Source organism: Sphingobacterium wenxiniae (assembly GCF_900116225.1).
In the GTDB taxonomy this organism is placed as follows: domain Bacteria; phylum Bacteroidota; class Bacteroidia; order Sphingobacteriales; family Sphingobacteriaceae; genus Sphingobacterium; species Sphingobacterium wenxiniae.
The window spans coordinates 1-57,671 of the sequence record NZ_FOZZ01000004.1; the positions used below are offsets into that span (position 1 = coordinate 1).

48 protein-coding genes, 2 tRNA genes and 1 riboswitch are annotated in these 57,671 nt (G+C 41.7%); of the genes, 22 read left to right on the forward strand and 28 right to left on the reverse strand.

Annotation, left to right across the window (positions count from 1 at the left end):
- Positions 1 to 7: 7 nt before the first annotated feature.
- The 8 genes from BM375_RS06510 to mutY all read right to left on the reverse strand — a co-directional run bounded on the left by BM375_RS06510 (position 8) and on the right by mutY (position 4,434).
- The gene (locus BM375_RS06510) at positions 8 to 271 is read right to left on the reverse strand and encodes a GIY-YIG nuclease family protein (RefSeq protein WP_093364581.1); all 264 of its coding nucleotides are present in this window, start codon (positions 269 to 271) and stop codon (positions 8 to 10) included.
- A gap of 50 nt (positions 272 to 321) precedes the next feature.
- Positions 322 to 396: transfer RNA gene (locus BM375_RS06515), tRNA-Val, on the reverse strand.
- A gap of 19 nt (positions 397 to 415) precedes the next feature.
- Positions 416 to 490 (reverse strand) — tRNA-Val (locus BM375_RS06520).
- A 233-nt stretch (positions 491 to 723) separates the two neighbouring features.
- Complete coding sequence (locus BM375_RS06525; RefSeq protein WP_093364620.1) at positions 724 to 1,299, reverse strand: TetR/AcrR family transcriptional regulator; 576 nt, start codon at positions 1,297 to 1,299, stop codon at positions 724 to 726.
- 2 nt (positions 1,300 to 1,301) lie between these two features.
- Positions 1,302 to 1,775: a hypothetical protein gene (locus tag BM375_RS06530; protein ID WP_093364622.1), complete on the reverse strand. Its 474-nt coding sequence runs from the start codon at positions 1,773 to 1,775 to the stop codon at positions 1,302 to 1,304.
- 17 nt (positions 1,776 to 1,792) lie between these two features.
- Entirely contained in the window at positions 1,793 to 2,833 is a 1,041-nt protein-coding gene (gene pheS / locus BM375_RS06535) for a phenylalanine--tRNA ligase subunit alpha (protein ID WP_093364624.1), read from the reverse strand.
- 87 nt (positions 2,834 to 2,920) lie between these two features.
- Complete coding sequence (locus BM375_RS06540; RefSeq protein ID WP_093364625.1) at positions 2,921 to 3,364, reverse strand: single-stranded DNA-binding protein; 444 nt, start codon at positions 3,362 to 3,364, stop codon at positions 2,921 to 2,923.
- Between the two features lie 2 nt (positions 3,365 to 3,366).
- Complete coding sequence (gene mutY / locus BM375_RS06545) at positions 3,367 to 4,434, reverse strand: A/G-specific adenine glycosylase (protein ID WP_093364627.1); 1,068 nt, start codon at positions 4,432 to 4,434, stop codon at positions 3,367 to 3,369.
- A gap of 99 nt (positions 4,435 to 4,533) precedes the next feature.
- Here mutY and BM375_RS06550 point away from each other — a divergent pair, with 99 nt between their 5' ends.
- From BM375_RS06550 to BM375_RS06565, 4 genes are all read left to right on the forward strand, one after another.
- On the forward strand, positions 4,534 to 5,715 hold the full coding sequence (locus BM375_RS06550) for a DmpA family aminopeptidase (protein ID WP_093364629.1): 1,182 nt from the start codon (positions 4,534 to 4,536) through the stop codon (positions 5,713 to 5,715).
- A complete protein-coding gene (locus BM375_RS06555; protein ID WP_093364631.1) occupies positions 5,684 to 6,787 on the forward strand; it encodes a serine hydrolase domain-containing protein in 1,104 nt (367 codons plus the stop codon). The genes BM375_RS06550 and BM375_RS06555 overlap by 32 nt, the downstream gene beginning before the upstream one ends.
- Positions 6,788 to 6,798: 11 nt before the next feature.
- Positions 6,799 to 7,545: a cysteate racemase gene (locus BM375_RS06560; protein ID WP_093364633.1), complete on the forward strand. Its 747-nt coding sequence runs from the start codon at positions 6,799 to 6,801 to the stop codon at positions 7,543 to 7,545.
- Positions 7,546 to 7,632: 87 nt separating this feature from the next.
- Positions 7,633 to 8,133, forward strand: a complete 501-nt coding sequence (locus BM375_RS06565; RefSeq protein WP_093364634.1) for an ecotin — start codon at positions 7,633 to 7,635, stop codon at positions 8,131 to 8,133.
- Positions 8,134 to 8,175: 42 nt separating this feature from the next.
- On the opposite strand, the gene BM375_RS06570 is transcribed toward BM375_RS06565, so the two are convergent.
- The 4 genes from BM375_RS06570 to BM375_RS06585 all read right to left on the reverse strand — a co-directional run bounded on the left by BM375_RS06570 (position 8,176) and on the right by BM375_RS06585 (position 13,021).
- Positions 8,176 to 8,508 (reverse strand): Rieske (2Fe-2S) protein, encoded by a 333-nt coding sequence (locus BM375_RS06570; RefSeq protein WP_093364636.1) that lies wholly within the window; start codon positions 8,506 to 8,508, stop codon positions 8,176 to 8,178.
- Positions 8,509 to 8,588: 80 nt separating this feature from the next.
- Complete coding sequence (gene typA, locus BM375_RS06575; RefSeq protein ID WP_093364637.1) at positions 8,589 to 10,394, reverse strand: translational GTPase TypA; 1,806 nt, start codon at positions 10,392 to 10,394, stop codon at positions 8,589 to 8,591.
- Positions 10,395 to 10,471: 77 nt separating this feature from the next.
- Positions 10,472 to 11,662 carry a glycine C-acetyltransferase gene (gene kbl / locus BM375_RS06580; RefSeq protein WP_093364639.1) on the reverse strand — a complete coding sequence of 397 codons (1,191 nt, stop codon included), beginning with the start codon at positions 11,660 to 11,662 and terminating at the stop codon, positions 10,472 to 10,474.
- Positions 11,663 to 11,773: 111 nt separating this feature from the next.
- Positions 11,774 to 13,021, reverse strand: a complete 1,248-nt coding sequence (locus tag BM375_RS06585; protein WP_093364640.1) for an ABC transporter permease — start codon at positions 13,019 to 13,021, stop codon at positions 11,774 to 11,776.
- A gap of 192 nt (positions 13,022 to 13,213) precedes the next feature.
- On the opposite strand from BM375_RS06585, the gene BM375_RS06590 reads away from it, so the two are divergent.
- Both BM375_RS06590 and BM375_RS06595 read left to right on the forward strand, forming a co-directional pair.
- Complete coding sequence (locus BM375_RS06590) at positions 13,214 to 14,494, forward strand: replication-associated recombination protein A (RefSeq protein WP_093364642.1); 1,281 nt, start codon at positions 13,214 to 13,216, stop codon at positions 14,492 to 14,494.
- Positions 14,495 to 14,549: 55 nt separating this feature from the next.
- A complete protein-coding gene (locus BM375_RS06595) occupies positions 14,550 to 15,083 on the forward strand; it encodes a transposase (RefSeq protein WP_093364644.1) in 534 nt (177 codons plus the stop codon).
- Positions 15,084 to 15,164: 81 nt separating this feature from the next.
- Here the strand turns inward: BM375_RS06595 and metE are convergent, their stop codons facing one another.
- The 3 genes from metE to nagA all read right to left on the reverse strand — a co-directional run bounded on the left by metE (position 15,165) and on the right by nagA (position 20,575).
- Positions 15,165 to 17,480, reverse strand: coding sequence for a 5-methyltetrahydropteroyltriglutamate--homocysteine S-methyltransferase (metE, locus tag BM375_RS06600; protein ID WP_093364645.1), 2,316 nt, complete (start codon positions 17,478 to 17,480; stop codon positions 15,165 to 15,167).
- Between the two features lie 75 nt (positions 17,481 to 17,555).
- A riboswitch (SAM riboswitch) is annotated at positions 17,556 to 17,659 on the reverse strand.
- Positions 17,660 to 17,749: 90 nt separating this feature from the next.
- Complete coding sequence (locus tag BM375_RS06605) at positions 17,750 to 19,390, reverse strand: glycoside hydrolase family 10-like protein (protein WP_093364647.1); 1,641 nt, start codon at positions 19,388 to 19,390, stop codon at positions 17,750 to 17,752.
- 72 nt (positions 19,391 to 19,462) lie between these two features.
- Positions 19,463 to 20,575 (reverse strand): N-acetylglucosamine-6-phosphate deacetylase, encoded by a 1,113-nt coding sequence (gene nagA / locus BM375_RS06610; protein ID WP_093364648.1) that lies wholly within the window; start codon positions 20,573 to 20,575, stop codon positions 19,463 to 19,465.
- 253 nt (positions 20,576 to 20,828) lie between these two features.
- On the opposite strand from nagA, the gene BM375_RS06615 reads away from it, so the two are divergent.
- The 4 genes from BM375_RS06615 (at position 20,829) to BM375_RS06630 (ending at position 24,719) form a co-directional block, all read left to right on the forward strand.
- Positions 20,829 to 21,215 (forward strand): RidA family protein, encoded by a 387-nt coding sequence (locus BM375_RS06615; RefSeq protein WP_093364650.1) that lies wholly within the window; start codon positions 20,829 to 20,831, stop codon positions 21,213 to 21,215.
- A gap of 3 nt (positions 21,216 to 21,218) precedes the next feature.
- Complete coding sequence (locus BM375_RS06620; RefSeq protein ID WP_244525844.1) at positions 21,219 to 22,127, forward strand: EamA family transporter; 909 nt, start codon at positions 21,219 to 21,221, stop codon at positions 22,125 to 22,127.
- Between the two features lie 70 nt (positions 22,128 to 22,197).
- Positions 22,198 to 22,956: a tRNA pseudouridine(38-40) synthase TruA gene (truA, locus tag BM375_RS06625; protein ID WP_093364651.1), complete on the forward strand. Its 759-nt coding sequence runs from the start codon at positions 22,198 to 22,200 to the stop codon at positions 22,954 to 22,956.
- Positions 22,957 to 23,006: 50 nt separating this feature from the next.
- Entirely contained in the window at positions 23,007 to 24,719 is a 1,713-nt protein-coding gene (locus BM375_RS06630; RefSeq protein ID WP_170852618.1) for an ABC transporter ATP-binding protein, read from the forward strand.
- Positions 24,720 to 24,791: 72 nt separating this feature from the next.
- Here BM375_RS06630 and BM375_RS06635 read toward each other — a convergent pair whose 3' ends face one another.
- Positions 24,792 to 26,909 carry a M3 family metallopeptidase gene (locus tag BM375_RS06635; RefSeq protein WP_093364654.1) on the reverse strand — a complete coding sequence of 706 codons (2,118 nt, stop codon included), beginning with the start codon at positions 26,907 to 26,909 and terminating at the stop codon, positions 24,792 to 24,794.
- A gap of 268 nt (positions 26,910 to 27,177) precedes the next feature.
- Between BM375_RS06635 and BM375_RS06640 the strand changes: the two genes are divergently transcribed.
- Together BM375_RS06640 and recG are read left to right on the forward strand one after the other, a co-directional pair.
- Complete coding sequence (locus tag BM375_RS06640; RefSeq protein WP_093364655.1) at positions 27,178 to 27,894, forward strand: hypothetical protein; 717 nt, start codon at positions 27,178 to 27,180, stop codon at positions 27,892 to 27,894.
- Positions 27,895 to 27,951: 57 nt separating this feature from the next.
- Positions 27,952 to 30,057: an ATP-dependent DNA helicase RecG gene (recG, locus tag BM375_RS06645; RefSeq protein ID WP_093364656.1), complete on the forward strand. Its 2,106-nt coding sequence runs from the start codon at positions 27,952 to 27,954 to the stop codon at positions 30,055 to 30,057.
- A gap of 4 nt (positions 30,058 to 30,061) precedes the next feature.
- Here recG and BM375_RS06650 read toward each other — a convergent pair whose 3' ends face one another.
- On the reverse strand, positions 30,062 to 30,286 hold the full coding sequence (locus BM375_RS06650) for a helix-turn-helix domain-containing protein (protein ID WP_093364657.1): 225 nt from the start codon (positions 30,284 to 30,286) through the stop codon (positions 30,062 to 30,064).
- Positions 30,287 to 30,418: 132 nt separating this feature from the next.
- Here BM375_RS06650 and BM375_RS06655 point away from each other — a divergent pair, with 132 nt between their 5' ends.
- The 4 genes from BM375_RS06655 (at position 30,419) to lipB (ending at position 38,524) form a co-directional block, all read left to right on the forward strand.
- Positions 30,419 to 32,209: a hypothetical protein gene (locus BM375_RS06655; protein WP_093364658.1), complete on the forward strand. Its 1,791-nt coding sequence runs from the start codon at positions 30,419 to 30,421 to the stop codon at positions 32,207 to 32,209.
- A 166-nt stretch (positions 32,210 to 32,375) separates the two neighbouring features.
- Positions 32,376 to 35,873: a DEAD/DEAH box helicase gene (locus tag BM375_RS06660; RefSeq protein ID WP_093364659.1), complete on the forward strand. Its 3,498-nt coding sequence runs from the start codon at positions 32,376 to 32,378 to the stop codon at positions 35,871 to 35,873.
- A gap of 666 nt (positions 35,874 to 36,539) precedes the next feature.
- Positions 36,540 to 37,730: a GTPase HflX gene (hflX, locus tag BM375_RS06665; protein ID WP_093364660.1), complete on the forward strand. Its 1,191-nt coding sequence runs from the start codon at positions 36,540 to 36,542 to the stop codon at positions 37,728 to 37,730.
- Between the two features lie 98 nt (positions 37,731 to 37,828).
- Positions 37,829 to 38,524 carry a lipoyl(octanoyl) transferase LipB gene (gene lipB, locus BM375_RS06670; RefSeq protein ID WP_093364661.1) on the forward strand — a complete coding sequence of 232 codons (696 nt, stop codon included), beginning with the start codon at positions 37,829 to 37,831 and terminating at the stop codon, positions 38,522 to 38,524.
- On the opposite strand, the gene BM375_RS06675 is transcribed toward lipB, so the two are convergent.
- Both BM375_RS06675 and BM375_RS06680 read right to left on the reverse strand, forming a co-directional pair.
- Positions 38,521 to 39,747, reverse strand: coding sequence for an SH3 domain-containing protein (locus BM375_RS06675; RefSeq protein WP_139227514.1), 1,227 nt, complete (start codon positions 39,745 to 39,747; stop codon positions 38,521 to 38,523). The genes lipB and BM375_RS06675 overlap by 4 nt on opposite strands.
- A gap of 144 nt (positions 39,748 to 39,891) precedes the next feature.
- Complete coding sequence (locus tag BM375_RS06680) at positions 39,892 to 40,287, reverse strand: hypothetical protein (RefSeq protein ID WP_093364663.1); 396 nt, start codon at positions 40,285 to 40,287, stop codon at positions 39,892 to 39,894.
- Positions 40,288 to 40,938: 651 nt separating this feature from the next.
- On the opposite strand from BM375_RS06680, the gene BM375_RS06685 reads away from it, so the two are divergent.
- Together BM375_RS06685 and BM375_RS06690 are read left to right on the forward strand one after the other, a co-directional pair.
- Positions 40,939 to 42,264: a hypothetical protein gene (locus BM375_RS06685; protein ID WP_093364664.1), complete on the forward strand. Its 1,326-nt coding sequence runs from the start codon at positions 40,939 to 40,941 to the stop codon at positions 42,262 to 42,264.
- 54 nt (positions 42,265 to 42,318) lie between these two features.
- Positions 42,319 to 44,019, forward strand: a complete 1,701-nt coding sequence (locus BM375_RS06690) for a HEPN domain-containing protein (protein ID WP_093364665.1) — start codon at positions 42,319 to 42,321, stop codon at positions 44,017 to 44,019.
- Between the two features lie 27 nt (positions 44,020 to 44,046).
- Here the strand turns inward: BM375_RS06690 and BM375_RS06695 are convergent, their stop codons facing one another.
- The 3 genes from BM375_RS06695 to BM375_RS06705 all read right to left on the reverse strand — a co-directional run bounded on the left by BM375_RS06695 (position 44,047) and on the right by BM375_RS06705 (position 47,358).
- A complete protein-coding gene (locus tag BM375_RS06695; RefSeq protein ID WP_139227515.1) occupies positions 44,047 to 44,583 on the reverse strand; it encodes a fibronectin type III domain-containing protein in 537 nt (178 codons plus the stop codon).
- A 509-nt stretch (positions 44,584 to 45,092) separates the two neighbouring features.
- Positions 45,093 to 45,929 (reverse strand): MBL fold metallo-hydrolase, encoded by an 837-nt coding sequence (locus BM375_RS06700; RefSeq protein WP_093364668.1) that lies wholly within the window; start codon positions 45,927 to 45,929, stop codon positions 45,093 to 45,095.
- 1 nt (position 45,930) lies between these two features.
- Positions 45,931 to 47,358 (reverse strand): L-serine ammonia-lyase, encoded by a 1,428-nt coding sequence (locus tag BM375_RS06705; protein WP_093364669.1) that lies wholly within the window; start codon positions 47,356 to 47,358, stop codon positions 45,931 to 45,933.
- Between the two features lie 539 nt (positions 47,359 to 47,897).
- Here BM375_RS06705 and BM375_RS06710 point away from each other — a divergent pair.
- The 3 genes from BM375_RS06710 to BM375_RS06720 all read left to right on the forward strand — a co-directional run bounded on the left by BM375_RS06710 (position 47,898) and on the right by BM375_RS06720 (position 51,191).
- On the forward strand, positions 47,898 to 49,601 hold the full coding sequence (locus BM375_RS06710) for a glycoside hydrolase family 3 protein (protein ID WP_093364671.1): 1,704 nt from the start codon (positions 47,898 to 47,900) through the stop codon (positions 49,599 to 49,601).
- Positions 49,602 to 50,269: 668 nt separating this feature from the next.
- Positions 50,270 to 50,743 carry a DUF4293 domain-containing protein gene (locus tag BM375_RS06715; RefSeq protein ID WP_093364673.1) on the forward strand — a complete coding sequence of 158 codons (474 nt, stop codon included), beginning with the start codon at positions 50,270 to 50,272 and terminating at the stop codon, positions 50,741 to 50,743.
- 1 nt (position 50,744) lies between these two features.
- Positions 50,745 to 51,191 carry a hypothetical protein gene (locus tag BM375_RS06720; RefSeq protein ID WP_093364675.1) on the forward strand — a complete coding sequence of 149 codons (447 nt, stop codon included), beginning with the start codon at positions 50,745 to 50,747 and terminating at the stop codon, positions 51,189 to 51,191.
- 22 nt (positions 51,192 to 51,213) lie between these two features.
- On the opposite strand, the gene BM375_RS06725 is transcribed toward BM375_RS06720, so the two are convergent.
- Positions 51,214 to 51,753 (reverse strand): tetratricopeptide repeat protein, encoded by a 540-nt coding sequence (locus BM375_RS06725; RefSeq protein WP_093364676.1) that lies wholly within the window; start codon positions 51,751 to 51,753, stop codon positions 51,214 to 51,216.
- Positions 51,754 to 51,880: 127 nt separating this feature from the next.
- Between BM375_RS06725 and ung the strand changes: the two genes are divergently transcribed.
- Positions 51,881 to 52,579, forward strand: coding sequence for a uracil-DNA glycosylase (gene ung / locus BM375_RS06730; RefSeq protein WP_093364677.1), 699 nt, complete (start codon positions 51,881 to 51,883; stop codon positions 52,577 to 52,579).
- Between the two features lie 410 nt (positions 52,580 to 52,989).
- On the opposite strand, the gene BM375_RS06735 is transcribed toward ung, so the two are convergent.
- The 5 genes from BM375_RS06735 to BM375_RS06755 form a co-directional block, all read right to left on the reverse strand.
- The gene (locus BM375_RS06735; protein ID WP_093364678.1) at positions 52,990 to 54,069 is read right to left on the reverse strand and encodes a DUF6695 family protein; all 1,080 of its coding nucleotides are present in this window, start codon (positions 54,067 to 54,069) and stop codon (positions 52,990 to 52,992) included.
- Positions 54,070 to 54,091: 22 nt separating this feature from the next.
- Positions 54,092 to 54,562 (reverse strand): Lrp/AsnC family transcriptional regulator, encoded by a 471-nt coding sequence (locus BM375_RS06740; protein WP_093364679.1) that lies wholly within the window; start codon positions 54,560 to 54,562, stop codon positions 54,092 to 54,094.
- A 162-nt stretch (positions 54,563 to 54,724) separates the two neighbouring features.
- Complete coding sequence (locus tag BM375_RS06745; RefSeq protein WP_093364680.1) at positions 54,725 to 55,147, reverse strand: 6-pyruvoyl trahydropterin synthase family protein; 423 nt, start codon at positions 55,145 to 55,147, stop codon at positions 54,725 to 54,727.
- A 133-nt stretch (positions 55,148 to 55,280) separates the two neighbouring features.
- Entirely contained in the window at positions 55,281 to 56,456 is a 1,176-nt protein-coding gene (locus tag BM375_RS06750) for an alpha-hydroxy acid oxidase (protein WP_093364681.1), read from the reverse strand.
- A gap of 119 nt (positions 56,457 to 56,575) precedes the next feature.
- Entirely contained in the window at positions 56,576 to 57,115 is a 540-nt protein-coding gene (locus BM375_RS06755; RefSeq protein WP_093364682.1) for a TetR/AcrR family transcriptional regulator, read from the reverse strand.
- Between the last annotated feature and the right edge of the window lie 556 nt (positions 57,116 to 57,671).

Sequence of the window (57,671 nt, forward strand, 5' to 3'; positions counted from 1 at the left end):
CGACTGCTCAGTCGGAATGCCCTGAACCAGCTGAGCTAATCAAGTTGATCAAACGCTTGCGGCTCTTCCAAGATTTTATTTCTTGTTCACGATCCATGGCTTGTAATTTTTCCTCATATATTTCGGTGTAGACTATTCGCCAATCTGAGGTTCTGCCCGTAAACCCACGATGATGGTTATTATGTTTTTTGAGCCTATCGAATAAATCTGAAGTATAGCCAACGTAATATCTATCCAACGCTGAGGAATATAGCACATATACGAAATACATAATCAAAAGTCTATATACTAACAAAGCATCGATAAATCGATGCTTTGTTGTGGGAGATACTGGGTTCGAACCAGTGACCCCCTGCTTGTAAGGCAGGTGCTCTGAACCAGCTGAGCTAATCTCCCGAGGTTCTTTTATTTTGTGTGGAGAATACTGGATTCGAACCAGTGACCCTCTGCTTGTAAGGCAGATGCTCTGAACCAGCTGAGCTAATTCTCCAAAGCCTTGCGCTTATTGCGTGTGCAAATATAGGTGTAAAATCTGATTTGCAAAATTATTTCTTTGATTTTTTTATGTTTTTTAGACAAGATACTAAGACACAATGTTATAAAATTTAAGAGATATAGATAGTCAGATGGAGCAATTTATAAAGGGCATACAAAGCTTTTCCAATATTCGATTCTATCTCCGGTTTTAGTAAATCTTTTGGAAGTGAAAAAAAAAACAGATTTTTACAGCAATGTAGCTTCTACTAGGTAAGGTAACATTTCTTTTTGGAAAGAAATAAAATTCTTACGTACATCGGCATCGGTAACTGCCGTAAAAGCGAAAGAGAAAACAATGTTTTTGCTGCACTTGATAAGAAAGGTTAGTCGTTCTTCCGATACCGTCTGTGCGATGGTTTCATTTTGGATAAATGTGCTTAGCAACAAAAATTCTAAATCTTCAGAAAGCGTTTTAAGATATTCTTGAGCGTTGGCGGACTCCCGAATAAATTCCCACCCCACAAATTCATTACACACGGTATAAGTAACCCTACTGACCCGAAGAATTGTATTAGCCAAAAAGGTGGACAAATCTTTCTCTCTTACATTTTTATCGAGAATATCCTGCACATTTTCGCGGATGTAGTCCATCAGCACAGCATGCAGAATAAGCTCTTTACTCGCAAAATGTTTATAGAAAGTAGCCTTAGCTATGTTGGCATGCTTAGCTAATTGGTTAACACTGGTTTTATTATAACCGTAGTGTCTGAATAATTCCCGAGCTGATTTTTTTATCGTCTGTACAACCAAATCCGCTTCCATTGCTAATTCTGCACGTAAAAAATATTTCCACTTTGTCCAACACGATATGGCTTTAACGGGCACTCAGCCAACTCTGCCGGAGAACCATCCCTTAACAACCATTTTGCCCCAGACTCTCTGTCAACAATCAACATCCCCTCGACATACACCCGATTTCCTTTTTCTGGGTTCACGGTACTGCAACGGTCATAAGCAATCAACTGTGGGTTGCTTTGCGTCCCCATATTATAAACAATCAGTCCCGCATACCCACCATCGGCATATGCCCAGCCATTTGTCGCAAAAACACCGATATGCTCTGCCTGATTGATATTTGTATTAAATGAACGATCAGGAACGACATTACAAGAACCACCTGAACAACTCCACAACAACAAAAGAAAGACAGAAAGCAACAAAGGCAATTTTGCCTGTGTCTTGAAGACATAAACAAAATTGCCTTTATCCTGTATTTTTATTGTATTCTCTAGTAGCACTCCGTTTTCCTTAAGGATTAGATAATTTCAGTTTCAAACTGGGATAGGAAACGCACATCGTTCTCAGAGAATAGGCGCAGGTCACGAATTTCGTACTTTAAGTTGGTAATACGTTCGATCCCCATACCAAAAGCAAACCCTGAATATTTCTTGCTATCGATACCACAGTTTTCCAATACATTTGGATCAACCATACCGCAGCCCAAAATCTCTACCCAACCGGAATATTTACAAAGGTTACAGCCATCACCTTTACAGATGGTACAAGAAATATCCATCTCAGCAGATGGTTCCGTAAAAGGGAAATAGGATGGACGAAAACGTACTTTTGTACCTTCGCCGTAAAGTTCCTGCACAAAGTGAAACAACGTTTGTTTAAGATCGGCAAAAGAAACATTTTCATCTACGTACAAGCCTTCAACCTGATGAAAAAAACAGTGTGCACGTGCGGAGATAGCTTCATTACGATAAACACGTCCCGGCATAATCGCACGGAATGGTGGTTTGCCCATTTCCATCAATCGCACCTGTACAGAAGAAGTATGTGTCCGTAGGGCAATATCATTACCATCTCGTTTTTCTACGAAGAAAGTATCCTGCATGTCTCTTGCTGGATGTTCAGGGGGAAAGTTTAATGCAGAGAAGTTATGCCAATCGTCTTCAATTTCCGGACCTTCCGCTACAATAAACCCAAGTTTCTTGAAAATCTCTACGATTTCCTTCCGCACCAACGAAAGCGGATGCCTTGATCCCAGTTGGAATCCTTCACCCGGGAGCGTCAAATCGCCTTCTTCGCGTTTATTCTGTGTAGACGGCGCTCCTGCAAACTGACTTTGCGCCTCATTGAATTTATTTTCAGCAAGTTGCTTAAACTCATTCAGGACCTTTCCCAGCACTCTTTTTTCTTCTGGGGAAACCGTCTTAAACTCTTCAAACAACGCTTTAACAATACCTTTGGAAACCAAGAATTTCAACCGAAAATTCTCCACATCCGTTGCGTTGGACGGATTAAACTGGTTGATCTCTTCGGTGTACTGTTTGATTTTATCTTGCAACATAATGCCAAAGATACGGCAAAATATTAGAACATTGCAAAAGGCGATAACACAAATTGGAGACACTACACATAGCGTCTCCAATCCAGATTAAAACGGCAAACCGTCCGAATCGTTATCATTTTCTGTGAAATCGACTTCCTGCTCTTTTTCTTCCTCCTGCGTTTCTTCGGCCACGGCAGGTTTCTGAACTTGTCCAAAATCGGAAGGGCGTCCCAATACCTTAAAACTCTCGCCTACAACTTCGGTCACAAAACGACGGGTTCCTTCTTTGTCTTCATAATTACGGGTGCGTAACTTGCCTTCGATATAGACCAACCTTCCTTTTTGCAAATACTTAGCTGCCATTTCCCCCAGATTCCGCCACATCACAATATTATGCCATTCCGTGTGCTGCATGCGCGCACCATCCTTAGAATAATGCTCTGATGTTGCCAAAGGAAAACTGGCTACGGTGATATTACCTTCCAAATAACGAACCTCCGGGTCTTTGCCCAAATGCCCTACTAAGATTACTTTGTTTACGCTTGCCATAATTAGAAGTCTGGGTTAGTTAGATACTCGTTTCTCTCTAAAAAAGAAAATATAAGTTTATGTTTGGCTAATTTATCTATTTTTTCCAACAAAAAATAATCCCAGTTATTTTTTGTTGTTTTTATATCCGCAGCACTTTCAACCACGTAAAACCGGGCATGGATATTCTGGTGGCTCAGCACATGCTTCACCACAGACCCCACCGGTGTCAGCATCAGTCCGTTTTCAAAATAATGTTGAAATTCCGGCTGATCCTGCAATTGGTCAACCGCAACTTCTTGGGCTGTCTCTATACTCGGAAATTCATAAAGATTCGCCCAGACATCCCCTTCTTCCCTTTTCGCCATCAGCATTTTCCCTTGCTCACGAACGATAAAATAATGAAAATAACGGTTTTTGCTTTTCTTTCCTTTCAGCTTAATTGGAAGTTCTGCTACACGATCCAGTGCATAAGCAACACAGTCTAATCGAAAAATGCAGGTTTCACAATATGGATTTTTCGGCTTGCACTGTATTGCTCCAAAATCCATAATCGCCTGATTGTATATTCCCGGGCGGTCTTTATCCAATAACTCTTGCGCTAAAGCCGCAAATTGCTTCTTTCCATTCGTCGAGTTAATCGCCTCAGCAATGCCAAAATATCGTGATAGAACACGATATACATTGCCGTCCACAACAGCTTTGGGTTCATTGACAGAAAAAGAAGCTATCGCCGCAGCGGTATACTCCCCCACTCCCGGGAGTGTAATCACATCAGCATAGCTCGTAGGAAAATATCCTGCAAAATCATCCTGCACGCGCTTAGCCGCCTTGTGCATATTTCTTGCTCGGGAATAATAGCCCAACCCTTGCCACAACCGAAGAATATCTTCCTCTGGTGCTTCTGCAAATTTCGTTACAGTTGGATAATGTTCCAAGAAACGATAAAAATAGGGCATACCTTGCTCCACTCGAGTCTGCTGCAAGATAATCTCAGAAAGCCATATAATATAAGGATTATGCGTATTCCGCCATGGTAAATCTCGTCCATACTCGCTATACCAATCAATCAACTTTGAGGCAAATGACATGCACAAAGGTGTGTATTTTTTTCATTAAGTCAACGCTATTTTTTTTAACACAACATGCCTAAAATTTCTTATAATTGCATTATCACTTAAATTTATGACATGAAAATTTACGTTATCTCTTTGGTAATTTTTTCCCTATCCACAAGTATCTTACCAAATGTTTTCGCACAGGAGCAACGTGGTCGTATTCGGGACTTTGGCATCAGTATCGGCATTTTACCAACTGGGCAACATAATGCTATCACAGATGTCAGTGGTGTAAAAGTCGGCCACACGACTTTGATTCAGGGTGCAGATATCCGCACCGGAGTAACCGCGATTCTACCTTATACAGGTAATATTTTCCAAGAAAAAGTTCCTGCTGCGGTATATGTGGGAAATGGTTTTGGCAAAATGCTTGGTATTTCGCAGATTGAAGAGCTTGGCAATATAGAAACACCTATTTTACTGACCAATACCTTGAACGCTCCTATTGTTGCCAACGCCCTTATTGACTACATGTTGTCATTACCTGGAAATGAAGACGTCCGCTCGGTGAACAGTGTTGTGGGAGAGACCAACGATGGCGGACTAAATGACATCCGTGGTCGGCATATACAAGCATCTCACGTCATAGAAGCCATACATACTGCTGCCGCGGGTCCTATAGCGGAAGGAAACGTTGGCGCCGGCACGGGCACGGAATGTTTGGGATTCAAAGGCGGAATAGGCACCGCTTCTCGCAAACTCCCTTCTTCCAAAGGCGGATATACAGTAGGCGTATTGGTTCAATCAAACTTTGGTGGTGTATTAGCCGTTAACGGAGCTCCAATAGGACGTGAATTGCGGAATTTTTACATGAAAGACCCCAAAGACACTTATAAGGCTGATGGCTCCTGCATGATTGTCATTGCTACAGATGCGCCACTTTCTTCCAGAAATCTAAAAAGACTGGCAAAACGATCATATATTGCTTTCGGAAATGTTGGAGCATTCTCTTCAAATGGAAGTGGAGACTATTCTATAGCCTTCTCTACACATCCCGATGTTCGAATTCCGCACAACAGCAAAGACATGGAACTGACAACAATAGATATAAACAATAATGATATGTCGGCTCTGTTCATGGCTGTATGGGAAGCCACCGAAGAAGCTATTCTAAACTCCATGTTCATGGCCGAAGACATGAAGGGCCGTGATGGACGGGAATTAAAAGCTATTCCTATCCAACAAACTTTAAAGATTATGAAAAAATATAACAGCCTGCAACATGATAAGCTTCCAAGGGCCATTGAAAAATAGTGTACTGATCTTGTTTATTTTCTTATTTGGGCTACACCATAGCTTTGCCCAACAGGAACAGGAAGCTATTCAGGTTATTGCTGAAAAAGCGGGAATACCAGGATTGCAAATCCTCCACCAAAAAGATGGTGAACGTCGGTCATTCGTATATGGTGTCAAACATAGCAAAACCCAGAACCTTATTAACGAGAAGACCATATTCCAGGCAGCATCGTTAACGAAGGTTGTCACCACCTACCTTTTTCTCCGTTTAATGGATCGTGGCTTGATTGCATTAGACCGACCGCTTTGGGACTATTATTCTTATGACCGTTTACAAAATACGCCAAACAAAGAACTTATCACGGCGCGTATGGTGCTGACACATCGTACAGGGCTTCTGAACTGGCAAGGAGATGTTCCAACAGATGCTTGGCGAGCCACTCCCCTAACGTTACAGTTCCTCCCTGGTAGCAATTACATGTATTCGGGAGAAGGGTTTTACTTTCTGCAAGAGACCTTGGAGCATATCTCGGGAAAAAGCTTCCAGCAACTTGTAGAAGAAGAAGTACTACTGCCTCTTACCATGGACAATTCTGCAATCCTCTGGAAAGATACCCTTGAAGAAAATATTGCTTATGGACACTCTGATATAGCGCACCCACGGAACTTGGGTAAATATCTGAAAGCCAATGCGGCCTACACGTTATATACCACCGCTGAAGATTATACCAAATTTATACTGAGGGCACTACTAAATGGTGAAGGCATTTCTCCAACAGCTCACCAGTTTTTATTGAGCAAACAGTCTGATGTCAGTAAAGGCAGTACCGCCTCAATAGATGATATATTTGTGCCCTGCTCTTTGGGGTTACGTCTACAAGTCAACGAAGTAGGAACTGCGCTTTGGCACACGGGTTCTAACCCAGGTTTCCGTTGTTTCTTTATAGCCTATCCTCAAACCAAAGAAAGTCTGGTGGTGTTCATGAATACGGACACTGGTTTTGTCGCCATGCGCGAACTATTGGCTCTATTTTTGAATAAGTATCAAACATTCTGGGCGTATGAGTGGCGCCAAGGTGAATTGGATTAACAAAAAAAAGTATGATTGGAATTGTAGGGGGAGTCGGCCCCTTAGCCGGCGTAGATATTGTAACTAAAATCATCGAAGAAACGAAAGCAAGTACGGATCAAGAACACCTACCGGTTATTCTTTCTTCCCAACCGCATCGCATTGCGGATAGAACAGCTTATTTATTAGGGAAAACGAATGAAAATCCAGCTTTTGCCCTAGCACAGATTATACAGGAACTTGAAAAAGCAGGTGCATCTGTAGTAGCCGTACCTTGCAATACAGCGCATTCTCCTCGTATCTTCGATGTCGTTCGTGAAGAATTGGATAAGGTCTCCTGCGGTGTCAAGCTATTACATTTGGTTGAAGAAACTGCGCGCTATATCGTGGAGCAGCACGGCAATATTGCTGTCGGCATCTTAAGCACAACGGGAACAAGAAACACAGGGCTATACCGCAATGTATTAGATCAAAATGGGCTAACACCCATCGAGCCGGACGACAACTGGCAAGAGAAAATACATACAGCCATTTACGATACAACATACGGTATTAAGGCTATCTCTTCTCCGGTAAGCAACCGTGCTCGCCAAGAAATTCTTGAAGCGATTGCCGAACTAAAAAAAGCTGGGGCACAGGCTGTAATATTAGGTTGCACAGAACTCCCTTTGGCCATCCACGAGAAAGAAAGTGCGGGGTTACCCATCATTGACCCCAACCGTATTTTGGCAAGGGCTTTGATACAACAGCTTAATTCAGAAAAATTAAAAGGTGATTAAACCTTTTATTAAAATTATATTCTTTTATAACAAAATGTAGCGTTACAATATTTCGATACGTTTACATTGAGTAAAATAAAAAAGAATATGAAAAATAACATTTTAAAAACAGTAGGTTTAATCGTAGCCTTATTCACAGTAAGTCATTTTACTATGGCACAAACCGTTAACAAACAAGACTTATCCATCTTTCCTAAAGCGGAGGCGGGTTATAAGCAAATGGTTATTGAAGTCCCTCATTCCAATAAGGACAATCAAAAGAGAATTGAATTTATGGTTGGAAAGATGATGGAGGTCGATGGCTGTAATCAATTCGGTTTGACCGGCACTTTAGAGAAAAAGGATCTAGAAGGATGGGGATATTCCTATTATATTTTTAAAACAGAAGGCCATGTAATCAGCACACAAATGGCCTGCCCTGGACAACCGAATAGAAACCTGTTCGTATCGGCACAACCCGAAATGACAGATTACAACGGGAAGCTACCGATCGTGATATATGTTCCCGAAGAGTATGAAGTCCGCTTCAAAATCTATAAAGCTGAGGAAGAGATATACCATGCTGGTGAAATCACTTCTAACAAATAAATATTAAGTAATAAACGAGGTCTAAAGACCTCGTTTATTACTTTAAAATATTTTCTTCCACCAAGGCTTTCTAAACCCTACATACCATTTCCCGTTTTCTTCCCTTACTGGAAAAACATCGATATAATTTCCCTGACCAACATCTCCTTTTCCCGTCTGCAAATCAAATCGGTGCCGATGGTAAGGACAAACTAATTTACCTTCTTCACACCAACCTTGGCTTAAGTCTGCTCCTGCATGTGGGCAACGGCTACCCGTAGCATAAAGTTTCCCTCTCAACAGCAGTAAGCACAATCGCTTGCCCCCGACAACCACTTTCTGTATCTTGCCCTCTTGTTGAGGCAGCTGAATGACATACCAAGTTAACTTCTCCATGATTAAAAATAACCATAAAAAACAAAGGAGCAAAGACATTGCTATCTTTGCTCCTTGTTCTTGTATGTTATTACTAACGCTTATTGAAATTTCTTAGCGTTAATTTTTCTTTCGTTTTCAGTCAAGTAAATCTTGCGCAGACGCATAGACTGTGGCGTTACCTCGATGTACTCATCCGCTTGGATATATTCCATACATTCTTCCAAAGAGAATTTGATTGCCGGAGCGATACGTGTATTGTCATCAGAACCAGAAGCACGCATATTTGTCAATTGCTTACCTTTGGTAACATTAATCGTCAAATCGTTATCACGGATGTGTTCACCTAAGATCTGTCCTTCGTAAATCTCAACACCTGGATCAACGAAGAAGCGACCACGGTCTTGCAACTTGTCTATAGAGTATGCAGTTGTCGAACCTGTATCCAAAGAAATCAATACACCTGCCATACGCTTAGGAATAGTTCCTTTCCAAGGCTCATATCCTTTCAGACGGTGTGCCATCACAGCCTCACCAGCTGTCGCCGTCAATACGTTATTACGCAAGCCAATGATACCACGTGAAGGAATAGAGAACTCTAAATGTTGCATATCGCCCTTAGCTTCCATAATCAATAACTCACCTTTACGCTGTGTTACCAATTCGATTACCTTACCGGATACCTCCGCTGGAACGTCTACAACAAGTTCTTCGATAGGCTCACATTTCACACCATCAATTTCTTTAACGATAACCTGTGGCTGACCAACTTGCAATTCATAGCCTTCGCGACGCATAGTCTCGATCAAAACCGATAAGTGAAGGATACCACGACCATATACCAACCAAGCATCTGGAGATTCTGTAGGAACTACACGCAATGCTAGGTTTTTCTCCAATTCTTTTTGCAAGCGGTCGTATATATTACGCGAAGTCACCAATTTACCTTCTCTACCAAAGAAAGGAGAGTTGTTAATTGTGAACAACATGTTCATCGTTGGCTCATCAATGCTGATAACTTCTAATTGTTCTGGGTTTTCAAAATCAGCAATAGTATCACCAATATCAAAACCTTCGATCCCAACTACTGCACAGATATCACCAGCATGTACTTCAGGCACCTTAATACGGCCCAAGCCCTCAAATACCTGTAATTCTTTTACGCGGGATTTTACGATTTTACCATCACGTTTTACCAACGATACTGGTTGGTTTTCTTTAATCGTTCCACGAGCTACACGACCGATAGCGATACGACCTACGAAAGTCGAGTAATCCAGGGAAGTAACTTGCATTTGCAATGTACCTTCGGAAACCTTAGGTGCAGGAATATGTTCAACAATCGCGTCCAATAAATCGGTGAAGTCGGTTGTCGGTTTTTTCCAATCGGTAGACATCCACCCTTGCTTAGATGACCCGTATAATACAGGGAAGTCCAACTGGTCTTCCGTTGCGCCCAAATTGAAGAACAAGTCGAATACATTCTCATAAACTTCGTCAGGGCGACAGTTCTCTTTATCCACTTTGTTGACAACAACAATCGGCTTGATACCCAAACCTAAAGCTTTTCCTGTTACGAAACGTGTCTGTGGCATTGGTCCTTCGAAGGCATCCACCAATAACACAACACCATCCGCCATTTTCAATACACGCTCTACTTCTCCACCAAAATCGGCGTGACCAGGGGTATCAATGATGTTGATCTTGAAATCTTTGTATTTTACAGAAACGTTCTTTGATACGATGGTAATACCACGCTCACGTTCCAAGTCATTATTATCCAGGATCAATTCTCCTGCATTTTCATTTTCTCTAAATTGATTGGTAAAATAAAGAATCTTATCAACCAAAGTAGTTTTACCGTGGTCAACGTGTGCGATAATCGCGATATTTCTAATGTTCTGCATTGAGCAATAATGTATTATAAAAAAATTGAGGTGCAAAGATAATTATTTTGCACCTCAATTTTTGCTTTTTTATGTTATTATTTTATTACGTCTAACTCTTTACCGACTTTAGTAAAGGCAGCGATAGCTTTATCAAGGTGTTGAATATCGTGGCCTGCGGATATTTGCACGCGTATTCTTGCTTTCCCCTGAGGTACAACCGGATAGTAAAAGCCAATCACGTAAATGCCCTCTTCCAACATTCGCGCAGCAAACTCTTGTGCCAATTTCGCATCGTATAGCATCACTGGAACAATCGGATGGAAACCCGGTTTGATATCAAAACCAGCCTCGGTCATCTTCTCACGGAAGTATTTCGTATTAGCCTCCAATTTATCACGCAACTCTGTGGTCTCACTCAGCATATCCAGAACAGCAACAGAAGCCCCTGCAATCGCTGGAGCTAAGGTGTTCGAGAATAAGTATGGTCGTGAGCGCTGACGCAACATATCAATGATTTCTTTCTTGCCCGATGTAAAACCGCCAGAAGCACCACCTAAAGCTTTACCAAGTGTTCCTGTAATAATGTCCACACGGTCAATCACATCGAACAATTCATGTGTACCACGGCCTGTCCTACCGATAAAACCCGAACAGTGGGATTCATCAATCATCACCAACGCCTCATACTTGTCCGCTAAATCACAGATTTTGTCCAAAGGAGCTACCGAACCATCCATTGAAAAAGCTCCATCTGTAACGATAATACGATGACGAGCTCCGGAAGCCGCTTGAAGTTGTGCCTCTAAGTCGGCCATATCGCAGTTTTTATAACGGAAACGTTGCGCTTTACACAAACGCACACCATCAATAATAGATGCGTGATTCAATTCATCGGAAATAATCGCATCTTCTGCTCCCAATAATGGTTCGAAAACACCACCATTCGCATCAAATGCTGCCGCATACAAAATTGTATCTTCCGTACCCAAAAACTTGGATATTTTCGCTTCCAATTCCTTATGTACATCCTGCGTACCACATATAAAACGGACGGAGGACATGCCATAGCCATGAGTGTCGATAGCCTTTTTCGCGGCTTCAATTACTTTCGGATGAGATGACAGCCCCAAATAGTTATTGGCACAGAAGTTAATTACTTCCTGCCCAGTGCTGACTTTAATATCTGCACCTTGCGGTGTCACAATAATGCGTTCTTCTTTATATAAACCAGCCTCTTTAATTGCGACAAGTTCTTTTTCCAATACTGGTTTTAATGTTTTGTACATAATCTTAAGTAAAAAGTCAAAATTAAAAAACCCCAAAAGCACCAGCTTCCAGATATTTATGCTAAGATAAAGGTATATTTTTAAATAAACCGATGAAATCGATTGCTTAATTTACTCATATCGCAAAGCTTCCACAGGATCCAGTCTGGATGCTTTTTTCGCCGGATAGAAGCCCGAGGCTGCTCCAACACCGATACACACGGACAGGCCTAGCAGCATCCAACGCCAAGGAATAATGAAATCTGCCCCCAACGCTATGGCCAACAGATTGCCTATAGCAATCCCCAGGACAATACCTGCCAACCCACCAATAACACAGATTACGATAGCTTCCATTAAAAACTGCTTACGGATAACACTTGGAGTTGCTCCGATAGCCTTCCGAACGCCAATTTCACGTGTACGTTCCGTAACCGACACCAACATGATATTCATCAGCCCTATAGATGCTCCAAGTAAAGTGATGAACGCGATAACAATAGCCCCTAATGTAACGTAAGTGAGGTTCTGCATCAAAATCTGTGCAACAGCATCGGACTTTACAATTTCGAAATCATTAGTTTGCTTGGCATTCAGCGCCCGAACCTTGCGAAAGGTCGCGATCGCTTCTCCTTCGGCACCATCCATTTTGAATGGATCCGTTGTCATGACCGTAATAACAAAAGAGGGATTGGAGGAACTCATCATCGCCCGACCTCGAGAAATCGGAACAAAACAGGCTTTATCTGCACCAAAACCCGCACTAGAACCTTTGCTTTCTAACACGCCAACCACCGTAAACCGATCACCTCCAACAGTAATATACTCACCAATAGGGCTTTTATTATTCTTGAATAGCTTGCTCTTCACTTCCTGACCGATGATAACTACACTGTTGCTGTTTTCAACATCTTGCGCAATAAAATTCCGTCCTTCAGCCAGTTTATAACCTGAGGTCTGGAGATAGTTTTCATCGGTTCCAAGAACGCCAATATTGGGATTTGTCTTTTCAGTAAGGTATTTCACAGTAGCCCCCCAAGTTACGTTCACGTTGAGTGAAACCAGGGCATCAAAATCAAAATTCTCCTTAAATGCCAATGCCTGTCGATAGGTGATCGATGGAAACACTTTTGCTCGACTGCCCCCAGAGCCGATCTGCACATTTACACCTCGGTTTCGGATGTTGAAGGAGTTGGATCCCATCGAAGAAAACGAATTGGTCAACGAACTCTGTATAGCATCGATAGAGGTCAATACACCTATCAGTGCCATAATACCGATAGCTATAATTAAAGCGGTCAAGAATGTGCGCAGCTTATTGCTTACAATAGATTGTAAGGCCAGCTTCACATTCTCACGATAGGACATATTGACGGACATGGAAAAATCTTTGCCCCAAATTACTTGAAATAATGCACAAAAACAAAAGAGCCTATAAAATTCACGGGACAAGTGCACGAAAAAATTGATTAAACAAATCATCCATTTTGCTTAGATGTTCTATCATTCATTATAATGTGATACATTTTTCTACTATATAAAATAGATTATTTTGCTAAATTTGTTATCATTATGGCAACATCAATCCCTTTAGCGGAACGTATGCGTCCGAAGACTATTGCTGATTATATAGGTCAATCCCACATTATTGGTGAAGGCGCGGTCTTGCGCAATGCTATACAACAGGGCAGTATTCCCTCTATGATTTTTTGGGGACCTCCAGGGGTCGGGAAAACGAGTTTGGCTTTGTTGATTGCCAACGAGCTAAATCGTCCTTTCTTTTCGCTCAGCGCGATACAAGCTGGCGTAAAGGATATCCGTGAAGTCATCGATAAAGCGGAAAAGCTTCGGAACTTCAATCAGGAGCAACCCATTTTATTTATCGATGAGATTCACCGCTTCTCGAAATCCCAACAGGATTCTTTATTGGGCGCAGTGGAACGTGGATTGGTGACTTTAATCGGTGCCACAACAGAAAATCCATCTTTTGAGGTTATATCTGCTTTATTATCCCGTTGCCAAGTGTATGTCTTGGAGCATCTTTCCGAAGAAGATTTACGAGCCATTCTTACACAGTCGATTGAAAAGGATGCTTATTTACGCGAACATCCAGTAAAATTGAAAGAATACGAAGCGTTGTTTCGCTTATCTGGTGGTGATGCCCGAAAACTGCTGAATGTATTTGAACTTGTCGTACAGGCCGCTTATACGCAACAACAAGAAGTCACCAACGATTTTGTACTGAAGCAGGTACAGCAAAATATGGCGCGCTATGACAAAACCGGAGAACAGCATTATGACATCATCTCTGCATTTATCAAATCTATTCGTGGAAGCGACCCAAACGGCGCGATATATTGGTTGGCACGCATGCTTGATGGTGGAGAGGATCCAGTTTTTATTGCAAGAAGATTGGTTATATCTGCCTCTGAAGATATAGGCAATGCCAATCCCAATGCGCTATTGTTGGCAAACAACTGCTTCCAAGCCGTGAAAGTATTGGGAATGCCAGAGGCACGGATACCTTTAGCACAAGCCACAACATACCTAGCATCCTCAGCTAAAAGCGATTCCGCTTATGATGCTTTACAGAAAGCCATGACTCTGGTAAAGAAGACAGGCGATCTTTCCGTACCTCTTCATCTTCGAAATGCTCCGACCAAGTTGATGAAAGATTTAGATTATGGAGCCGAGTATAAATATGCACACGCCTATCCAGGACATTTCGTAGAACAGGAATTCCTACCAGAACCTGTTTCGGGAACACAACTTTATGAACCGAAAAACAATGCAGCCGAGAATAAAATTCGAGAAAGTCTAAAAAGCAAATGGAAAGATAAGTATGGGTATTAGAAGTCTCTTAGAACGGCAAGAAGTCACATAAACTAAAAATGAGCCGAAACAACCAATGTATAACAAATTAGACAGACGTTCCATTCGATTATACGGGTATGACTATTCACAGGAAGGGCTTTACTTCTTAACAATCTGTTGCCAAGATCGAATTTGTTTTCTTGGTGAAATTATCGCTAGCGAGATGATATTAAACGAAATTGGAAAACAAGCCAAAAATTGTTGGTTAGAGATACCCAATCATTTCAACAATGTTAAATTACATGAATATGTTATCATGCCGAATCATATACATGGAATTATTCAAATCTTAGGGGCAAAAAATTTTTTGCCCAATGAAAAAAATATTTTATATAATGGGACGAAAGATATTTCGCCCCTACGCGGGACGTCAAAAACAATAGGATCAATAGTTCGCGGATTCAAAATCGGCGTTACCAAATGGGTACGTCAAAACACGGACATATACAATTTATGGCAACGCAATTATTATGAACATATTATTCGTAGCAATGAATCTTATCAAAGGATTACTGATTATATACAAAACAACCCTCAAAATTGGATGAAAGATAAATTTCACCAATAACCCACATAGGAAAGACATAAACAAAAAAGCCCGCAACAAAATGTGCTGCGGGCTGTTCTATTTTATAATACTAACTTATTCTTAGCTTTCTGCGCGTAAGATTTTTGCAGCTTCAACCATAGCTTCCAAAGCAGCTTTAGTTTCAGGCCATGCACGTGTTTTCAGACCACAGTCAGGATTAACCCACAACTGCTCTGCTGGAACCACATTTTTAGCTTTACGCAACAATTCCACCATCTCTTCAGTGCTTGGTACACGTGGGGAGTGAATATCGTATACACCAGGTCCAATATCATTTGGATATTTGAAATCACCAGCAAAAGCATCCAACAACTCCATTTGTGAACGAGAAGTCTCGATAGTAATTACGTCAGCATCCATTGCAGCGATGTCTTCGATAATATCGTTGAACTCCGAGTAACACATGTGTGTATGGATTTGTGTATCATCGTCTACATTGGAAGAAGAAACACGGAACGCACGTACCGCCCAGTTTAGGTAATCTTTCTGGTCAGCTTTACGCAATGGAAGACCTTCGCGAATAGCCGGTTCATCGATTTGGATGATTTTAATACCTTCTTTTTCCAATGCTTGCACTTCGTCTAAGATAGCTAATGCAATTTGGTAAGTTGTAGTCGAGCGAGGTTGATCGTTACGTACAAAAGACCATTGCAAGATCGTTACCGGACCTGTCAACATTCCTTTTACAGGACGGTTAGTCAATGACTGTGCATAGGCAGACCAACGCACTGTCATATCAGCTGGACGATAAACATCACCATAAATAACCGGAGGTTTCACACAACGAGAACCGTAAGATTGTACCCAACCGTTTTTGGTAAAGGCATAACCCGCCAATTGCTCACCGAAGTACTCTACCATGTCATTACGCTCGAATTCACCGTGCACCAATACATCGATGTCCAGCTCTTCTTGCAAACGGATTGTTCTTTCGGTTTCTTCTGCGATTTCTTTATCGTATTGTTCTTGTGTAATAGCACCTTTTTTCAAATCAGCTCTCCACTTACGTACATCTTTTGTTTGCGGGAAAGATCCGATAGTTGTCGTAGCGAAAGCCGGCAAGTTGAATTTTTCTTGTTGTGCAGCTTTACGAACTGGGAAAGGAGAAGTACGTGTAGCATCATCATCTGTGATGTTTGCTGTACGCTCTTTTACCTCCGGCTTGTGGATCAAAGGTGAGGTACGACGGCTTTCTGCTGCAGCTTTGTTTGCTTCAAAACGCTCAGCTGTTTTTGCATCAACTTCGCTATCAGCCAAGATTGCTAAATCTTTCACCTCAGCCAATTTCTGCTTAGCAAAAGCCAACCAGTTTTTAACTTCAGCAGGTAAAGATTCTTCGTTATCTTCATTATCCAAATCAAAAGGCACGTGCAATAATGATGATGAAGGTGCTATCCATACGCGGTCTGTCCCTAAAGCATCTACTGCTTGTTTGATTTTAGCCAAAGATTTTTCGTAATCGTTTTTCCAAATGTTACGTCCTTCTACCACACCCAATGACAAAGTCAATGAGGCAGGAACTTTAGCCAGAACGGTATCCAATTGGTTTTCGCCACGCACTAAATCTAAGTGCAAAGCGTGAACAGGTAGATTAACAGCAACTTCTTCGTTATCGCGAAGCGCTTCGAAATAAGTAGCTACTACCAATTTGATGTCTTGAGCCGCAGCAGCAAGTTTTTCAAATACTTTGCTGTACAATGCTTTTACGTCCGCATCTATATCTAATGCCAAATAAGGCTCATCAATCTGCACATATTGTGCACCTGCAGCAGCCAATTTGGCCAAAATTTCTTCGTAAACAGGAAGCAATCTATCGATCAAATCGATACGGTTGAAACCGGCTTCTTTTTCTTTACCTACTAAAAGGTAAGTGATTGGGCCAATCAATACAGGTTTTGTTTCGACACCCAATGATTTAGCCTCGTTGTATTCGTTCAGGAATTTCTCCGAAGTCAATTTGAATTGTTGGTCTTTGGTAAATTCAGGAACGATATAATGGTAGTTCGTGTCGAACCACTTGGTCATTTCCATTGCCGTAACGTCAACACCTTCCTCCTGGAAGCCGCGCGCCATAGCAAAATATAAATCCAGGTTGTACTGGCGGTCAATCTTGTTCAACAAAGAGTTGTAGCGAGCCGGGATAGCTCCCACAGTCAATGACAAGTCTAATACTTGGTCATAGAAAGAGAAGTCGTTGGAAGGAATAAGGTCGATTCCTGCATCCTTTTGAGTCTTCCAATTGCCTTCACGGATTTTCAGTCCAGCTTGCAATAATTCTTCCGCTGAAATTTTCTTAGCCCAATATGCTTCATTGGCCTTTTTCAATTCGCGGAAAGCTCCCACACGTGGGTAACCTAAATTGTTTGTTAATAACATAAATTTCTACTTGTTTTTTCTTATCCTAAAACTATTCATGCTTTGCAGAGAAGGACACTCGGACTTGGTGACTTCAGCTTATCTTTCCCCTTAACCTTGGAGTAGAATGTAGCACCTTGTCAAGAGACAGGTTGCTAAGGCTTCATCGGGTCTAATCCCTCTACCTTTCTCTATAAGCGGTGCTAATATACGGCTTAAATTTGAAAATCACAAAATAATGTGAAAATCAGTTAAGTCTGTGCCACTTAAAAAACAAGAAGGGACTATCCTCAATGAATACGTTTAGCTTCGTAATCACTTTCGTTGCTCAACCGATCTACCGCCCTCACAGCTACTGCTTTTAATGCTTTGCCGCCCTTTGATAGCGATAGGCTTTTCTCAGTCTGCGGTCTCTCTAATATCTCATACGACCACTCATCTCCATATTGTGTATACAATATCCATTGAAATACCTCCTCCGGCTGTTGGTGCAACCATTTTGCAAATACGCTACTGGACTGCTTAGTCAACAACAGTGTCGGTGTCAGCAAAGGATTCGCTTTCAACCATGGAGAGCGCGGTATCAAGGACTGCTGCTGATAAACTTCTTTTACAGCAGAAACCATTGCCGAACTCTTGGTTAATCCAGCTATGCTCCAATGCACCGCACCTACGCTATTTGGAATAATCTGGCGGGTAGCAGTAATTTGGTTAGCGATTTCCTGCGGTCTGTTAGGAGACCGGACCTCTACTGTATTCAGTCCCGGCCAAAGGTGGCGTTTTTGAGTGTTTTCACTCTCCCACCATCTTAAAAGCGCTGTAAAACTTTGTTTTTGAGGCTCAATTGGCCAATACAATTGAGGTGTAAAATAGTCAATCCAACCTTTATTTAACCATAATTTGGCATCGGCATATAGTTCATCATATTGTGAAGAGCCTGTAACACCTGCAGGATAACCGGGCTTCCAAATACCAAATGGACTAATCCCGAACTTGACAAAATTTTTCTCTGCCTTGATCTCTTTGTATATTCTTTCGATGAAACGGTTGACATGGTCTCTCCGCCAATCAGCACGTGACAAAGTCCCACCACTATTACGGTAGGCATTCCATGTTGCATTATCTGGAAAATCAGCTCCACCATTATAGCTGGCATAAGGATAAAAATAGTCGTCAATATGCACGCCATCAATATCATAGCGTTTTACAATGTCCATCACCACCTTAGCCGCATGATCTTGTGTTTTAGGATTTGCCGGGTCAAACCAATACATGCCATTTTTCAATCGCACGACCAATTCAGGCATTTTCTTCACGAGAGATTCATTCGTTACCGCACCTCCTGCAGAGTGGTGCGCACGATAAGGATTTAACCACACATGCAACTCTAAACCTCTTTTATGCGCCTCCTCAACCCAGAATGTCAATGGATCATAATACGGAGATGGCTTCTTTCCGATCTCGCCTGTTAAGAAATAAGACCAAGGTTCATAAGGGCTATCGTATAGTGCATCGGCAGATGGTCTTACCTGAAAAACAACAGCATTAAAGTTATTTTCTTTTAAAAAATCTAAAAGCTCTATGGCTTCCCGTTTTTGGGATTCTGTAGAAAAATTATTTTTCGTAGGCCAGTTAATATTTGCTACAGTAGCTATCCAAGCTCCACGAAACTCCCGTGAAACCTCTGGCAGGTTGACTCGAAATGGTGCTTCTATTACCGCTTCCGTCACTGCCAATGGCTTGGTATCAATAGAAGGCACAACAGCTGCCGGTTGCTCCGTCACTTTCAAACCTTCGCTTTTCACGATTTCAACTTCCGGAGATTTCAATTCCTTAGCATTTCGTTTCTGCTTACGTGAAGCACAGGAAAACAAAGCTGTACTGACAATCAGCACACAAGCTATCGTACTCTTTAGGACTCTTAAATTCATAGAATGCAAAACTACACTTTTCCTTATCATCAACGAAGAAGTTTTGACTTTGCTTATCCAACCACTTAAATGTTACACAATCCGATTCCCTTCAAAATAGACAGACTCTACTTCAAAATCAGCATTGAAAACGAGAATATTCGCTTTTGCCCCTATCCGAAAACTACCGATATCATCTCTCCCAATCAATCTTGACGGATAAAGAGTTGCCATACGAATTGCTTCATCTAATGAAACATCCACTTTTTCTATACAATTCTTCACAGCTTTCAGCAACGACAAAGCAGATCCACTTAACGTCCCATCCTCCAGAACATAATGATCCCCTTCCAGTCTATGTCGGTAAATTCCTTTGTTGCATGTTGCAACCGCATCGGTAATCAGAAACAACCGCTCACCCATTAATTGTTTGCTGAGTTTCACAGCCTCAAAGTCTACATGTACACCATCGACAATAATAGAAGCAACGGCTTTCGGGTGTGTAAAAACAGCTCCCGGAAGCCCTACATCACGATGATGAAAAGGAGACATAGCATTCCAAAGATGTGTCGCCGCTTTGATACCGGCTTCAAATCCATCCACTCCTTCTTGACAAGTAGCCATACTATGCCCCGCACTTAATAAGATATTGTTGTCAAGCAATGCTTCTATGCATTCTTTGTCTACGCATTCAGGAGCTATAGTCATCATTTTAACAACGCCATCTGCATCCTGCAATACATCCTGAATGCAGGAATGGGTTGCAGGGATAATCAGCTCTTTAGGATGAGCACCTCGTTTCAACGGGTTTAAAAAAGGACCCTCCAGATGCAATCCCAAAGCTACTTTCGGTCTGCTTTCCTTAAAAACCGCTATTGCATCTTTGAATACAGCCACCGTATTTGTAGCCAGTGTTAGCATGAATGATGTACACCCCTGCTGTAACAACCTCTTCTCTATCCTATCCAACGATACTGGCGTTAACTCTGCCGAGAAAAGATCATCTCCTGCACCATAAATCTGTAAATCAATAAGCCCAGGACAGATATTTGCCTGATTTACATCAACCTGCCGATAACCTTCGGGAACGGTTTCTTTCGGAACGACTCCCTGTATCCGGTCACCCTCCATTAACAATGCATGCTTTAAATAAACTTCTTCTCTGTCGAAAATCCGTCCGTTAATCAGTGCTATTTTCTCCTCCATTGTGCAATTTATTAAAAATTTTGCCCCATTCTATACCCCTTCTGTCAATGCTGTGATAAATTATTCCTGTGAATGGATATTGCTATTCCCGAATTTGCATTGTAACTTCGCTCTATGAAGCCAGAAAATACAAAACCCGACCTGTCAAAATCATCCCGTTTTAATAGAAAAGCGATGAAAATCATGAACATCACGGCTATCACTGTATTCGTTTTGGCAATCTTATATAAGTTATTTCTATCCAAATAATATCATGTCAAAAAAAGAGATTTTAAATACAAATCAAGCACCAGCAGCTATCGGACCCTACAACCAAGCTATCAAAGCAGGTAATACTTTGTACGTATCGGGACAGATCCCGCTTATTCCTGAAACCATGGAATTAGTACAAACAGGGGTTGCAGACGAGACCCACCAAGTACTTAAAAATGTACAGGCCATATTATCAAATGCCGGATATTCGTTTAACGATGTTGTTAAGGCGAGTATTTTTATTAGTGACATGAACGATTTTGCTACTATCAACGAAGTATATGCCCAATATTTTGTGGAGAAGCAACCAGCCCGCGAATGCGTCGCGGTGAAGACCCTTCCCAAAAATGTGAATGTAGAAATTTCAGTGATTGCTTGGAAAGCATAGACAGTGGAACAACAGACAACTGAGAGCCGCAAAAATTATTTCTTAGCGGCCTTTCTCGCACCCCTGATCTGGGGCTTTATGGCTATCCCGGTACGATGGATCAAGCAATACCCTGCTGAGGACATTTTGTACTACCGCATCCTCACAGCATTACTCGTATTGGGTCTGTTTATCCTATTATTTCGAAAGCAGGCCCTCAGGCAGGATGTTTCGATCTTTAAACTGCTGGGAAAACGCGAGCAGAAACGTATTATCGGTTTAACACTGTTGGCTTCCTTTTTTATTTTCGGAAATTGGTTCACTTATATTTATGCCGTGAACCATATCAGCGTGCAGTCCGCTGCCTTTGCCTATCTCATTTGCCCATTGATTACCGCAGTAGCAGCCTATTTCCTCCTGAAAGAGCGGCTTTCCTTGCTCAAGAAAACGGCTTTGCTTATTGCCTTGCTGAGCGCAATTACCTTGGCTTCGGGGTCATTGGTCGATGCCTTATGGTCCATCAGTATAGCTACACTCTATGCGCTATATTTAATTATCCAACGGGTCGTGCAAGGCTTTGACAAATTGAACACCTTAGCTTTGCAGCTGCTCATCTGCTCTTTTTTTGTGATACCCCGACTCATTTTCAATCAGCATGCTGTACCGCAGGAGCAGATGTTCTGGGTCAGCATCCTGACCATTGCCGTGGTTTTCACCATTATTCCTCTATTCTTAAGCATGTATGCCCTGACCAGAATATCATCCACGACAACCGGGGTACTGCTCTATATCAATCCACTCATCGCATTTACCTTAGCGGTCACTTATTTTCAAGAATCAGTGGATATACATAAATATATTGCTTACGGTTTTATTCTGTTTGCAATTATCCTCTTCAATGCGGAAACGCTAAGAAGATTGGTCAAGAGATAAAGGAGTAACAAAAAATTTTGCTTTTCATTCCCATGACATGACAGGTTAATAAATTCCTTACCTTTGCAAAGTGGAAGAAAAAAAGCAACGGTATTTTCTGGAAATATCCTATGACGGAACGGCATATCATGGCTGGCAAATACAGCATAATGCTATTTCCGTACAGCAAAAGCTCCATGAAGCACTAAGCAAGATATTGCGACAAAACATTGAAACAACAGGAGCAGGAAGAACAGATACAGGAGTTCATGCCCGGCAGCTGTTCGTTCATTTTGACGTAGACATCATTCAGGACGAGAAGAGGTTTTTGCATTCACTCAACGCACTGCTTCCCTCAGACATCAGCGCCAATAGGTTATTGGCTGTTTCCGCTGATGCACACGCCCGCTTTGATGCAACAGCTCGTTCTTACGAATACCACATCCACTTTGGAAAGAACCCTTTTTTTGCCAACCGTTCCTGGCAACTGCGGGACATTCCTGATGTAGACAAAATGAACCAGGCAGCACATTACCTTTTGGGAACACAGGATTTTGGCTGCTTTTCCAAAGCACATACACAGGTCTTTACCAATATTTGCACCATCAGACATGCTGAGTGGGTTTGGGAAGATGGAAGACTGGTCTTTCATATTACTGCCGATAGGTTTCTCCGCAATATGGTACGCGCCATCGTTGGCACCTTATTGGAGATCGGCATGAGAGACTCTGCTCCCGAAAGTATCCTGAACATCATCCAAAGCAAAGACAGAGCCCAAGCCGGCACATCGGTCCCGGCACATGGCTTATATTTAACAAAAGTTGTATATCCTTACATTGAATCGAATTGAGCGCACAAAACATCACCGGTAAAACATACGACAGCAGGCTGCTAAGCCGAATGTCACGCTATATGCGCCCATACAAAGGCATATTTTGGGCTTCCGTAATTCTGACTATTCTACTGGCTGCTGTAGCACCGGCACTTCCGATGCTGATTGAATATACCTTGGATAAATATATTCTGCATGCAGATGCTTCGGGCCTGAACTGGATGCTACTCGCTATGATAGGGCTTCTTATCCTGCAAACCATAATTCGTTACTACCATACTTTAACGACCAATATCCTCGGTCAAGACGTCATCCGCGATATTCGTATAGAGGTATTCAACCATATCAGCAACCTGCGGTTAAAATATTTTGATAACACCCCTATAGGTAAACTTATCACACGAACCATTTCCGACTTGGAAACCATCGCCAATATCTTTTCGCAAGGACTTATTCAGATTATCGGCGACTTATTACAGCTTCTTGTCATCTTTGGCGTGATGCTTTATACCGACTGGAAATTGACATTGATTGTACTGGTTCCAATGCCAATTATGATCTGGGCAACCTATATTTTCAAAGAGGCCATGAAGTCTGCCTTTATCGATGTACGAACGGCGGTGTCCAACCTGAATACTTTCCTGCAGGAGCATATCAGTGGAATGGCGATTATCCAGTATTTCTCACGAGAGAAACAGGAGATGCGAAAGTTTGACGAAATCAACGCCAAGCACCGCGATGCCCATATCCGTGCAAATTGGTACTTCTCTATATTCTTCCCAGTTCTGGAGATTATCTTAGCCATATCTACTGGCTTATTGGTGTGGTATGGTTCAAAACAGATTCTAGACAACACCATCTCTCCCGGGGTTGTCGTAGCCTTCTTGATGTATATCAATATGATATTCCGCCCTATCCGTGAGCTTATTGACCGGTTCAATACTTTGCAAATGGGCATGGTATCCGCAGAACGTATCTTTGAAGTATTGGATACAGATGAATTTACGCCCAATAACGGCACAAAACAACCAGCGAATATCCAGGGCGAAATTGAATTTCAGCACGTATGGTTTGCTTACAATGATGAGAAGTGGGTATTAAAAGATGTGAGTTTTCATGTGAACCCTGGAGAAACCTTAGCTCTAGTCGGCGCCACAGGTGCCGGAAAATCATCGACCATCAATATCCTTAACCGGTTCTATGAAATCCAACAAGGAAGTATAAAATTAGATGGAACAGATATACGCGATTACGACCTCAATTATTTAAGACGTCATATTTCCACTGTTCTACAGGATGTATTCCTATTCTCAGATAGCATTTTGAATAATATTACGTTGAATAACCCAAACATCAAGTTCGATGATGTCGTAGAGGCTGCAAAAAAAGTCGGTGCATACGATTTTATCATGCGTCTGCCCGGAGGCTTTAATTATCAAGTCCAGGAACGCGGAGCCACCCTGTCATCGGGGCAAGCACAATTGATTTCCTTTATTCGCGCATTAGTCCATAATCCGACTATCCTTATTTTAGATGAGGCAACGTCTTCCGTGGATACCGAAACAGAAATCATGATACAGCAGGCCATAGACAATATTATGTCGGGCAGAACTGCCATCGTCATTGCACACCGTTTGTCAACAATTCAAAAAGCCGATAAAATCATCGTCTTCGATAAAGGAGAGATTAAAGAAATCGGCACACATACCGAACTCCTCAACATTGAGGAAGGTTATTATAAGAAATTATATGACCTACAGTTTAATTCTTTAGGTATCTAAAAAACGAAAGACTTCCGAAGTTTCATAAACTTCGGAAGTCTTGCTTTAAAAACGCGTCATTGCGATTTCTAATTAGTTCAATCCTCTCTTCTTCATCAAGTGAACAGGGTTTGGATCAGCTCCGCGGAACTGTCTGTACATTTCCGCCGGATTACCTGTACCGCCTCTTTCCAAGATATTCTTACGGAATGAGGTTGCTGTACCTTGGTCATATAGGGATTTTTCCTTGAATGCTGCAAACGCATCAGAATCCAACACCTCAGCCCAGATATAGCTGTAATATCCTGCAGAATAACCTCCAGAGAAGATGTGCTGGAAGTATGTACTTCTATAGCGTGGGATAATCGCATCGATTAAACCGATTTTCTTCATACCCGCTGCTTCAAAAGCATTTACATCGCCCGCAATCGGCGTGGTCGTCGCATGATAATCCAAATCCAACAAAGACGCCGCCACATACTCCACTGTAATAAAGCCTTGGTCAAAAGTACCTGCCTTTTCCATCTTCTCGATTAAAGCATCTGGAATAGCTTCACCAGTTTGGTAATGCTTCGCGTATGTTTTCAATACCTCAGGATCAGCAGCCCAGTTTTCCATGATTTGCGAAGGTAATTCCACAAAGTCACGGGAAACAGCTGTCCCTGCCAAACTTCTGTATTTTACATTGGACAACAAACCATGCAAGGCATGTCCAAACTCGTGGAATAAGGTAGTCGCTTCATCAAAAGTCAATAAAGCTGGCTGATCGCCCACTGGTTTGGTGAAGTTACAAACAATGGAGATCACCGGCGCTACACGCTGTCCATCTTTTCTGCTTTGCGAGCGGTATGAAGTCATCCAAGCACCACCTCTTTTTGATTCTCTCGGAAAGAAATCTGCATATAACAAGCCAAGATGCGATCCATCTTTATCTTTCACTTCATAAACCTCAACTTCTTCATGATACGTAGGAACATTGTTCAAGGCGATAAAGTTCAAACCAAAAAGCTTTTTAGCCGTCTCGAATGCGCCTTCACGCACTGCAGCTAGGCTGAAATATGGTTTGATTTCTTCCTCGTTCAAGGCGTATTTTTCTTTACGGATTTTCTCTTGATAATAACGCCAATCATAAGGTGCTACTTGAAAATCACCACCTTCTTTTTCAATCTCTTTCTGAATATCTGCAGCCTCAGTTTTTGCCTTTGCTAAAGCAGGTGTCCAAATTTTGTTCAGCAGGGCATAAGCATTTGTCGGGTTTTCAGCCATGGCTTCTTCCAACACATAAGCAGCATGCGATGGATAACCTAGCAATTTTGCCTTCTCTAACCGAAGATTGGCAATCTTTAGCAATGTTTCTTTGTTATCGTTGTCATTGCCATTATTACCACGCAATTGATAGGCGTCCCATATTTGTTTACGCAATTCGCGGTTGTCAGCATATTGCAAGAAAGGCATAACAGAAGGATTCTTAAGCGTGAATACCCATTTTCCATCTTTACCTTTAGCCTTGGCATCATCAGCGGCCGCAGCTTTCAATCCTTCAGGCAAACCTGCAAGGTCTTCTTCTTTTTCAACAACCAGCTCATAAGCATTAGTTTCCGCCAACAGATTCTGCCCGAAGGCTGTTGTTAGAACAGAAAGTTCAGAATTTATTTTTTTAAGCTTCTCTTTGTCTTCAGCAGAAAGGTTTGCTCCAGAACGTACAAAGCCTTTATAAGTCTCCTCCAACAATTTGGCATCCTCCGCATCCAAGGTTAAAGAAGCACGGTTATCATATACGGATTTTACACGTGCAAATAGCTTTTCGTTTAGAGAAATCTCATCACGGTGCGCAGAGAACACAGGAGCCAAGTCCTTATCAATAGCTTGGATAGAATCGTTCGTGTTGGCCGAATTTAAGTTTCCGAAGACACGTGAAACATTGCCCAAGAGGCTCCCTGCATTTTCCAATGCAACGATCGTATTGTCAAATGTAGGTTCTGCACTGTTATTGACAATAGAATCAATCTCTTGATTGTGCTGTTTTAAAGCTTCCTCGAATGCTGGTCTGAAATGCTCGTTTTTAATTTTATCAAACGGTGGCACTTCAAAAGGGGTATCATAAGCTGCGAGCAACGGATTGTCTGAAGTTTGGGTCTTATTCTGTCCGTCACAGCCAACCACAACAGCCGCCACAACTAAGCATAGGGGTAAGAATTTTGTTTTATTCATTACTGTCTATAATTTTTTTAAAGGAACAAACCTACATAAAATGCTCCGCATTAACGAAATGAATTGCAATGAATTCATGTACTCCATTGCGAAAACCAGGAGAAATACATACAACCAGTGTAGCACATTCCCCTTTCTCTTCGTTTAAAGGAACAGCTGATAACAGATAAAAAGTGATGGTGGTTATGGTCGTGAAGATAGTGATGGATGATATTGCTTCTCACACCTCCAGAACTTCGTTCACTTTATAACTTTAAAATTATAAACCATGACACACAAAGCATTCTTTGTCGCTTGTTTTTTCGCCCTATTTTTGGGTAGTCTGATTTTTACGTCTTGCGACAAATCGGATTCCTACGCTGTTCTGTCCGAGCGGGCACATCAGAAATTCCTGGAAATAAAAGCTTTGTCTGAACAAAATTCCTGTGCAGACATGGATAAGCTTTCCATCAAAAAAGTTCCTTATAGTTGCGGGCATTATTTTGCTATCCACGAAAACCAGATTAGCACTTTTGAGAAACTTACAAAAGAATATCTGGCACTACAAGCAGAAGCAGACAATGCAAAGGACAGACCTATAATCTACTATTATTCACCTTGCGTACCTTATCCTCCTCTGGAAATCATCTGCGAAAACGGAAAAGCCAAGCTTCTTTATCCTTACGAAATACAAGATATTGAAAAGTTAAGTACGGCTATTGAGAAAAGCTGGGAGAGTTTAAAACATTTTTACGATGCTGTTCCCTGTACGAATGCCTCAGATTGGCGTACACAGGCCATTCTCACTGGCTGTTGCTATGAAGCCTTGGCTGTACACAAAACAATCCGTACGGATGAATTTATCGAGAAAACATATCTTCACACCAATTTAGTAGGGATGAAAAGAATGCTTGAAAAGACGGAGTGTTCGACCGTATATTGCAACAACTCCTTCAAAGAAGTAAAATGTGTAGACGGCAGACCTACTGTAGAACGCCAGGAATAAAATCAGTTTTAGACGAAGGGCTAATTTATATTTTGTAAATTAGCCCTTCGTTGTAACATGGCTGAATTATCTGTAATAACTCCCATAGAATACCTAAAAGGTGTAGGCCCACAGAAAGCGGATGTGCTCAAAAAGGAGTTACAGCTGTTTACTATTGGGGATCTGTTGCAATACTACCCTTTCCGATATATTGATCGAACACAATTTCATAAAATACGGCAGCTACATCCCGAGATGATGGGCGCCCAAGTATTGGGTAGGTTGATTTCGTTACAGGAAGTCGGTGAAAAACGTTCGCGCAGGCTAGTTGGTCAATTCCGAGACGACACGGGAAGCATAGAGCTGGTGTGGTTTCAAAGTATTACGTGGCTCAAAAAAAGTCTGAACGTGGGTGCTGCGTATATCATATATGGGAAGCCAACGGAGTTTAATGGACAGATTTCCCTTACACATCCTGAGATGGAATTGTACAATACACAGGAAAAGAAAATCGGCAACATGACTATGCAGCCTGTTTATTCTTCGACTGAAAAACTAAAGAAGTTCAATCTGGACACCAAAGGCATTCAACGGTTACAACAGACTGCTCTGGAAACGGTATACCGCAGTCTACATGAATCCTTACCGGACTATATCATACATGAACATCAATTGATGCCCTATGCGCAGGCGATGCTTGCAATCCACTTTCCACAGAACACACAGGATCTCAATGCAGCTATCCGAAGATTAAAATTTGAGGAGCTATTTTTTATACAACTTCGCTTGTTACGGAACAAACAGTTGAATATCCAAAAATATAGGGGACATCGCTTCGATAAAGTCGGTGATAAATTCAACACCTTTTTTAACGAACGGCTGCCTTTTCCATTGACCAACGCACAAAAGCGCGTTGTCAAGGAAATACGTATTGACACCAATACCGGAGCCCAAATGAACAGATTGGTGCAAGGAGATGTCGGCTCTGGTAAAACAGTTGTTGCATTGATGTCGATGCTCCTCGCTATCGACAATGGCTATCAAGCCTGTATGATGGCACCCACAGAAATTCTCGCCCAACAACATTATGCAGGCATCACAGCATTACTGGGCGAAGAGATATGCACGGTAAAACTCCTTACAGGATCTACTCCTGCCAAGGAACGCCGTATCATCCACCAACAATTGGAAGAAGGCACACTCGATATCCTTATCGGCACCCATGCGCTGATTGAAGACAAAGTCAAATTCAAGAATATCGGTTTTGTCGTTATCGACGAACAGCATCGATTCGGCGTGGAACAGCGTGCGAAACTATGGCGTAAGAATATTATACCTCCACATATGCTGGTCATGACCGCAACGCCAATCCCACGGACATTGGCGATGACCATGTATGGCGATTTGGACATTTCTGTTATCGATGAGCTTCCTGCCGGACGTAAACCTATTAAAACCGTCCATTTCTTCGAAAATCAACGTCTACGTGTCTTTGGTTTTATGCGGGAGGAAATCTCTAAGGGTCGACAGATCTATGTGGTCTACCCGCTCATCAAGGAAAGCGAGAAGATGGATCTGCTGTATCTCGAGGCTGGATTGGAGAATCTACAACGGGAGTTTCCTTTACCACACTATAAAATCAGTATCGTCCATGGCAAGATGCCGGTGAAGGATAAAGATTTTGAGATGCAACGTTTCGTAAAGGGAGAAACACAGATTATGGTCGCCACGACAGTGATCGAAGTCGGCGTGAACGTGCCAAATGCATCGGTTATGATTATCGAGAACTCCGAGCGTTTCGGTCTTTCCCAACTGCACCAACTACGCGGCCGTGTAGGCCGAGGAGCAGAGCAGTCTTTCTGTATCTTGATGTCAGGCAATAAACTAAGCAAAGAAGGCAAGACACGTTTGGAAACCATGGTTCGAACATCCGACGGATTTGAAATTGCCGAAGTTGACCTTCAACTTCGTGGCCCTGGAGACATTTCCGGCACGCAGCAATCGGGCGTATTGGAAATGAAAATCGCCAATCTTGCTGCCGACCAAGCTATATTGACCGAAGCGCGAAACCGCGTTATAGACATATTCAAGACAGACCCGCAGCTTCTTCTGGAGAAAAATAAAATGCTGGGACAATACCTGTCACAAAGAAGCCCAGGAATCTCCTGGGATAAGATTTCTTGATATATTATTCTTCCTCGCTTATCAACTGTAGGTGACCATATAGTTTATTAAGCAGCTCACATGGGTTCGCATCAATCGCTTTTGCAATAAGATATAATTCTTCTGCCCTCAAATGCGATGACGCATTCAATGTGAGTTCGTTTATACGGGCTTTACTGAGCCCTGTTCGCCTAGCTACCATAGACTTATTTACCGATCGCTTTGCTAAAAATTCACCTAACGCTGTCATATTTTCTATCCAATAGTTTGCTTAAAACTACTGAACGTATAGAAAAAATGTACAAATAATTTTTTTATTGAAAGTTAATCAATACATTTGTATAGAAAAACCATACAATTAATAATTTTTATAAATCGAATTATGGTAATAGATAAACAACTTTTAGTAGCACGGCTGGTTCAACGAATGGACTTGGATCGCATTTTTCTCTTTTCGTACTCTTTTTTAGGAAACTATCATCAGCACTTGATTTTGGTAATGAAACCAGAAGATGGTATTTCCCCGAAGGTGATGAAACCTGTTATCGAGCTTTGCCTCATTGATATGGATAATTTATCTTTTGAACTGATCCCGTTTGGGGAATGGCGTAACAAAGTTCGCCATGGGGGATTGTATTATGCATACGCTTCAATACCTAAACATGAAATATATCGATCGCCCCGAAAGATGACAAAATCGCTTACCGCTAATGAGATTGGTGGTGTTATCGAATTGGCCAATCAATGGCAAATGAAGATCAAAAAAGAAGGGGAGGAATTTCGAGAGGGGGCATTGAAGTTTGCTGAACATGGTAATTATCTGAAAGCCGCCTTTATGGTGCACCAGAGTCTAGAGTCTTTTTTGCGTTTGCCTCAGGCTATGATACAGGGAAACACGAATAATCAGCACAACTTGGAGAACAGAATGCGGACGCTAAGCACCCATATACCTGCTTTCAAAACGGTTTTGTTGGGCGAAGCTTTTATGGATATAGAAACATTTCGACTGCTTGACAAGGGCTATCACGCCGTGAAGCAGCATAGGGATTTGGAGATAACCGCTTTCGATGCTTCTTATCTGTACGATAAGTGCTGTGAGATATCCAAAGCCATCGAAATACTGTATCAGTTTTTTCTAGACGCGTTGAAGACAGAACAGCAGATCCGCTTGGAACAGGCCGCACAACAGGCGCAGATAGCAGAAGAAAAGAAGAAGGTAAAATCCATCAATACAGATGGAGGTGGCACCACACATATAAGGAGCGAAGATTTTTCCGGTTTTCCTTGGCCGCAACAATACAAGGATGACGTCCATGCATTGTTAGATAAGATTAAAGGGAATCATAATCCGGAACAGATTACGATGCTGAATTACCATACCGGTGGTTTTTCGGGAAGCAGTCTTTTCCAATCAGAAACAAGTGAAGAATCGGGTGTGAAGGTAGAGCTTTATCTCGTGGTTCTGATGAAGAACACGGGGCCTTTTACCTTTAAGACCATGCAGGTCGGCATGGCCCGTGCGATGGTGGTTTTCCTAGACCTCCCGTATGTAGAAAAAGGCTTGGCTGAAGGGAACAGATTTGTGCATACTATGTGGACAAAAGGACATGTGCTACGTCGGAAATCCACTTTTAAACCTTCTTTTGATTTAGGGGATATCGACTGGAAACAGGAATGGGAACGTGCGGATAAGCTATGGAAAAGCGGTAAAGCTGTCATGGATAATTTAATCAGCACGGTTAGAGGTGCACAACCTCTTTTTGCTGATACAGGAATTTTATTGCTACGTAATATTATAGAGATTGGCATTCACAGCTTTTTACGGGTGGCATCAGGGTACTTGCCGAAAGCCAAGAATCTGGATGAACTGATGGATTGGACACGGGTGGTCGGCGGACAGGTAGTGGACTACTTGTTAGATGAAAGCGGGCTTCGAGGTCAAATGCTGCACCTCATGCTTCATCCCAAAACACTGTGGTGGAATCCAGATTTACTGGATTCTTTGGAAGAAATAACACCCGATTTTTATCGCCTACAGGCAGAGAAATTGGCTGATCGGTTTGATCGGCTCTGCTTTGATGCTATTGAAAAAATTAAAAAGCAGGCAATCAGCGCAACCGAGCTTGATTCCCTGTTACCTTCGGCAATGGAGGCTGCGCAAGATAATGGTTAAAAAGCTATCCAAATAAAAGTCCGCAGGAGGCCCGTATTCTCACGGTATCTGGCGCGGTGCTCCTGTCGGACTTACATATGGAACTAAACAAACAGAAAGCTACCAGCTGGGCAGGTCCTTCGGAGCCCAAGGTGCCCACGCGGGTACGCTTTTAAAAACCGAAAAAATGGAAAACAAAGAATTGATAACCTCCGAAACGGAGGCAAAAGCTACGGCTTTGCCTAAACGCAAAGCTGACGAACCCTATTTGATCCCATGGGAGGGTGGAGAACCTTTTAAATGTTCCAAGGAGTACGTGCTTCAATTTTATAAAGGACGGAAAAAGGTGAAGAACTCGGTATTCTCCGGAAAATTCAATGATTTTTACTCCTTTGATGAGTACAGTATTTCCGTTAGAGAAAAAGGCGAGGGAAAATACACGCTGTTTCTTTCGTTGACCAAAACACATCTATCGATTCGATGTAGTTGTGCAAAGCAAGCGGAAGCTTTGTGTGAACATGCTGCTGCAGTGCTTTACGACAAGATACCGTCTCACAAATCTTTCTATTTTAAAGGCTTATATAATGAAGATCTGTTAGCACTATCACAAAAGTTTCGTTCGATGCTGAGCATTCATCTGGAAGCAAGTTGGAATACACTGGAATTACAGTTGCAGAATAATTCAACTTTTGGACGTCTCTACAACTTTAGTATAACCGATGGATATGATGAGGACGTATGGTCATATTGCCCCTTGCCTTATCGCAACATGCATTTTCCCGCTTCAAAATTCGAAGACGTAGAATTCTTGGTTATCACAGATGGCTTATACTGTGGTCTTCCTTATGTTTTGCCCTACATGGAAAAAAACAAACAAGGTCGTAATCTGTCAAAAAGTTATCTGTTTTATGAAGGAGAAGAACCGGAGTTATTGTCTCCGCATGACCTATTTAAAGAGCGTATCTGCAAAAACATATTGGAGATCGCCAATAATGACGAGTATCAAATAGACGGCATACCTCTAGACGGGGATTCCAATCGTCATGACCATAGCAAGGCATTAGGGATATTACGAGAATGGCGTACGCTTATCTCGTCACTAAAAGACAATGAAACATTGTGCTTTACCGAACTTTGGGGATATACCTACACCCCCTACCGGGCAAAACTAAAAAATGTATATCGCAAAAAGGATACACCTGTGTCCTTAGGCAATGGAGATGTAAAATTGCAAATCGACGTGGAAGACCATCCTTCTTATCTCCGTCTAACATTCACCCTTTTCTATCAAGAGGAACGTATAGAAACCCCTCAGTTTTTATCTGACAACCATTGTTTCTTCTTATTAGTCGAAGAGAATCACGTCGTTTTTGTGGACGATCTTGATCTGGAGAAAATCATTCGGGAAGCACGGAAGTCGGATTTCATCTTAACCGTCATCGAGCATGATCGAGGGAAGTTCTTGGAAGAAAGTCTTATTCCGCTTTCCCAACGGTATACGATACAAGTCGTGCTTAAAGGGAAAAGAGCAAATACCATCGTACAGGCTAAAAAGCCGAAGCGGATCGTTGACATTGCTATCAAGGACGAGACGCTTACGGTTCGAGCAAGTGTTTTTTATGATCGGTTTGGCGAACACCCTTTGGCTCCACATACCAATATGTTGGTAAGGACGAACGAGGATGGGCAGTATGTGTATGCACAACGCCATACCGGGGTCGAACAGGAATTTTATGATTTCCTACAGCAACAGCACAAAACTTGGCCAGAACAACAGCACGAAAGTATGTTCTCGTTACCCCTGGATAAGATTGACCATACACAATGGCTGTCCCTTTTTTGTGAACGGTGCAAGCAGGAAGGTATCGAATTGCAAATGGATACGATCCAACGGGGATCCTCCTATTATCCGCATCCCCTGCATTGGGAAGTGAGAAACGTGCAATTTCAGGATAATAAATGTAAGATTTTATTTGCACCCAAATTTCGTAATAAAGTCATTCCACTACCCGAGTTCGAAAACATGATTACGAAAACGACTGCGGTATATGACTTAGGAAAAAATCAGTATGGTGTTATCCGTTCTATTGATATTGGTCTATTTCGGCCTATCTTTCTAAGCGCGAAAATTGACGGCGATTATATAATCCTTAATTCGTTGCAAATGCTCTCTTTCCAGAGCATCCTGGAGCAGATTGACAGCAAGATTGTTGACGATAGTATACGCGAGCGCCGGGAGCGACTGACTAGACTGGAAGAGATTCCGCAGTTAGCGGTACCTTCATCTGTTCAGGCAACGCTGCGTCCATATCAGCAGGCGGGGTTCAGTTGGATGGCTTTTCTCAACGAATTCCAATGGGGCGGTTTGTTGGCTGATGATATGGGCTTAGGTAAGACATTACAAGTGATCACCCTGCTGGAACATTTTTATCAAGCTCACCCCAGTGCTCCTGCATCGCTGGTGGTTGTACCCAACTCCCTCCTCTTCAATTGGCAGAATGAATACCACAAGTTCACACCCAACCGAGAGATCATTGTTTACTACGGCATTACCCGTCAAAATAGAACCGATTTTGACAAGGGAGTTATTGTTTTGACGACATACGGCACGCTTTTATCCGACAGTGATTTCTTCGCCGAAAAATCCTTTTCTTATTTAATTATGGATGAATCCCAGAATGTAAAAAACCGTAATTCTAAACGTTTCGAGAGTTTAACCCGGATCCAAGCGAAATACAGGATTGCCATGACGGGCACACCAATAGAAAACGGCATCCAGGACATTTTCTCGCAAATGAGTTTGGTTAATCCCGGTTTTTTCGGAAACTATAGGGCTTTTAATAAGCTGTACAAAGGTGCTACGGATGCAGACACTATGCAAGAAACGCTGAGTAATCTCCAAAAGGTCATACAACCGTTTATCTTACGACGTACAAAAAAGCAGGTAGCTTTGGATTTACCCAACAAAACGGAAACAGTTCTACATATAGAAATGATTCCTGCACAACGTAAGGTATATGAAAAATACCGCAAGTTCTTTCGGAATGAAGTACAGCGTAGTCTAGAAAGTGAAGAACCTGCAAAATCCAAGTTTATAGCTATCGAAGCATTGATCAAACTGAGACAGATCTGTAATTCTCCAAGTTTGCTAAAAGGAGAGACATTCGATAAGAATGCTGTCAAGTTGGATTATATCGATGAGATTCTGGAGGATGTAACGCCGGATCATAAGGTATTGTTATTTTCATCATTTACGGGAATGTTGCAGTTAGTGGCTGAACGTATCGAAGAGCGAGGAATAGAATTCGCTTATCTTGACGGCAAAATGTCACAGGATAAAAGACAAAATGCTGTACAGGCTTTTCAAGAAAGGGAGAGTTGCCGTATTTTTCTGATCAGCCTTAAAGCGGGTGGCACAGGGCTCAACCTTACTGCGGCAGATTATGTGTATATCCTTGATCCGTGGTGGAATCCGGCTGCCGAAGCGCAAGCCATCGACCGTTGCTACCGTATTGGTCAGGATAAACATGTGAATGCCTACAAAATGGTGTGCCGAGATAGTGTAGAAGAAAAGATCTTGGCCTTACAGGAGCATAAGAAGAAATTGGCAGACGGTCTAATTTTGGATGAGGCCAATATCATGAAGTCGCTTAGTAAGGACGAGTTGTTGAAATTGTTTGAATAAAACCGGTAAACAAAATCACAACCCTCCCCTCTTGTATATCTCACTTAATACTAAGGGTAACTTGACAAGAAACTCCCGAATAGCGATATAATAGTGATCCAAAGGGAGTTCCTTCATATTATCTTCGGTATAATCCCGATGTTGAAGAAGATCGCCCAGCACGGCATACCATTCTTTAAGCGATTTGAAATCGTAAAACGCGCGTAAAGAGTTTGTCGGAAAAATACGAGCATCTTCTACTTCAGCGTCAAATACTTCTTGACATTGGTATTGGAATACATAGATTTAGCTTGTCTTTTCTCAAAATAACAAACCGGACTTCAACCATCTGTGCAAGGTAGTTATATAATAAATCCATATTCAAACGTGGCACTTGTGCGCATGGATGGATAAATGGAGCTATTAATCAGACAATTGAAATTACTAAAAGCCTATTTATAGATGAATAAGAAAAAGTTGTAAGTTTTGAAAAGTTAAAAAACACCATCGCTAGATGGCGGAAACTTTACCAATTGGGAATCATCACAAGCTCTATCAGTATGACAAAGTATCTTCCTTGGCTTACCCATATACTCCACAAGCAGACAATCTCCACTACGTTAGCACAAAAACAATTATCTTTGTAAGCTTGTTCTATTTGTACAAGATATAGGAACGGAATAATATATGGGAAAAACAAAAATATACGACACAGCAATTAAGCCCGAAACAGCATTACTTGTCTCTGTAATCACACCGGATATTTCAGAACAGACAGCAAAAGACTATCTGCAAGAACTGGAGTTTCTGGTACAAACTGCAGGCGGACAGGTACAGGGCATCATCACACAGAAATTGGCTAAGCCAGAACATGCTACCTTCGTAGGTAGCGGAAAGCTTGAAGAAATCCGTCAATATGCAGAAGCAGAAGAAATCGATATGATTGTCTTTGACGATGAATTGTCTCCTTCACAACTCCGCAATCTGGAACGAGAGTTGAAGCGCAAGATTTTAGACCGTTCCAACCTTATTCTGGATATTTTCGCCAAACATGCTCAAACTGCACAGGCCAAAACACAGGTAGAGTTAGCACAACTTCAATACCTGTTGCCCAGGCTGACTCGTATGTGGACCCACTTGGAACGTCAGCGAGGCGGTATTGGTATGCGTGGTCCCGGAGAATCCCAAATCGAAACGGATAGACGGATTATCTTAAACAAAATATCGCTCTTAAAAGAACGGCTACAGGTCATCGACAAACAAAACGAAACCCAACGCAAAAATCGTGGGGAATTGATACGTGTCGCATTAGTGGGATATACCAATGTCGGAAAATCCACAATTTTGAACATGATCTCAAAATCAGACGTGTTGATGGAGAACAAATTGTTCGCCACCTTAGACACTACTGTGCGTAAGGTCGTCATTGACAACCTTCCTTTCCTGCTTTCGGACACGGTAGGGTTCATTCGTAAGCTTCCCCACCACTTGGTAGAATCCTTCAAATCTACTTTGGATGAGGTACGCGAAGCTGATGTATTGATTCATGTCGTAGATATTTCACACCCCAATTTCGAGGACCATATCATGGCTGTCAACGAAACATTAAAGGACATCAATGCCTTAGACAAGCCTATCATCACTGTTTTTAACAAGATAGATGCATACAAACCTCCCGTTGAGGTAGATGAAGACGGCGAAGAGATTAAAGTCACCCTGGAAGATTTCAAAAATTCCTGGATGGCAAAAAATTCAGATCCGGCAATATTCCTTTCCGCAACAGAGAAGACAAACGTCGAAGAGTTCAAACAAAAGCTTTACGAAATCATCTCCAAGATGCATACCGCACGGTATCCGTATAATAATTTGTTGTATTAATTAGTGATGGAGGTGATGGGAGTGATGGATGAGGACAATCAAGATATGAAATCGCATAAAGACTTAAAAGTTTGGCAGGAGAGTATGATTTTAGTAAAATGAACAAACAAGTACAATTCATCGATTGGGGACTGGTTGACTACCAAGACGCTTGGGATAGGCAGGAAAAGATATTTGCCGATACATTGGCTATCAAACATGATAACCGTGTCAACGAGACGAATACACCCACACCAAACTACTTGATTTTCACGGAGCATCCACATGTATACACGTTGGGTAAAAGTGGACATCCGGAATATTTACTGTTGGATGAAGAAGGGTTGAAAGAAAAAGATGCCCGTTTTTATAAAATCAACCGCGGAGGGGACATCACCTATCACGGCCCTGGCCAGATTGTGGGGTACCCTATATTAGACCTTGACAACTTCTTTACCGACATTCACCTTTATCTCCGTACGTTGGAAGAAGCCATCATCCGTACCTGTGCAGATTATGGCATAGAGGCTGGACGTTATGAGGGCTATACAGGCGTATGGTTAGATGCCGACAATGAAAAAGCACGTAAAATCTGTGCGATGGGCGTACGGGCATCCCGATGGGTAACCATGCACGGATTTGCTTTCAATGTCAATGCGGACTTAAATTATTTTGGACATATCATTCCCTGTGGTATTGACGATAAAGATGTCACCTCGCTTGAACGAGAACTGGGGCATAAACTTGATATTGACGAAGTCAAAAGCAAGCTGAAAGGACATATTGCGGATTTATTTGGGATGGATCTGGTTTAACAGAAATACACTACCTCGAATCCAACAAGGCCACTGTCTTTAAAGGTAAAAATATATACCCCTGCATCACCATTAGCGATTCGGTATACATGTGGTTGGCCAACCCAATCTACAGCTAATAAATGACCAAATTTGGTCACAAAATCCTGTTCGGAGTAACCTTCCTTTAGATATTCCTTGCCCAAGCCAAGAGTAACATCTCCTTTCCCAAACTGTATCTGGTATACCCCACCAAGAACCTTCCCTTCTTGGTTCTCTTCAAAGGCAACCTGTACCCCGGGGGATTGGTAAAAATATAACGGCTCCCAGCCACACTCTGGTGAACCCGGAATATCATCAACTTTCAGCATCCCCAACGCTTCCATTTGTTTATCGGTAATCTTACCGTCTGTAAGACGTGTTCCCTTAACCAGATAATGCATATTTAATTGTTTCAAAACAACTGCATAACGCTCATAATCCGTAATACCTTCGGCTAAACGGCCTGCCAATAGTTTCTCAAATGCGATATCCACTTTGGGATTCTCTCTCCCCGCATTCGTTAGGGATTGTTCATAATATTGCAATGCTTCCTTTCGCTGCTCAGCCGTTCCATTCCATCCCAATTCACGCAAACGTCCTCCCAGAGTAAGCTCCTGCTCAACGTCTTTTCCCTTGACCTCAAGATAAGCCGATAGCACCTGCTCGTAGCTTACCTCCATGCCCAGAAACTTAAATTGTATATAGGCCGGCTGTTCATGAAAATGATCCCCCACATACACCCATCCATCTGCATAAAGCGGAACATAATCGATAAACATCATTTCATTAAGCCGTGCTTTTCGGACGACCCTTGCTGAGGTATTAGGTTCCTCGCGCACCCGTAACTCGGACACCTGCACATACTGGTGAGGAGCCTGAAAACCTTCCCTTCCCCTATAGAAATATTGAGCCGGCTCACCCTCCGAACGCTTCGCAAACATCGCTCTGCCTAAAGGTTGCTTTTCTATATAACCGATGTCTCCATTGCTGACTTTGATACGATAATGCGTATCCGTGGAATCCAATAACATAACTGATGCTTCTGTACTGAACACACCGATAACCGACATGCTGTCATCAGGCGAGGATATCAAATGTCCCCATTGACTGGTATAGACAGGCTTCCATTCTTTGATCTGCCCCACCGCTATCTGTCCCGCAGTAAAAGATATTAGGATGATAATAAATCGAAAAATATTCATGGTATACATTTGACTGTTGCCTCTATCTACGAAAGATGGTATCTAAGAAATAATTATAAAACGCTTGTGTGTCATGCTCCCTCCTACCCTCGAGACGACATTAAAGAAAATTTAAGCTTTTTAGCTCGCCAATTAGAATACCGTCTACCCTTTCTGAAGCGCAGCGATTTTCTCTTCTAGCAATGCTACCTGTTTTTCCAGAGAGAAGATTGTTTTTTCCTGCGAACGCACTGTCTGCTCCAATGCAGCTATCAGTTTACGTTCCTCATCAATTTCGTCCGTTCCTTTATAAAAATTATGTTTATCCCGAACTCCGGCAGCCCCCGTTCTATACATATCCCCTTCATCTGCAATCAGCCAGGCAGGGCTAATATCATAATGCCTGGCTAAAATAGCCGCTACCGCATCCGAACTCAATGCAGAGGACTTTTGCACACCTTTGAAATTGGCATACGACAGCCCTAAATCCTTGAAAAAATCAACCTTATTGATGCCTTTGCTCTCCGCGATAAGCAAAACTCGTTCCTTAATAGTAGACATTATGCTCTCTTATCTGTTTTCAACACAACTATAATTCTTATTACCGGCCAATAGGGTCAATTATTCATGCTGCCTATATGGCTAATTGTCTATTTATATATTGAAAAATAAACAAAAGAAAACAAATACCAAATTAATTTCACATTTAACGCAAGATAAACGCACTAACATTTGTCTTTAATAGGATTGTGTTGAGGTAAAGCGGAGGTTTTATAGATACAATAAAAACCAATAAGATAATATAAAGACCACATTAGAAAATCAGCACAAAACCCTATAAATCATATATAAAAAGTAAAATTTCAAAATAAGAAAGAAAATACAAAGACATTATTTTGTCTTTTTCGTTTGTATAAGATAAAATAATGTCTTAAATTTGTTTAATTATTAGCGCATAGCCATTTATATGCTATAGAATTTTAGCTATAACAGATAGGCGCATCACGAAGCACTACGATATGGGGACAGATCTCGCCCCATTAAACGACACAAAAACTTTCAGGTAAAGTACTGGGAGAGTAATGGAAGTAAGATTCCGTTCACCTCGCTCACCTTAGCATAAAATAATAACGGTTACGTTTTGCGGGACTCGTGCTGAACTCGTTGCCCCATAGCGATAACCATTTCTATAACTTAAAAAAATAATATACAATGAAAAAGCAAAAGAAAAAATTAAAAGCAAGGCAGTTCAGGTACCTGACCAAGGCAGACGTAAAAAACCCTTTGGAGCACCTCTATACTTTCTACGGAGACGAAACGCGCATTGCATACTGGCTAAGAACGATTAACACCCTCATAAACATAGCTGTAGAACCCGCAATGTCATCTCCTGCCACTCGGGACAATGGCCATTATGCCCAACGGTTGATTAAACAAATCGAAATTGCCTATGTTATTTTTAAAAAGTGTGGACTACCCACGATTGAAACTCCGTTAAATTTCTTCCAAACCCGCAAGGACTATGGTACTTATATCATTGAAGGAGCCTACACCCTTGAAGGAGAAGAGAATCCTGCACACGAGATCAGTCGGTTCTTTTCCTACAAAAGCTTAGCCGAATGGTACATCTGTATTGACGATTTGTGGGCAAATATGATTGATAAAATCGATCCCGTAGATGAAATTTTGCGTGACAACTACTTCGCCATAAAAGAATTGCTTTTGCGATTGGCACAAGCGCTATACCAAATATATGAAGAGGATAAATTACCCTACACAAAAGAAGGTAAAGACAAACAGGACAAGACCCCCGAAACAGCAAATACAGCTAACAGCAAAGAGGCAATAGAGCCCCTCGGCACACCACTTGTCGAACAATCTTCAGAAAAAGAAGAGGAAGAGGACGACAACTTTTATCCCAAAGACCGGGTTACACTTCCTGGATGGCTTGCTCCACAGCGCTATTCAGCCGGTGCTGTAAAAAACTTTTGCAGTATGGACGACTTATGCAATTGGCGGGAAATCCTTTGGTTTTGGTATCAATCCGTTATTATAAAGGATCTATATTGGTCGGAGCATAATGAAAAATTGGGCTACTCCGGAGGTGATTTGCTTTTTCACTATTCCACACTTTATAGTTTATTGGAAATGTACTGCTCGCAACTAACCGAAAATGGATTGGAAACTCCTGCAGATGTAGCGTCCATATCCATTTTAAACCAAACTTTACGTAGCTCCATAAAGTATAGGGGGCAGATCGAAGTACTTTTTTACGTAAACAATCAGGACAAAGAAAAGCCGTTGGATAGCATCCTGTCCACTATCAGCATCTACAGCAAGGCTCAATGGGATAAAATCTTATATGAATGGCTTTCTTTCGGCTTATCAAAACGCGATATCGACGAGGGAAACTATACCCCGGAAGCATCGCGCATTTATCAATTGTTAATCCGCATTGTAGAGTTAACCTATGTATTGGCCGCACAAGCAGAAGAAGAGGAAAAGGACGACTGCGCAGAAACTCCAGAAGAGAATTAATTATTGAACAACAAATAACACTGTAACCTTTTCAACTTGTAAATACTAAAGATTATGAACACATTACCATCTGATACCCTTACCCTGCTGACAGAGCAGCTTCCCGTTGACGAAATCTTTCAATGGACCTACCAGCGTAATGGAAAAAAATACAGCATGTTGCACATTCACTTGCAACCAGAACCCGGCATACGGTTCAACGATGCACGTGAAACCTGTGAAAATATTTTGGCGAACGAGAAAAATCTGCATTTCACGCTTTATTTCACCAAAGAAATTCAAAAAGAAATAGAGCTTGGGGCTGCACGCTTCTATTTAATTTGTCAGCCGTCCAATAGGATCTATCAAAATCCTAACCCAAAATCTGCCATTCAACTACCAGAAATCAGCGCCGCTGATTTATCTCTGCAAGCAACCGCTTATATAAACAAGGAAGTAGAGAAAATACAGTCCTTTATCAATGGATATAGCTTTTATTTAGTAAATAACAACTGTGCGCATGCCGCTTTTATGCTGCATCAAGCCCTGGAACTTTCCTGCCGGACAGCCCAAAAATTGCTATCCGGCGACGAAAAGAAGTCCCATTCAATCAAGAGCAACATTGCATTCCTCAAAGTTTTCGACTCCAAGTTAGGAAAACTTGGCAGTACAACGACCAGAGGAGCAGCATTGGCAAAACTCGATGAATCTTATATCGCCTTTCGTTACGAACAAGACTTTTGCATGGGAAGAGCACCGTTGGAATGTTGCTATCAAATCACCTGTAAAGCGCTGGAATGGATAACGAAATATTCAACGATATTTCTGCAAGAAATCCAAAATAAACTCAACAGGCAACCCATTGCTCATCAAGAATCTAAAACTCCTCTTAATTATAATCATATAGACATGGAAAACAACACACACACCAACAACAATCCCCGTGAGCTCATCCTCAATGCCCTACAAGCACTTGGCAAGGTGCATGCTGTATATTGCTTCGCTTACAAAAACGCACTGCAACAAATAACCAACAATCTCCTGTATATCCACCACGCCCAGCTGGATGTCGAACATTATTACCTCTTTGTCATCATGGGGGAAGCCCCAAAATCCTTGATGGACTTCCAAAACAGCATACAGCAACTTCTGCCAAGCAGCATCCATATTACCCTCATTGCCGAAAATACAGATCGGGTACAGAAACACCTGAAAGAGGGCGACCTATTCCGATCAAACCTATTACGCTCGGCGGAATGTTGGTATCAAGAGCATCATTTTGACTTGGAGAACATCCAAACAGCCGCTCTGGACAAACCCCAGATGAAATGGTTATGGGAAAAACGATATAACAACGCCCTACAGCTGGCTCCTCCTTGGACAGGAGAAGCAGAAAGACCACTAAATGAAGCAACCTGTTACACACTCAGTTTAGCCATAGAGCAGATTTGTTTAGGGTTGATACAACACTTTATGCATTATATACCGGACTCCACCCTCCTAAATTATTTAATGAATCTTTGCGATATTATCTGTCCAGAAGGTACTGCCGTCTTTTTAAGGGATAGCCAGGAAGAGGAAAATACTTTCAACGTCTTGATTAAAGCACAGCAAAAATTCCGGCACTCACCAAACTTTTCAATCAACAGAAAACACATCCCGATCCTGTATCAACAAACACAATCCTTTATCAAGCACGCTAATGAAATTATCACAAAAGATTTGCAGGATGAAGAAAAAGAAGAAGCATCTCTTTGCCGTGAAGAAACGGCATAAAGAACGTGCACAACCACATCCTCCCAATCAATATACATAAGAGGATACCACAAAAGAATACGGAGACTGTGAGTTTCGGCCAACAAAACAAACCCGGAACTCATACTCTTCTCTTATAGCAAGATTCTCTATAACACATCGGGATCTACTGCTTAACACCACCTGCCAAGGCTCCCCTTCAATCTTTTTCCTATATTCAAACCTATAGACGTACACCTTAGGTGAAGCTTTAACCCTTAGTTTCATTTTCCCTGTGCCTATTTCACCTTCTGCACGGAAATCCTCTGGCGTATCGGGATTTCGATTGGCAGAGCTTCTTTTCTTTGAAGGGACGAAACCCGCTGCGAGAATAATCCCCTTATCTCCCTTAGCTACAAAATGCACATAAGACGAAAGAATTCTCAACAAATTCAACAGGTCTTTCCGCTTCGAGTCACGGATCACAAGCATCCGCTTGTCCCGATAAGCAGCATCTGAACAGGCATCACTAAACGCACGGATTTCCTTTTTAAAATCCGCCAAACTAGGAACAGGATTTGGGAAAAGACCCTGATTCTTTTCCATCTCAGCTGAAATTATATAACAATAGTCCAATAATTCAACATCAGAAATATTATGCGATCGAATAGTAGGTTTCAACATAATGTGTTATAATTATATGGTTTATAAAGCTTTCTCCTAAATTACACAATAAAAAAGAAAAAACACATACCTAATATTGATTATCAAACACTATAGGAATAATATTAGTTTATATTTTTAGCATATAGATAGATTTTGGTGAACAATTATTAACTAAATATTAGTTATTTGTTACTGCTAAACCAATATTATTTTATGTTCAATAACCATAATTTTATTTTCAGAAAAAAGATATTAATTATTTTATAATAGTAGAATATACCTATTAAAAATAATATCTTATCAACATTATATAATAGTATACTATTTGTAAATAATTAAATATAAAGACAGTATAATCAGATATAAAGCATAAACTAACAATAATTGATTTTGCTTTTCTAACTCACGACCAATCTTTGCCAAGAAAGCGGGCGGTAAGAACATAGGTATTAATTTTCTGGAAAAACAAATGTCGCTTGGTAGAAAGTCTGTTGCACACGGATTTGAACAATTTCTTCGGTAGACAGTTCTGCAGTATCGAATAAACGGGTTTCCTCGTAACGTGTTGCGATGGAAAGCTTCATCCTTTCGCAGTGCGGAGCAAAAGTCTCCTGTACCCGATCCACTGTATTATTTTGTCCGGAAAGATGTCCTAATATCAGGTGTTTCAATCGGGCGGTTCTATTCTCTAACAAAGCCTCCAAAGCTATACGGTTAGATAAATGCCCCCAACCGCTTCGGATACGGTTTTTCAGATAAAATGAATATCGGCCGGTCTCCAACATTTCTTCATCGTAGTTGGACTCCAATAGTAAGATATCCGCATGTTGAATCACATGCTTTACGTTATCACAAATCCGACCTAAGTCGGTCATTATAGCTATATTCAATACTCCATTAGACACAACAAAGCTACAAGGTTCCTTCGCATCGTGGTATTTCGGAATACCGTAGACTGTCATATTGCCAATCTGTACTTTAGCATCCGATGGTATGATATGCACCAATTCCTCGGGAAGATGCAGACGAGAACCTTTATATGAGCCTGCTGTAATATAAACAGGAATCTGATAGCGTTTACAGAAAACGGAAAGTCCGCGGATATGATCCGTATGCTCATGGGTAATAAAGATAGCGGAAATAGAAGAGGGTACTATGCCCAAATTATGCATACGTAGCTCCACATGTTTGGCATTCACACCTACATCGACCAAGATCGCATCTTGACCATCAGCTATATAATAGCAATTGCCATTGCTTCCGGAAGCTAACGCAGCGTATTTCATATCAACATTCTGGTAAACTCAACGGGACTTTGATCGCCAAACCACCGTCAGCCGTTTCTTTATATTTCACATTCATATCCTGTGCAGTGTCCCACATGGTACTAACCACCGCATCCAGACTCACCTTGGCTTTATCCGGATTAGAAGTTAATGCCAGCTGTGCTGCGGTAATAGCTTTTATCGCCCCCATAGTGTTTCGTTCTATGCAAGGAATCTGCACCAGCCCACCAATAGGGTCGCAGGTCAGGCCCAAATGATGTTCCATCGCAATTTCTGACGCCATAAGAACCTGTCTTTGCGAACCGCCCAGACATTCGGTCAATGCTCCTGCAGCCATCGCTGAAGATACCCCAATCTCAGCCTGACAACCACCCATTGCTGCTGAAATAGTTGCTCCCTTTTTGAATATAGACCCTATCTCGGAAGCCGTAGCAATAAATTGGATGATTCTTTCCTCCTTATAGGCATCGTGGAAGGTAATATAGTATTGCAACACGGCCGGAATCACGCCTGAAGCGCCGTTTGTTGGTGCAGTCACAACCCGTCCGAAGGATGCATTCTCTTCATTGACAGCCAGCGCAAAACAACTCACCCAATCCAAAATATAACCAAAATCCTTCCCTCCCTCGCGTATAGCCTGTAACCATGATTCATAATCGGTATATGCACGATCTTTCAGCAAACGTTTACTCATTTTGGATGCCCGACGTTCTACATTCAGTCCGCCCGGCAATACACCGGTTGTATGACAACCTTTGTATATACAATCTTTGATAGTATAAAATATCTGCATAACGCCAGCTCTTGTCTCCTCCTCTGGACGCCAAGCCAACTCGTTCTCCATCACCAACTCGGAAATTTTCAGGCCAGTACGCATACACCAAACCATCAGTTCTTGCGCCGTATCTACCGGAAAAGACATATCAACCTCACTCAACACACTTTGTGAATCATTTTCTTGCACCACAAAACCGCCTCCGATGGAATAATAGGTCTCGCTAATAGCGGTGCCATTGTTCAAGAATGCCTGGAAAGTTACGGCATTAGGATGAAAAGGTAAACTTTCGGCATAAAGGAAGAGTAGATCTGTAGTATAATTGAATACGACAGTTTTCTCCCCACCCAAGATAAGCTCTTGTGATTTTTTAATATGCTCGACCTTTGGCATAACCTGATATACATCAAAAGTGACAGGGTCATCCCCACTCAATCCCAATAGCACGGCGATATCCGTGCCGTGACCAACACCGGTCTTCGCCAGCGAACCGTAGAGCAAAATCTTAATCTCCTGCACATCTTGCAATACTTTCCGGCCTTTTAGCAGGTCAACAAAGCGTTGCGCTGCACGCCAAGGCCCCAAAGTATGCGAACTGGAAGGTCCGATACCGATCTTAAACATATCAAAAATAGAGATTTGCTCCTTTGCCATTTTCTACCCAATTAAGCTTAGCAAAAATATTGTTTTAAACGGCAATTTACCGCATTATTCCTGTTAATTTTTAACGTATAAGGTTAGTAATATGGTAAATAATGTAATCTTTATTTACCATATTGGCATTAGAGATTTATATGGACAAGGAGGTGGTGGGTTTAATGATTATTATCCTTGATTTTGCTATTATCAGAACGAGGCTGTCTAAAAAGCTAAACATCATCGTCATTGCGAGGTAACGAAGCAATCTGATGATGTCAAAAACGCAGATTGCTTCGTCGCTGCACTTCTCGCAATGACGCGTTTTTGCGGTTTGCGAACCTTTTTAGACACCCACTTCTTTTTTCTAATCCCCCTTCTTGCAAGATTCAATCACCGTTCGAGTCAGGACCGGCTTTCCTTGTGTCAGGAGGACACAGAAAACTTAGAAAGCTTGAACAAAAATGCTTTTTTATGCCGTTTTCAAAAACAAACACGCAGGAAATTTTGATTGCAAATATTTTTTACCTTATTTCGTACTTGTAAAGAACTAAAATATGATAAAAAAGATATTCTCTTTCGTTGCGTTTGTTGCAATTACCTCCACATTACATGCGCAGAAAAAACCAGATTTTGTACAGTTTATCAACACACAGAACGCCTGGGTAGACTCGGTCTTCAACAAATTGACACCAAAAGAACGCATTGGTCAGCTTTTTTTGGTACGGGCACATACTAACCTTGGACAGAAATACATTGATTCGGTAGCTCAGGTTATTGAAAAAGAGCAATTGGGAGGCCTTGTCGTCTTTCAGGGCGGCCCTGTACGCCACGCCGATATGTTCAATCGCTATCAAGAAATAAGCAAAGTTCCTTTGTTAATAACCTTTGACGGTGAATGGGGCTTGGGAATGCGGATGCCAGATTCGACGATTTCTTACCCCTTTCAGATGACTTTAGGCGCTATTCAGAACAATCAACTTATCTACGAGATGGGACGCCAGATAGCGCGTGATTTTCACCGTATTGGGATGCATTTTAACTTTGCCCCGGTGGTTGACATCAACAACAATCCGAAAAACCCGGTTATCAATTTCCGTTCTTTCGGTGATAATAAGCAAAATGTTACCCAAAAGGCAAAAGCCTATATGGATGGTATGGTAGACGGCGGTATTATCGCTTCTCTGAAACATTTTCCAGGCCATGGAGACACAGATGTGGATTCGCATCACGATCTTCCCCAGTTAAAATTTACACGCGCACGCCTCGACACATTGGAGTTATTCCCTTTCCGTGAACTCATCAAACAGGGCGCACCAGCCGTTATGGTAGCCCACATGAATATCCCCTCATTGGATGCGACCCCCAACATCCCTTCATCAATCTCTCGGAAGGTGGTAACCGACTTACTCCGCAAAGACTTAGGTTTTAAAGGCTTAACAGTAACCGATGCGATGGACATGAAAGGAGTAAAAAAGTTTTTTCCTAATGGAGAGGCGGACGTTATGGCTATCGAGGCTGGGCATGATCTATTGGAAGTATCTGAAAATAGTGGAAGGGCAATTGATTTGGTTGAAAAATCGATCAAGAGCGGCCGCCTGAAACAGAGCGAAATCGATCAGCGCGTAAAACGGGTGCTGGCGGCCAAATATTGGCTGGGCTTAAACCAATATCGACCGGTAGGCACCAACAACCTTATCGCCGACCTTAACACGCCAGCATCCCAATCTTTGGTTCAACGCTTAGCAGATGCTGCAGTTACAGTTCTGAAATCCGACAAGGGCATTAAATCTTTTCAAAAGAACGTGCCTACCGCCATTGTATCTGTTGGCATTCCGAAGTTTCAGGACTTTGAGACCGGGTTAGCCATTCAGCTGAATAACCGCAAAGAGTATATCATTACTGGAAAAGAAACGGCTGAAGAACTGAAGGAGCTCTTAAAAACTATCCGTAGAAGTAAACAAATCGTATTGGCTATACACGATAATCGTTCACGACCAAGAAGTGAATCTGACTTAAACGAAGATGTCAAACATTTTATTGAACGGTTAGCAGGGAAGCGTACGATTTCCGTTCTGTTCACCAACCCATACGCAATGAATAGTATAGACGTAAACCGTTCAAGTGCAATTATCCTTGGTTACCAAAACGAAAGTTTTATGCAGAAAGCTGCACTGAAAGTTGTTTTGGGACAGATTAAAGCACAAGGAAAACTATCCGTTACAGTAAATCAAGAGTTTAAAGAGGGCGAGGGGATTTAACCTCCCTTCGTCATAGTCTGTCCTCTATGCCCATACTGTCCTTAGTCTGTCGGGACGGGATGTTTTGGTGGGGACTAAGGACTTTTATATCAGGTAGTCTCAGACTACCCTAATTCCTCATCCTTAGAGCGCATTCGTCTCATACTGGCGCACGCCTGTGGCGTGTGTCCTTATTTGTATTTGATTAAAGCACGAGCGGCACGCTCGCGCCAGCGAAGGGACATTTGTTTGCAACAAATCATTGTAAGAAACCTATTTTATTGCATTACAAATGCAACAGGCTAAAAACACATATTCTTCGCGTAGGAGACTTCCAAAGTTTTCGAAACTTCGGAAGTCTAAAGCTTAGGAAGTATCCACACTAATAACATTAAGGGCTTTACTTCACCGCTGGTGCACGCACAATGGTCATCCTAAAAATATCTTCCCCTTTGGAGATTGGAGGAACAAAAACCTCAATTTTTTACAGTATATGACAAAAAAAACGTAGATTGGTTTTCTTCGGAGCTGCTTCGCGGTCGTCATACTTCCTCGTCCCGAATGCTTTCGGGAACGCGTTTTTTATAACTTATTCAGTTTTGTCATGCACTAAACAATTTTTTACAGTTTTCTATGTGTGAATACAAAGCATTTTATATAAGTTTGTTCTTAAAAAGAAAAATATACTTATGATTCAGCGTATTCAAACAGTTTGGTTATTGGTTACTACTGTGGTTCTTTTAGGGCTTTTTGTTTTCCCTTATGTGAGCTTTATCGATTTGGTAGGGCTAGGTAAGAAAATCTCAGTTTCAGGGGTTTATTCTTCGGTGAACAATGAGGAAGTTCGGGAATCAGCATCTTGGCTACAGGCTATAGCGACCGCAGTTATTGCTCTGTTCCCTCTGTTTATTGTATTTCAATTCAGAAACAGAAAGCGTCAGGTAACTTTGATTTTCGTAGAGATTATCCTCATCGTGCTATTGGGCGTTTGGATGTGGATAACAGCTAATTCCACGCTGGGAGCGATCAATCAAAGTGTGAAAGCTGATAATATCGGTGTAGGTTTCTTCCTATTGCCAGTAGCGATTATCTTCTTGGGTATGGCGATTGGCGGCATCCGTAAAGATGAAAAATTGATTAAATCAGCAGATAGATTACGATAAAATGAGAAAGATTGTATGGGCGCTTTTTAGCATGCTACTTATTCTCCCTGCCGCATTACAGGCGCAGGAGGAGGCTTCTCGATATATGGTCGATGGGCTACAGATTGATTTGAAAAGCGTAGCGGTGGAAAAAGATACACTAACTGTAACCTTGTCTTTGGTGTCTTTTCGAATGGATCCGAGAGAGTTTACATTGAACACCTTTGCAACTCAAGTTGTAGACGCAGAAGGTAACGGTCACCTCTATTCAACGTTGACAATGGGGCGAGTAATGGTGAGGTTGGAGGATCAACAAAACTACCTACACTACTTGCTGGAGGAAGATAAGACTGTGCCACTTCGGTTACAGGTTGCGAACTGGAAAGGGGAAAAACCTAAGCAATTGATACTGGTCTTTCAGGATAGTGAAGAAGAAGGAAAATTTATACAAGAAACGGTCGGATTATAATCCGACCGTTTCTCTTTGTTCTTTATCGAGAATATCTAAATTGCTGCTTGTCCAACATAGACATCTGATCTTTCATCATCTTGATCTGATCGGCAAGAAGTTTATTCTTGTCGGCTTTCTTCGCTTCTGACAGGAGTTTCTCGGCTTCTCGTTTGTTACGTTTTGCCATGGCAACCCCAGCAAGGCTCAATTTAGCTAACGCTACATTGTGATCCATATGCAAACCCAATGACAAAGCTTTCTTAAAATATTTTTCTGACTGCAATGGTGCACGTTGTGATTCAATAATACCCAGCAACATATGGTAATATCCGTGCTGCGCACTAATAAGTTGCTTTTCGTAGTTTTTGATATTCTTAAGCCATTTTTCGGCTTTCGACATATTTTCTTTTCTAAGATACCACTGAGCAATCAGCATATTTTCGTTGAAGAAGACCGTAACCCAGGCAAGAATAGTCACAAAGATGCTTAAAATACCCCACCCCCAATGACCGGTCCAAAACAAAACTACAGTCCCGATTAACAGGAGACTACTGAGAATAATGCGAACTATATTTGACATATATCTAAATATCTACTTAAATTAAAAATTATTACAAATATCCGGTTATTTTAGAGCTTATCCAACTTGTTTGATAGAAAAAGTTGGATTATTGGTGTATGAAAACGTAAAATTGTAAATTTGTATTATGTCAAAACGATACGATGAAAGCTGGGAGCCAATTCTAAAGCCGCTGTTTAAACAGGATTATATGAAACGTTTATCAGCTTTTGTACAACAGGAACGACAGCTTGGACTGGTGTTTCCTCCAGAAGATCTGGTATTCAACGCTTTTAACCTTACAGCTTTTGACTCCATTAAAGTGGTCATCTTAGGGCAAGACCCGTATCACAATGATGGTCAAGCACATGGTTTATCTTTCTCTGTACCAGACGGCATGATGCTACCCCCGTCTTTGCGAAATATCTATACCGAACTACAAACGGATATTCCAGGGTTTGTCTACCCGAAGTCTGGCAATCTAACCGCTTGGGCCGCACAGGGTGTGCTTCTCCTTAATGCGACTTTAACCGTACGCGCTCACCAAGCCGCCTCTCATCAACGGCAAGGTTGGGAAGAGTTTACAGACCAGATTATACAGCTTATTTCGCAAAGACTATCGAATGTAGTATTCATCCTATGGGGTAGCTATGCACAAAAAAAGAGTTTTCTTATAGATTCGCAAAAACACTGCGTATTGACTTCTGTCCACCCTTCTCCTTTGTCGGCTCACCGAGGCTTTTTTGGCTGCAAACATTTCTCTCAAGCCAATGCTTATTTAGTGAGAAATGGGCGGAAACCCATTGATTGGCAGATCCCCCCATCCCCCAAAGGGGGAGTAATATAGGGCGTGGGAAAGATTGTCAAATTATATTTAGGGCTGTCTAAAAAAGCTAAACATCATCGTCATTGCGCTGTGCCACGCCTCTGGCGGTGGAGGTAACAAAGTCCCGCCTGAGAAGCTGTTTAAAAATATAATTTTTACGTAATTTCGACGAGGAACGAGGAGAACCGAACGAAGTGAGTTCTGCGAAGCAAAATCTATGGACAAGAGAATCAAAACACAGATTATCACGTCGCTATCGCTCCTCATAATGACGTGTTTTGGGGCGAAAGCAAAAATTTAAATAGTCTCTGAGGCGGGAATGATGTCAAAAACGCAGATTGCTTTGTGGCTGCGCTTCTCGTCCCGAATGCTTTCGGGAACACGTTTTTGCGGTTTTCGAACCTTTTTAGACCCCTTCATAGGGGGAGGGTCTAAGCAAATAATTCCTTCAGATTTTTATACTGGTATTCCGCATTGGGCAGTCGCTGTGTATGGTGGATACGTATCTTCCGTCCATGTTGCTTGATATGCGTAAAAAGCAGATGGCTGTCATATACTACCTCAAATGGCTCTTTAAAATCAATAGGTTCGAAAGGCTCGCCCAATATCGTGTATTCAAGTTCTCCTTTGGAAGTAAATCGCTGAATGATAAGCTTATTATCTTGCGTAGGAAATATGGAAAACCATGCACCATCACCCACACCACCTAAATAGTGGGCATTTTTTGGTACAGTAATGGGCTTGGAAGTGTAGTTCATCGAGCCAATAATCAAGTCATTGGGTAAAAGCGAAGCCTTTTTCGGAGCAACATTATCTCCCAATTGTTTGACTAAGAACCAAAATGATTGCCAGCGATTCATTCGAAAATGGCGCAAACCCTCTTCCGGAGTATAAGAATAAATCATGCGGTCAGCCACAGCATTGACCACATTGCTAATCGGGCTCGCCTTGATAGTTTCCGGAAAATTGATGCTGTGGATCCAAGTATATTTCTGGGATGCATGAATCAACATACGTGTAATGAATCGGGAACAATTGTTATTGTTCTTGGCAACCGCTCCATAAGGGTATGTTCCTCGATGCACCCAATCGTCACCAAAAGCTCTTGCCGCTTCAAAATCAATACCTTCTGCAATGGAAAAGTACAAAATACCTTCACCGTACATTGCTCCTTTAAGTTCTTCAAAAAGCGCTACGATCTCCTCCAGATTAGCAATACTGCCTTTTTCAAAACGCGCTTTAAGCGTAATCTCTAAGCGAGGGTCAGAATATTTGGATCGCGCTCGCCCATATCCACGTGGTGTAATATAACGTCCAAAATCATAAAAAAGCATTTCGCCCGTACTGCGCTTAATAATGACTACCCCTGTATGACCGACCTTAAAGTTGAGATTTTTGACGATGCCTATTTTCTTAAAAAACATCATCCATTTCTCATCTCCACGAATAGTGGCGTCGGGCCAGGTCAGGATAATAGCCAGGTCAGGATAGGGTATCTGCTTTTCTTTCATAATTGATTAGATTAATATTTTCTTAATACTCCAAAGGTACGATAGGTTCTTTCTTGCTGGTTGACATAATCATCATAGTCTGAAAGGTCTTGACAAAAGGAATCTTGGAAATTTTCTCCATAATGACTCCTTCGTATGCTTTGATATCTTTCACATATACCTTTAAGATAAAATCACAATTTCCAGTAACGTGGTGACATTCTGTTACCTCAGGAATAGCTTTTACAGCTTCCACAAATTCGGGAATCGCGTTATGTGTATGGAAATCCAATGAAATCTGTATGAAAGATTTGATTCCCAATCCAAGCTTTTCCTCATCCACAAAGGCATGATAGCTCTTAATAAAACCAGAATTTTCCAGCTTCCGCACCCGTTCCAGGGTTGGCGCGGGCGAAAGCCCAATGTTGGAAGCTAATTGCAGGTTGGTGATTCTGCCGTTCTCTTGAAGCAGTTTCAAAATTTTTAAGTCTGTTTTGTCAGGTTGATATGGCATTTCGTACAAACATTATATTTTACAAAAAGTAAATATACAAAATAATATTTTGCCGAAGAAAATTTAACTTATCCAAATATGGTAAGACTTGATAGGTTAATATACCAATTGTATTTTATAGCAGAAATTTAGATCACACCCTAAAACCCGACAAGGTTTTTCTTACACTAGACTATAAGTCGCCGAGCATTTTGCGGTTTCTTCTACCTTGCAGCGTATAAGCCGCACAGAATAGTCTTTCAATTGTTCTGGGCCAATATCTTCGACAAGGTAGCGTGCAATATTTTCTGCAGTGGGATTAAAGGGAACTACCACCAAACTTTCCGTATTAATCTCTTGCAGTGCTTGTAATAACGGATCCTGTTCCCAAATTAAAAATTTATGATCAAGGTTCTCTTCAATCCATTGACATAAGGTAGATTTAATAACAGAAAAGTCTACCACGCGCCCTACGGAATCCAGCTGTTCTGCGGCAACAGTGAAGTGTACACGGTAATTATGCCCATGCAAAAAACGGCATTTCCCTTCGTGACCAACCACGCGGTGTCCACAGGATATATCATGGTATCGTTCTGCTAAAATCATAATCGCAAAGGTACGAAGAGTATAAGAAAGAAGAAAGAGACAAGAGCAAAGAAGAGAGAGACAAGAGCAAAGAAGAGAGAAACAAGAGCAAAGAAGAGAGAACGGGAAGTCTTGCCTCTTTGCTCTTTCTTCTTTAAATTCTTACACTTTGCAACCGTTCTGAGAAACGATTGATTTTATCAATAGAAACTTGTTGCATCACTTGATAAAGATGGGCTTTGAACATATTGATGGTATGCTCTCCTCCTTCATCACCCAGCGCACCTACTCCGTACATAAAAGGACGTCCCATAAAATTGAAATCTGACCCTACAGCATGTGCACGAGCTAAATCCACCCCCGAACGAATACCACCATCCAACATAATTTTAATCTTACCCTTATAAGCTGAATTGTTTGCCAAACGAATAAGTGATGAGACAGAAGATTCACTGGCATCCAATTGCCTTCCACCATGGTTGGACACTATGACACCATCTACGCCAATCTGCAAGGCATCGTTCATGTCCTCTTCCGTAGCAATACCTTTTAGCACCAATGGTCCCGGCCAAAGGTCCCGGATAGCTTTTATTTTCTCAAAAGTAACTTTTCCAGTAAAGGTTCTGTTCATAAACTGCCCCAGTTGCGCTAGATCCAACCCTTTTTCCATGTAAGGTTTTAAAGTAGCAAAAGAAGGAATACCATGTTGCAGGGTTTTGATTCCCCAGGTAGGGCATGCCATCGCCTGTAGAATATTATTGATATTCATTTTCGGCGGCATAGAAAGTCCACTTTTAATCTCGCGATAGCGAAGACCGAAAGCCGGAACATCTACCAACACCACCAAAACAGGACATTCTACAGCTTTTAAACGGTTAATAATATCATCACGAAGGGCATCTTCAGTCGGATGGTAAAGTTGAAACCACGCACTTCCCTCTGAAACCTCAGCGATGCGTTCAATGCTCAATGTAGAAACTGTACTGAGAATATATGGAATTTTGTGTTTGCCTGCGGCCTTTGCCAATATTTCAGGTGCATTTGGCCACATCAAACCCTGTAACCCTACCGGTGAGATCCCAAAAGGAGCACTGTATGTACGACCAAACAATTCGGTAGACATATCAATCGTCCCGGTTTTTTCCAGATAACGGGGTTTCAGATAAATTTGGTCAAAATCATTCTCATTCCGAGCTAAATTAAGCTCCTCATTACATCCTCCCTCTAAATAGTCGAAAGCAAATTTCGGAATACGACATTTTGCTTTCCTGCGTAAGTCGGCTACAGAAGGATAGCCAGAATGATATGGAAATTGGATTTTATTGCTCATCTCGATTCAAACTTTTGAAAAGTGAAAGGTACAAACTTTCTACATAAAAACTGTCTTGTTTCATCAGCCGAGGAATAAGTAATCGATTGCATAAGTTTACTGCGAGGGACAATTGTTTTCTATAATTTATATTTTTCTTGCAATAGAGCTGCCATTGTCAGACTATCCTCCAAATCGCCAGTCACTTCTCGTTTCCACAGCATATCAATAATCAGCAAGAGTAATCTTGTTTCCAACTCAGGCTTATCATAGCCCAACTCAGCAAAAGCCTTAGTCAGTACAGGTTGAACAGGTTTCATAAATTGCTCATGCTGCTGCCTGGAAAATAAATTGTGGGACAATCGTTCCTGTAATTTCCAGAACAACGGCTCATCAGCCACCAACTTACTTGGCAGTAGAACCATATTCTTGATAAATTCTGAAGGATTTGTATAAGTCAACATGCCTCGATGATGGGAAAGGACACGACGGTACCCTGCTTTGATAAGGTGCATCAACAGTGCCTCCTTATTACCAAAATGCTTAAAGATCAAAGCTTCCGACACTCCTGCTTCAATTGAAATCTCCTTTGTAGAAGTATCGGCATAACCCTTTGTTGCAAACAAAGAGAGGGCAACTCGCATGATTCTTTCTTTACGGCTTATGGTGGACTCTTTCATTTCAAAAACGTTAAACCTATCCCTCTATCACAGGGCGCTGTTCTGAAAAACAAAGATATTCTTTTTTTCGCAGACCTTTGTCGTAAAGCTGAATACCTTTTAAGGTAAATACAGGATAAATTGTTTTCAATGGGATTTATATTGAGATAAAATGGAGGTTTTCTTTAATCTATGTTTTGTCGCTCAAGCCGCGACTGGCTCATACTTTTGTCTTGCCAAAAGTATGCAAAAGCGTGTCGCTGAAAAGCTTTGACCAAATGGATAGTGCTAAAAACATTTTTCTACAGGGTCAAAACTTTTTAGGCGACGTCTGCTGTTAAGGATGGAGTAGTGCATGCAGCAAAAACATATCACTCTGAGCGAAGTCGAAGAGCGGAAGCGATATATCTTCATTTGCGATATATCATAATGTACTCCTGTTTAGGCGCGAAAGCGCCTCTTCGTTCCATCCAAGTGGCGGAAAGATAAAGGAAATCCCGAGGGATTGTGTGGAGGGGAAAGTCATGGAAACTATTGTCCGAAGCTATCTAAAAAGCTTCGGACAATAGTTTCAGAC

Coding starts and splice junctions, on each gene's coding strand:
- hflX (WP_093364660.1), top strand. CDS start 36,540: ATGGGAAAAACAAAAATATACGACACAGCAATTAAGCCCGAAACAGCA.
- metE (WP_093364645.1), bottom strand. CDS start 17,480: ATGTTATTAACAAACAATTTAGGTTACCCACGTGTGGGAGCTTTCCGC.
- BM375_RS06540 (WP_093364625.1), bottom strand. CDS start 3,364: ATGGCAAGCGTAAACAAAGTAATCTTAGTAGGGCATTTGGGCAAAGAC.
- BM375_RS06615 (WP_093364650.1), top strand. CDS start 20,829: ATGTCAAAAAAAGAGATTTTAAATACAAATCAAGCACCAGCAGCTATC.
- BM375_RS06735 (WP_093364678.1), bottom strand. CDS start 54,069: ATGAAAGAAAAGCAGATACCCTATCCTGACCTGGCTATTATCCTGACC.
- kbl (WP_093364639.1), bottom strand. CDS start 11,662: ATGTACAAAACATTAAAACCAGTATTGGAAAAAGAACTTGTCGCAATT.
- BM375_RS06720 (WP_093364675.1), top strand. CDS start 50,745: ATGAGAAAGATTGTATGGGCGCTTTTTAGCATGCTACTTATTCTCCCT.
- BM375_RS06675 (WP_139227514.1), bottom strand. CDS start 39,747: ATGAATATTTTTCGATTTATTATCATCCTAATATCTTTTACTGCGGGA.
- BM375_RS06525 (WP_093364620.1), bottom strand. CDS start 1,299: ATGGAAGCGGATTTGGTTGTACAGACGATAAAAAAATCAGCTCGGGAA.
- ung (WP_093364677.1), top strand. CDS start 51,881: ATGTCAAAACGATACGATGAAAGCTGGGAGCCAATTCTAAAGCCGCTG.
- BM375_RS06605 (WP_093364647.1), bottom strand. CDS start 19,390: ATGAATTTAAGAGTCCTAAAGAGTACGATAGCTTGTGTGCTGATTGTC.
- BM375_RS06555 (WP_093364631.1), top strand. CDS start 5,684: ATGATAAGCTTCCAAGGGCCATTGAAAAATAGTGTACTGATCTTGTTT.
- BM375_RS06755 (WP_093364682.1), bottom strand. CDS start 57,115: ATGAAAGAGTCCACCATAAGCCGTAAAGAAAGAATCATGCGAGTTGCC.
- recG (WP_093364656.1), top strand. CDS start 27,952: ATGGCTGAATTATCTGTAATAACTCCCATAGAATACCTAAAAGGTGTA.
- BM375_RS06660 (WP_093364659.1), top strand. CDS start 32,376: ATGGAAAACAAAGAATTGATAACCTCCGAAACGGAGGCAAAAGCTACG.
- BM375_RS06560 (WP_093364633.1), top strand. CDS start 6,799: ATGATTGGAATTGTAGGGGGAGTCGGCCCCTTAGCCGGCGTAGATATT.
- BM375_RS06650 (WP_093364657.1), bottom strand. CDS start 30,286: ATGACAGCGTTAGGTGAATTTTTAGCAAAGCGATCGGTAAATAAGTCT.
- BM375_RS06745 (WP_093364680.1), bottom strand. CDS start 55,147: ATGATTTTAGCAGAACGATACCATGATATATCCTGTGGACACCGCGTG.
- BM375_RS06510 (WP_093364581.1), bottom strand. CDS start 271: ATGTATTTCGTATATGTGCTATATTCCTCAGCGTTGGATAGATATTAC.
- BM375_RS06715 (WP_093364673.1), top strand. CDS start 50,270: ATGATTCAGCGTATTCAAACAGTTTGGTTATTGGTTACTACTGTGGTT.
- BM375_RS06690 (WP_093364665.1), top strand. CDS start 42,319: ATGAACACATTACCATCTGATACCCTTACCCTGCTGACAGAGCAGCTT.
- BM375_RS06630 (WP_170852618.1), top strand. CDS start 23,007: ATGTCACGCTATATGCGCCCATACAAAGGCATATTTTGGGCTTCCGTA.
- BM375_RS06655 (WP_093364658.1), top strand. CDS start 30,419: ATGGTAATAGATAAACAACTTTTAGTAGCACGGCTGGTTCAACGAATG.
- mutY (WP_093364627.1), bottom strand. CDS start 4,434: ATGTCATTTGCCTCAAAGTTGATTGATTGGTATAGCGAGTATGGACGA.
- BM375_RS06750 (WP_093364681.1), bottom strand. CDS start 56,456: ATGAGCAATAAAATCCAATTTCCATATCATTCTGGCTATCCTTCTGTA.
- BM375_RS06640 (WP_093364655.1), top strand. CDS start 27,178: ATGACACACAAAGCATTCTTTGTCGCTTGTTTTTTCGCCCTATTTTTG.
- nagA (WP_093364648.1), bottom strand. CDS start 20,575: ATGGAGGAGAAAATAGCACTGATTAACGGACGGATTTTCGACAGAGAA.
- BM375_RS06635 (WP_093364654.1), bottom strand. CDS start 26,909: ATGAATAAAACAAAATTCTTACCCCTATGCTTAGTTGTGGCGGCTGTT.
- BM375_RS06725 (WP_093364676.1), bottom strand. CDS start 51,753: ATGTCAAATATAGTTCGCATTATTCTCAGTAGTCTCCTGTTAATCGGG.
- BM375_RS06740 (WP_093364679.1), bottom strand. CDS start 54,562: ATGCCATATCAACCTGACAAAACAGACTTAAAAATTTTGAAACTGCTT.
- BM375_RS06585 (WP_093364640.1), bottom strand. CDS start 13,021: ATGTCCGTCAATATGTCCTATCGTGAGAATGTGAAGCTGGCCTTACAA.
- BM375_RS06700 (WP_093364668.1), bottom strand. CDS start 45,929: ATGAAATACGCTGCGTTAGCTTCCGGAAGCAATGGCAATTGCTATTAT.
- BM375_RS06680 (WP_093364663.1), bottom strand. CDS start 40,287: ATGTCTACTATTAAGGAACGAGTTTTGCTTATCGCGGAGAGCAAAGGC.
- BM375_RS06695 (WP_139227515.1), bottom strand. CDS start 44,583: ATGGAAAAGAATCAGGGTCTTTTCCCAAATCCTGTTCCTAGTTTGGCG.
- BM375_RS06705 (WP_093364669.1), bottom strand. CDS start 47,358: ATGGCAAAGGAGCAAATCTCTATTTTTGATATGTTTAAGATCGGTATC.
- pheS (WP_093364624.1), bottom strand. CDS start 2,833: ATGTTGCAAGATAAAATCAAACAGTACACCGAAGAGATCAACCAGTTT.
- BM375_RS06710 (WP_093364671.1), top strand. CDS start 47,898: ATGATAAAAAAGATATTCTCTTTCGTTGCGTTTGTTGCAATTACCTCC.
- BM375_RS06590 (WP_093364642.1), top strand. CDS start 13,214: ATGGCAACATCAATCCCTTTAGCGGAACGTATGCGTCCGAAGACTATT.
- BM375_RS06685 (WP_093364664.1), top strand. CDS start 40,939: ATGAAAAAGCAAAAGAAAAAATTAAAAGCAAGGCAGTTCAGGTACCTG.
- BM375_RS06550 (WP_093364629.1), top strand. CDS start 4,534: ATGAAAATTTACGTTATCTCTTTGGTAATTTTTTCCCTATCCACAAGT.
- BM375_RS06595 (WP_093364644.1), top strand. CDS start 14,550: ATGTATAACAAATTAGACAGACGTTCCATTCGATTATACGGGTATGAC.
- typA (WP_093364637.1), bottom strand. CDS start 10,394: ATGCAGAACATTAGAAATATCGCGATTATCGCACACGTTGACCACGGT.
- BM375_RS06565 (WP_093364634.1), top strand. CDS start 7,633: ATGAAAAATAACATTTTAAAAACAGTAGGTTTAATCGTAGCCTTATTC.
- lipB (WP_093364661.1), top strand. CDS start 37,829: ATGAACAAACAAGTACAATTCATCGATTGGGGACTGGTTGACTACCAA.
- BM375_RS06570 (WP_093364636.1), bottom strand. CDS start 8,508: ATGGAGAAGTTAACTTGGTATGTCATTCAGCTGCCTCAACAAGAGGGC.